The following is a 57,671-nucleotide window of genomic DNA, read 5'->3' as shown; positions in this document are numbered from 1 at the left end:
GCCGCCGCCGCGGTGGTCCTGGTGGTGGCGATGGTCGCCGTCCTGGGCGTCGTCGTTCGCGGCCGGTCGTCGCGGCACGACTCCGGCTTGACGGCGGCCTCGTCCACACCGTCGCCGTCGCCGTCGGCGTTCTCGGACTCGCTGATCCCCGGCGACTCCAGCAAGTTCATCTCCGACGTCACCATCCCCGACGGCACCCGGGTGCGGGTGAACTCCCAGTTCGTCAAGGTGTGGGCACTCAAGAACGTGGGAAAGGTCGCCTGGCACAACCGTTTCCTCCAGCGGACCAACCCCACCGCCGACGCCGACGGTTGCCAGGTTCCGGACCGGGTGGCGATCGGTGACACACCGCCCGACGAGCAGGTGATGATCAGTGTCGAGGTCACCGCGCCGAGCCGCCCCGGAAAGTGCTGGGTCAGCTGGAAGATGGTCGACGAGAACGGGCAGGAGTACTTCCCCACCCGCCGGCCGGTGTACTTCATGGTCACCGTCACCGCCTGAGCGCGCTCACCGGTCGCCCTGACCGGTGTCAGAGCGCGAACCACCGATGTCAGCCCCGGGTTCCACCAAAGCTGACAACACCGCATCCATCGAGGTCGGTGACGGTCTGACGGATCTGACAGGACAATGGGGGTACCGAACAGCAGGCCGATTCTCGCAAGGTGATGTCCGTTCCCCGAACGACCCACCAACTGCGAGGAGGATCGACCTTGCGTCGTCCCTGGTTATCCGTCGGGCTCGCCGCGCTCTGCGTGGCCGTCGGCCTCCCGGCCCACGCGTGGGCCGCGACATCCGGCGCCACAGCGCAGCGAACCGTCACCACGGCCGCGCGGCCGGTCGTGGACATGGAGGCCACCGTCCTGGCCGCCCAGATCGACCCCCGTCGGGCCGACAACACCCTGACCCCGGGCGCGAAGAGCTCGGTGCTCGCCGTCGAGCAGGCGTTGCAGGCGCAGGGTCTGCTGAACGCGCAGTGGGTCGATGGCTACTTCGGCACCGTGACCGTCTCGGCGTACGCCGCGTACCAGCGCTCGCTCGGCTACACCGGGCTGGCCGCGAACGGGCTGCCCGGCACCACGTCACTGACGAAGCTCGGACAGAACCGTTACACCGTCGGCAACCCGATCGGCCCGGGCGCGAAGGTCCAGCGTGACGGGTACGTCGTCAACGCCCGTACGCAGGCCATGTTGGCCGAGGCGCAGCGTCTGCTCGGCTACCCCCTGGTGCTCGACCAGGGCTCCTACAACCCCGGGGGCGACCCCACCTCGGCCGGTACGCACGACGGCGGCGGTGTGGTGGACATCGCGGTCACCGGCATGACCGCGGCCAGGCGCACCGCCGTCGCCCGGGCCCTGCGTCAGGTCGGGTTCGCGGCCTGGGTCCGCAACCCGAACCAGGGTGACTGGCCGTGGCACATCCACGCCACGGCGATCAGCGACACGGACCTGTCCAGCCAGGCGCAGCACCAGGTCGGCGACTACTTCCTCGGCATGAACGGCCTGGCCAACCAGGGACCGGACGACGGCCCCCAGGTTCCGATCAGGACCTGGGAGCAGTACCAGCGCGGGCAGTGACCCCGCACCCCTTCACCGTTTCTGAAAGGACACCATGAACATCCGTAAGAGCCTCGCCGCGGCCGGCGTCGCGCTGGCCGCGACCACCTCGATCCTCAGCGTCGCATCGCCCGCGTCGGCGGCGGCCCGAGATGGGGTCTGCGACAGCGGCGAGTTCTGCTACTACTACAACAGCGACAACGCGGGATCGATCTCGGACTTCACCGGTTCGCTCGACGACTACGGCACCGAGCAGCCCTCGTGCTACGACTTCAAGGGCGCTGGCGCTGGCAAGGGCCTGTGCATCAAGAACGAGGCCGCCTCGGTCTGGAACCGCAGCACCAAGACCGTACGCGTCTACTTCAACAGCGGCTACGCCGGTTCTTACCAGGACTTCGCGGCCGGCGCGAAGGGCAACCTCAACGCCACGCTGAAGAACAACAACGCCTCGCACCAGTTCTCGCCGTCGACGCGCACGAACCTGTCGTACGCCCTGTACCAGGCCAGCGGCGGCACGGTCACGTGCGGCTTCGACGGTTACACCACCACGCCCGGCCGGCACGAGGGCATCGACATCGCCCGCAGCGTCGGCTCGGACGTGCGCGCCCTGGTCTCCGGAACGGTCATCTACGTCGCGCGGGGCAGCACCGGCAGCGGCGGCCTGTCCACGATCTCCGTCTACAACTCCTCGCTCAACAAGTCGGTGATCTACCTGCACACCGCGCCGAAGTCCGGGGTGAGCGTGGGCGACGCCATCAGCAAGGGCGAGATCATCGCCGACGAGTCGTGGCACGGGGTGTCCTCCAGCTCGGGCGCGCACACCCACGTCGAGGTCCGGGCGGGCCGGCAGACCCACGCGGCCGTCAGCGTCGGCGACTCCACCCTGGACAACGCCGACCCGACCGCGTTCTGGAACTCCCAGGGCTACAACGAGAGGTAGGACGCCATGAATATCCGCAAGGGCCTCGCCGTCGTCGGCGCCGTCCTCGCCATGTCCACCTCCATCCTGAGTGTTGCCTCGCCGGCAGCGGCGGCGGAACGGGACGGAACCTGCGACAGCGGCGAGTTCTGCTACTACTACAACAGCAACCAGGCCGGCTCGGTCTCGGACTTCACCGACTCACTTGACGACTACGGTACGACCCAACCGACCTGCTACGACTTCAAGGGCGCGGGCAGCGGCAAGGGCCTGTGCGTGAAGAACAACGCCGCGTCGGTGTGGAACCGGACCGGCAAGACGGTGCGCGTCTACTTCAACAGCAACTTCGCCGGCGCGACCCAGGACTTCGCGGCCGGGGCGAAGGGCAACCTCAACACCACGCTGAAGAACAACAACGCCTCGCACGAGTTGCTGAGCGGGCCGACGGGTTGTAGTACCGACGGCACCAACAGCAAGCTGCCGAGCACCATCCTCGTCTACCGGGTCAGTCTCGGGCGCGTCGACCGGGTCGACTTCAAGACGTACGTCAAGAACGTCCTCCCGAACGAGTGGATCACGAGCTGGCCGGCCGCCTCGCTGGATGCCGGTGCGATGGCGGTCAAGAGCTACGGGTGGTACTGGGCGCTGCACTCGACCCGCAAGACGTCCGGCGGACAGTGCTACGACGTTCGGGACGACACCGGCGACCAGGTCTACCGGCCGTCGTCGGCAGTCTCGTCCACGTCCGCCGCGGTGGACCGGACGTGGTCGGCCCGGATGACCCGGAGCGGCAACATCCTGCGGGCGCACTACTGCGCGACGACGACCGCGTGCGGTGGCTGGGTGGACGGTGACTGGCTGTCGCAGTACGGTTCGCGCGATCTCGCCAACGAGGGCAAGAACTACCAGGCGATTCTGCGCTACTACTACCGCGACATCGCGCTCTCCTGAGGTAAGGCACCCACCGCGCCGCCCGCCGCAGCTCTGCGGCGGGCGGCGCGTTCGTCGGCTACGCCGCCGGCTCGACCGCCTCGACGAGCACCTCAAGGACGTGCCGGTACGGCTGGCCGGTGGCCCGACTCATGCCCATCTCGCAGGTGCGGTTGCAGGAGGCGTACGCGTCGTGGTCGCGCTCGTTGATCTCGGCGGCCTGCGCGGCGGTGGCGCCGGCCGTGACCTCGGGGTGCAGCAGCCCTCGGTCACCGGCGAAGGCGCAGCACCCCCAACTGTCCGGCACGGTGACCGTGTCGGCGACCGCCCCGGCCACCGCGCGCAGGTCGTCGATGCCGCCCAGGTGCACGGTGGAGCAGGTGGGGTGCAGGGCCAGCGAGCCCAGTCGCCGGGGCTGCGGCAGCGCCGGCAGCAGGTGCTCGGCGGTGAAGGTCACGCTGTCGACGAAGCGCAGCGCGCCGTACCGTGCCCGGTCCTCCTCGGCCAGCGCGGCGGTCAGCTGCGTGAGCCCGTGCGTGCAGGATGACGCGTCGCACACGATGGGCAGGCGACCCTCGTCGCTGGCCGCCCAGAGCGCGGCCAGGGTCCGCTCGGCCATCTCGCGGTGACCGGCGGGGTAGCCCTTGGACTGCCACGGCGTTCCGCAGCACAGGCCCGCCGTGCCGGTCGGTACGACGAGCGGCACCCCCGCCAGTTCGCAGAGGCGCAGGAAGGCCGCCGCCGAACCGCCGGACGAGCCGTCCTCCGACGCGAAGAGGCTGCCGACGCAGGCCGCGAAGAACACCGCCTGGGCGTCCGGCGCGCTGCGGGGGGTGGGTCGGGGCGCGCCGGCGCGCGGCATGTCGTCGCTCCACAGCGGCACGAGTTCGGTGGCGCCGAGCCCACGGATCGCCTTGGTCGCGGCGCGGGTCACCGGCGTCGGTACGGCGTGCACGGCGGTCAGTCCCACCCGGACGCCCGTCACGGCGGCCTGCCAGTGCCGTGCTGCGGTGCGGGCGGTGCGCTGGGCGCGAGGGGTGTGCCGCTCGGCGCGTAGCCGTTTCATCGCCGCCCCGGTGTCGATGCCAACGGGGCAGGCGGTGACGCAGAGGCTGTCCGCGGCGCAGCTGTCCACCGCGGCGTACGCGTAGTCGGCGGTCAGCTCCCGGCGGCGCTCCTCGTCGCCGGCGGCCGTGGCGAGGGCGATCTGCCGTTGCAGGACGATGCGCTGCCGCGGGGTGGTTGTCACGTCGGCGGTGGGGCAGACCGGTTCGCAGTAGCCACACTCGACGCAGGCGTCCAGCTCGGGGTCGACCGTCGGGACGGCCTTGAGCTGCCGCAGGTGCACGGTCGGGTCGTCGTTGAGCAGCACACCGGGGTTGAGCAGGCCGCTCGGGTCGCACAACCGCTTGAGCTCGCGCATGACGTCGTACAGCTCGTCGCCGTACTGCCGGCGGACGAAGGGGGCCATGGCCCGACCGGTGCCGTGCTCCGCCTTGAGTGTTCCCCCCTCGGCCAGCACGAGGTCGACCATGTCGTCGGTGAACCGGGCGTAGCGGTCGATCTCGGCCGGGGTGTCGAAGGACTGGGTCAGCATGAAGTGCAGGTTGCCGTCGCGGGCGTGTCCGAAGATCACCGCGTCCGGGTAGCCGTGCCTGTCGAACAGGCGGATCAGCCCGTCGCAGGTGCCGGTCAGGCGCGGCATCGGCACCGCGACGTCCTCCAGCAGGGCCGTGGTGCCGGGCGGGCGAGCCCCGGCGACGGCGGTGTAGAGGCCCTTGCGCAGGTGCCAGAGGTTGGCCCGTTCGCGCGGGTCGCGGGTCAGCTCGGTGCCGGTGACGGCCGGCAGCCGGTCGAGCACGGGCCGGGCGTCGGCAAGCGTCGCGGCCAACTGCTCCGCGCTGTCCTCGGCGAACTCCACCAACAGCGCGGCGTGGCCGGTGACCGTCAACCCGCGCAGGGTCGGGCTCGCACCCGGGTCGCGCTGGCTGACCCGCAGCGCGGCCGCGTCGAGCAGTTCGGCGGTACGGGCGCCGGCGGCGAGCAGGGCCGGCAGCGCGTCGGTGGCGTCGGTGAGACCGGGCAGGATCAGCAGGCCGGTGGCGGCGTGGTCGTGGATCTCGACGGTACGGAAGACGGCCTCGGCCACGAAGCCGAGGGTGCCCTCGCTGCCGATCATCAGGTGGGCGAGCATCTCGACCGGGCTGCTGTGGTCGAGCAGCGAGTTCAGCCCGTACCCCATGGTGTTCTTCATCGCGAACAGCCGCTCGATGGTGGCGCGCGGCCCCGGCGTCGCGCGCACCCGGTCGCGCAGCCGCAGCAGCCCGGCGTGCAGCTCGGGCTCGTCGACCCGCAGCCGGTCGTCGGCGTTGCGGGCGCCGGAGTCGACGACGGTGCCGGACGGGAGCACGAAGCGCAGCGACTCCATGGTGCGGTACGCGTTGTCGGTGGTGCCGCAGGTCATCCCGCTGGAGTTGTTGGCCACCATGCCACCGACCGTGCAGGCGGCCTCGCTGGCCGGGTCCGGGCCGAGCCGGCGTCGGTAGCGGGCCAGCCGGGCGTTGGCCTGCCGGATCGTCAGGCCCGGCTGAAGCCGGATGCGGCGGCCGTCGTCGAGGACCTCGGCGTGCCGCCAGTCGGTGCGCACGTCGACAAGCACGCCCGCACCGCCGGCCTGCCCGGCGAGGCTGGTGCCGCCGCCGCGCAGGGTCAGCGGCACCCCGGCCTCCCGGGCGCCGGCCATCAACGCACCCACCTCGGCCGCCGAGGCGGCGCGGACCACGGCCTGCGGCTCGAAAAGGTACGGCGAGGCGTCGTGTGCCGCCGCCAGCCTCCGGGGCAGCTCGGCGCTGGCCCGGCTCGGATCATCCAGGCGCGAGCGCAGCAGCTCGGCGACCGCGCGGGCGCGAGCGCCGGCCGCGGTCGGCGGCGGCACGGGTACGACGGGTCTCATCGGCGGATCCTCCCGGGGAGCGTGGTCAGCCGGCCACCGGCGGCACGGCGGCACGATCGGCGATATGCAGCCGGCGGGGCGTGGTGTCGGCCGGTGCCGGCAGCCGCAGCGGCTGGCGGCCGGGGGTGATGCTGCCGAGCACCGAGGCGTGCCGCGCGCCGGTGCCCGAGCGCAGGGTGCCCGGCAGCCCGTGCACGGTCAGGTAACCCAGCAGCGCGAAGGCCAGCGCCTCCTTGGCGTCCGACGCCACGCCCAGCTCGTCGCTGGAGGACAGGTCGACACCCGGTAGCTCCTCGGCGATCATGCGCATCAGCGTCGGGTTGTGCGCGCCACCGCCGGAGACGACGAGTCGGGTGACGCCGTGGTCCCGGCAGGCGCCGGCCACCGTGACCGCCGTCAGCCGGGTGAGCGTGGCCAACACGTCCTGCGGGTCCGGCGTGGGCGCGTCGGCGAGGGCGGCCAGCAGGTAGGGAAGGTGGAACAGCTCCTTACCGGTGCTCTTCGGGCCGGGCAGCCCGTAGTACGGCTCGTCGAGCAGCCGCCGCAGCAGCTCCGGGTTCACCTGCCCGGCGGCCGCCCCGCGCCCGTCCCGGTCGTACTCCTCGGTGCCTCCGCTGAAGTGACGCGCGGCGGCGTCGAGAAGCGCGTTCGCCGGCCCGGTGTCGAAGGCGAGCGGGTCCGCGTCCGGCGCGACGACGGTGATGTTGGCGATGCCGCCCAGGTTCAGCGCGGCCGGAACGCCGGGCAGACCGCCCAGCAGCAGCGCGTCGAAGAGGGCGACCAGGGGAGCGCCCTGGCCGCCGGCGGCGACGTCGCGGCTGCGCAGGTCGGACACGACCGGACGGCCGGTGGCCTCCGCGATCCAGGCCGGCTGACCCAGCTGGAGAGTGCCCCGAACGGTGCCAGCCTCGACCCAGTGGTGCATGGTCTGCCCGTGCGAGACAACCAGGTCGGCGTGGCCGTCGCACAGCTCGGCGAGGGCCCGCACGCCGGCCTCGGCGAAGGCCTGACCGATGCCGGTGTCCAGCACGCAGATCGCCTCGGTGGTGGTCGGCGCGGGCGGCAGGGCCGCGGCGATCCGCGTGCGCAACTCGTCGGAGTACGGGTGGCTGAGCCGACCCAGCGGTCGCATCCGCAGGGTGTCGCCGCTCAGCTCGAACTCGGCCGCGGCGGCTTCGATGCCGTCGTAGGAGGTTCCGGACATCAGGCCGATCACGCGCATCACGTCCTCCTTCACGCCCGGCCGGCGGGCGCCGCCGTCGCGTCGTCGTCGACCTCGTCGCTACGTCCATGGTCGTACGGCGTCTCCGGGGCCGGGTGGAACCGGCTGGACACCGCGCCGACGACCAGGGTGATCAGGACGCCGATCGGGACCAGCCACTGGGCGGCGATGGCCGTGGCGGTGGTGGTCCCGGCCGTCGTCACATCGATCTTGACGTAGCGGACGATGTAGGTCATCACCGCCACGGTGACCAGGAAGGCGATCACCGCGTCGACCTGGTTGGCCCGCTTGACGAGACGGCCGAGCAGGAAGGCCCCGAGCAGCGCCCCGTAGGTGTAGCCGGCGATGGTCAAACCGGTCAGGTAGACGTTTCCGGTGCTGGAGCTGAACGCGCAGGCGAAGACCGCCATCAGCACCGCCCAGACCAGGGTCATCACCCGGGCGAGCCGGAGCATCGCGTCGTCGGACGGGACCGTGCGGAAGAAGCTGTGGATGAAGTCGGCGACGGTGGAGTTCGACATCGAGTTCAGCGCCGAGGACAGCGAACCCATCGCGGCGCCGAGGATGCCGGCCACCAGCAGACCCGAGATGCCCACCGGCAGGGCGTGCAGGATGAAGCTCGGGTAGAGGTTGTCGCTGCTCGCCAGGCCGAGTTCCTTGAAGGTCTGACCCTTGTTGTACGACCACAGCAGCGCCCCGACCAGGGAGAACGCCGCGAACTGGATCACCACGAAGATGCCCGAGGAGATCATCGCCTTCTGCCCCTCGCGCAGCGTGCGGGTGGACAGGATGCGCTGGACGATCAGCTGGTCCGACCCGTGGCTGGCCATCGCGAAGATCGCGCCGCCGATGATCGCGGTCGGCAGGGCGAACGGGCTGGTGAGCACGTGCGCGAGCGTGAAGTTGGTGTCGAAGAGCTGGAACTTGCCGGCGTCCAGTGCCTGCGAGTAGCCGTCGAAGCCGACGGCGTGGCTCAGCACCGCGATGGCCAGGATCGCCCCGCCCAGGTACAGCCCCATCTGGATGGCGTCGGTCCAGATGACCGCCTTGATGCCACCGAGGTAGGTGTAGACCACCGTGATGAGTGTCAGAACGATGATGATGGCCTGATAGCCGACATTCAGCCCGAACTCGTCGAGGAGAAGCTTGATGGGGATGGCCGAGGCGAACAGTCGTACGCCCTCGGCGAGCAGGCGGGTGAAGACGAAGGTGACCGACGCCAGACCCTGGAGTTTCAGGCCAAACCGCTCACCGAGGTACTGGTAGGCGCTGACGAACCCACCCCGCTTGTAGAGGGGGATGAGCACCGCGGCCACGACGACCCGACCGATGACGTAGCCCAGGGCCAGCTCGACGTTGCCGAAGCCCTGCCCGCTGTAGGCGCCGCCGGGAACACTGATCACGGTGAGGACGCTGGTCTCAGTGGCGACCACGGAGAACGAGACGGTCCACCAGGGCAGTCGACCCTCGCCCACGAAGTAGTCCTTGGCGGACTTCTGTTTACCGGACAGGCGTAGTCCGACGAAGGCGATCACCACGAGGTACAGCACGATCACGACGAGGTCGAGTTGACGCACGGCTCGCTCCCAACCAGCGGTTGTCAATAAGTGACGTTGACCCACCCTAACGCGAAACTTTTTGCCACCGCCCGTCCGGGCTGGTTACGCTGTGGTTTCAGCCTGCTGATACGGGGACTGTTCGCAGCTGCGCCTCGGCCTGGCCGCGGCGGCGGGTCGCGAAGACGCGCTCGACGGCGAGCCGTCGCAGGCGACCGGAGACCTCTCCCCGCCGGCCGGCGACTGCACACCAGCGAGAGGAACGAGCACCCCGTGGACCTCAGCACCCTCGGCACCGAGACCCGCAACGACAAGACCAGCGACCTCGACCGGATGTCTCCCACCGAGTTGCTTCTCGCGATGAACGACGAGGACCAGACGGTCGCCGACGCCGTCCGCCGGGCCGTGCCGGACATCGCCGCCGCCGTCGACGTCATCGTGGCGTCGCTCCGCCAGGGCGGACGGCTGATCTACCTCGGCGCGGGCACCAGCGGCCGGATCGGCATGCTCGACGCCGTCGAGATCCCACCCACCTTCGGTACGACGCCCGACCGGGTCGTCGGCCTGCTCGCCGGCGGGGCACGAGCCTTCGGCGTCGCCGTCGAGGGCGCGGAGGACGACCCGACCCGCGCCGTCGCCGACCTCGACGCGGTCGGCCTCACCGCCCGCGACACGGTGGTCGGGCTCGCCGCCAGCGGCCGTACCCCGTACGTGGTCGGTGGGTTGGATCACGCCCGCGCGACCGGCGCGGCGACCGTCTCGGTGGCCTGCAACACCGACGCGGTGGTCAGCCGGCACGCCGACGTCGCCATCGAGGTGCCCACCGGCCCCGAGGTGCTCACCGGCTCCACCCGGCTCAAGGCCGGCACCGCCGAGAAGCTGGTCTGCAACATGCTCTCCACCGCCACGATGGCCCGGCTCGGCAAGGTCTACGGCAATCTGATGGTGGACATGAACGCCACCAACGAGAAGCTCGTCGACCGGGCGCGTCGGATCGTCGCCGAGGCTGCCGACACCGACCTCGACACGGCCGCGCGGGCGCTCGCGGCGGCGCACGGGCACGCCAAGACGGCCATCGTGCTGCTGCTGGCGAACTGCACCGCCGAGGAGGCCGCGGCCCGGCTGCGCGCCGCCGACGACGACGTCCGGGCGGCCGTCGCGGCCTGAGACAGGGGTTCGCCGGGGCGTCGTGACCGGGTCGGGGCGAGGGTGAGCGGTAGCTCGTTGCCCGGCTCGGGTCAGTCCTCCAGGTCGAACGCGAAGGTTCCCGCCTCGATGCGGTCGATGGCGCCGCGGCTCCTGCCGGTGGCGATCGCCGTGCTGTCGGCACGGATCTCGCTGTCGGTCAGCTCGCCTAGAGTGCCCCGCATGTACTTCGTCTGCCGCTGGCGCGAGGAATCGCCGTTCAGCAAGCGGGTGGTCACCGTGCCCGACACCACCGTGCTCGACTGGTTCCGTCGCGGCTGGGGTCGCGACGACCCACGAGAATGGATCGAAAGCGAGCTGGGCGAGGACGTCTACGGCTTGGACTCGATCTTCGAGGAGGCCCGGGAGCGGCACCTGCCACCGCCGGGGACGGTTGACGAGCTGCGCGACCTGCTGAACGAGCACCTCTGGGTGGAGGGCGACGACGACGGCACGTTCATCCGGCTCGGTGAGCACGCCCTGCGTGTGCGGACCGACGACGACGAGGTGGATCTGGCCTACTACTTCGTCGACGAGGACGCCGCCGCCGCGTCGCCTCACCGGCTCGCGTTCCTGTTGCACGACACCTGGCCGCTGCCCGCCGACGCCGCCGCGCCCGGTGCGGTCTTCGAGCATGGCGCGCCGGTCCGTACCGTCCGCATCGCTCCGTCCGGTGCGGAGGCCGTCTTCTCGGTCCGACTGTGCTGGGATCCGTCCGACACGGACACGAACCTGGACCTGGCTGGCGCCCTCGTCTTCCCCGGCCTCACCCTGCCGGGCTTCGCCGCTGGTCTTCAGGCCGTCGACGCGCCCGACACCCGGCTCTGGCCGCCCGACGCCCGGCTGCTGCGGGCCCTCATCGCGCCCGGTGAGGAGGACATCGGCGTGGCGCTGGCGCGCTACGCCCGGCTGCCCGGATACGACCCGTCGCCCGCTAACCTCGACCGGGTGTTCGCGCACGACGAGATCCACCGGGAGACGCTGGAGATGATGACCCCGGCGCCGTCCGTCGGGTCGCTGATCCAGATCGACCCGCACATGGTGCAGGTCGCTCGATACATCGATGACTTCTTCGGGTTCGACCAGTGGTTCCTCTTCGACACCAGATGGGCGGCGGCCAACCAGGACCTGGCCCGTTCACTTCTGCGTTACGTCGCGCACTGGGACCCGTACGACGGCATCACGTCGAAGTAGCCTTCTGCCGTCGTCCACGGCGTCGCGTTGATCAGCAGGGTGCCTGGGTCGAGAAGCCAGATCGACGAAGCGCCCCGTCCATAGCGGATGGGGCGCTTCGTGGTGTCAGTAGAGCTGTGGGTAGGGAACCGTTCTGTCCTCGTCCGTCTCGACGCCGGGGGAGCTGGCCAACTCGATCCGGGGGGACCGATCCGGCGGGAGGTGGTCGAAGTTGGCGATGACGACCACATCCACCTCCCCGTCGATCATCATCTGCTCGACGGTCTCCCACGAAGCCCGCATGATTCCTGCGAATCGGTAGGAGTGTCGGCGAAGGTGGCTGAGACACCTCGCGACGGCGGGCTCCGACGGCTCGATGTCGGCGGGGATCCAAATAACGGCGATTTCCATGAACCTCTCCTGATCAACGTCGTGGACGCGAGTGGGTGATCAGGAGTTGTCGGGGCGGGGGAGGGCCCCGTTCCACGGGACGGCTGGTAGCGCGCATGTCCATGGCGGTGACGGTGAGCCCCGGGCGCAGCGGCGAGGTGGGCGGCGGAGCTTCGGCTGTTGACGTGGGTGGATCAGCGCCTCCGGTGCCGGCGCCTGTCGGTGCGGACGCCAGCGCCAGCACGAACGCCGGTGGCCCCGGTGCGGGATGGGCGGGCGGGGTGGGCCGCTCTCCGGTGACGGTCGCCAGCGTCGCCCGCGCCTGCTTCGACGTCCGGCCGTCGGACGTGCTGTGGGCGCCGCTCCGGCGCACCGTCACCGGGGCGGGCGTCGACGGTGCTGGCGACGGTGGCGAGGCAACGCGTACGGCCGGCGAAGCCGAGGCGGATGGTGCCGGTGTGGCCCGCGCCGACGACGACGGTGCGCGGCCCGGCCGACTTGGCGCGGTGGTGACGGGCTTGGCCGGAAGTGTCGGCACCGGAACGGCCGACGGCAGGGGCACCGGAACGGCCGACGGCAGGGGCACCGGAACGGCCGACGGCAGGGGCACCGGGTCCGTCGACGGTAGGGGCAGGGGGACGACCGCGGTCGGCAGGGGCAGCGGGACACGCAGCTGCACCTCGGCGACGTCGTCCACCGAAACCTTGATGGCCTTCGGCGAGGTGGCGACCTCCAGCGGGAGACGCGGCGGCGCCGGGGTGTCGGCGTGGGCGGGGTTGGCACCCAGGGCCGCGCCGAGGGCCACCGCTCCGAAGGCCACCGGGGGGAGGCTGTGCCTCAGCCGCATCAGACGGAGGCCGCCGGCAGCGGTGTCGCCAACCCGGCCCGATCCGAGTCACCGGTCCGGTGCCGCCGGCCGAGCAGCTGCCCCTCGCGCCCTGCCGTCGCCTCCATGCGCGGGTTCTTGCCCCGGCGAACCGAGGGCTACACCTTGTGTCGATATCTCGGGTGAGCGATGTGGACCGACCGAAGATGCACCTGACCGGTTCACACCCGGGCCTCGGCGGGGCGTCGAGCGGCAGGTCACGCAGCCGGCGGATCGGCGTCGACAGGTAGATGATCGGGGACAGCACGGTGAGCGCCCCGAAGATCAGCAGGGTGGTGCGGGCACCGAGTGGCCCGGCCAGGATGCCGGCGAGCAGGCCGCCGACCGGGATGGCACCCCAGGAGACGAACTTGACCGTGGCGATCACCCGGGACAGCAGTTCCGGCGGGCTGGCGAGCATCCGGTACGTGCGGGTGGTCACGCTGAGCACCACTGTGGAGCTCGCGAAGATGAGGTTCCCGACGGCGAAGGCCAGGAATGCGGTGGTGCCGGTGCCCAGCGGGATGATGAGCGCGCCGACCACGCCAACGAAGGCCGAGATGATCAGGCCGCGGGCGGTGCCGAAACGATTGGTGAACCGGGTCGTCAGCGCGGCGCCGATGAGCGTGCCGAGGCCGTCGGCGGCGAGCAGCAGCCCGACCATGAACGGTGAGGCGTGCAGCTCGCGCACCAGATAGAACGGGAACAGGGCCAGCATGGCGCCGTTGACGAAGTTCGTCGCGGTGGCGTCCCACATGGCCGGTCCGATGATCGGGTGTCGGAGCACGAAGTGCCAGCCCTCACGGATCATCGTGACCATCGGTGGCCGCTCGGCCGGTCGCTGCACCCGCCGGGCCGGCAGGGTGCGCAGCAACACCGCGGAGAGCAGGTAGCTGACGGCGTCCACGAACAGCGTCGGCACCGCACCCAGCAGCTGCACCGCGAGACCGCCCAGGGATGGCCCGCCCAGCGCGGTGGCGGCGTGCGTGCCGGAGGTGAGGCTGTTGCGGGCCTGCAACTGCGCGGCGGGCACGATCTCCGGCAGGAAGGTCTGGTTCGCCACGTCGAACAGCACGTTGGCGAAGCTCACCACCAGGGCGACCGCGATCAGCTGGGCCACCGTCAGCATGTCGAACCACCAGGCCAGCGGGACCGACGCGATGGCGAGGGCCCGGGCCAGATCCAGGGCGACCTGCATGCCGCGCAGCGGCACGCGCTGCACGATCACCCCCGCCGGCAGGCTGATCAGAAGGTACGCCAGATAGCCCGCCGCCGTGATCAGGCCCATCTCGAAGGCCGTCGCGTCGAGCACGGTCAGCGCGGTCAGCGGTAGCGCCACGGCACCGACCGCCGAGCCTAGTTGGCTGGTCGTGCCGACGACCCACCACCGCCAGAAAGTAGTAAGTCCCGTAATGGAACTCACTATAGGGGCGCACGGGAGACGGCGTCGACCCCGCTGACGCGGTCGCGACCCGGAACCCGCTGCCTATCGCGCTCGGCGCACCATCTCGAGCGTCCGAAGCGCGCCGAGGTGCACACCATGATCGTCACCGTGTCTGACGTTCACCTCCCGTGCCTTCGGGTCCTCCAGCCCTTCCAGTTCGGCCGTCGCCTCGGCCAGCGTCGTCGTAGCCATCGCCGCCTCCTGGCCATCGGGACCGGACGTTTCACACTCGCGTAACGGGTATCCAGGCGTACCAGTGCGACCGGCGGTGAACAGCTTTACGTAGTGAGGGGGCACCTGTCATGCCTGATCCACAGCCCACCATCGTGCTCGTGCACGGCGCGTTCGCCGAGTCGGCGAGCTGGAACGGAGTGCTCGAGCGGCTGGGCGCCGCGTACGACTCGGTGGCCGTCGCGAACCCGCTGCGGAGCGTCGCAGGCGACGCCGCGTACGTGCGGGACGTGGTGCGCGGGATCGGCGGTCCGGTCCTCCTCGTCGGCCACTCGTACGGCGGTATGGTGATCACCCAGGCCGCGGCCGGCGACACCTCGGTGCGGGCCCTCGTGTACGTCAACGCCTTCGCCCCGGACACCGACGAGTCGGCGATGACGCTGTCCGCGAAGTTTCCCGGCAGCACCCTCGCCGACACGCTCGTGCAGTACCCGGTGTCGACCGGTGGGAACGAGTTGGCGATCGGCCAGGACCAGTACCACGCGCAGTTCTGCGCGGACTCGTCGGACGACGTGGCCGTGCTGATGGCGCGGACCCAGCGGCCGATCACCGAAGAGGGCCTGGGTGGCAAGCTCACCGGCGATCCCGCGTGGCGATCGCTGCCCAGCTGGTTCGTGTTCGGGGACGCTGACAAGAACATTCCCGCCGAGGTGCACCGCTTCATGGCCGAGCGGGCCAACCCCCGGGGGCAGCGCGAGGTCGTCGGCGGCTCGCACGCGATGGCGGTGGCCCGGCCGGGCGAGGTCGCCGAGACGATCATCGAGGCGGTTCGGGGCGTGAGCTGACGGTCCGGACGGACAGCTGGCGGTGGGCCGACGACGCGGAGGTCGCCGGCCCACCCTGGGCTGACTAGCGAACCCGCAGCTGCTGGTGGACCGCTGCGGTGGGGGCGTGGACCGGGTCACCCGAGTAGGCGACGTGCACCGGGTACACCCCGGCGGGCAGGCCGCCGGTCGGCAGTTCGACGACTGCCGCGCCACCACGGAGCGGAACCACCTGGGTGGTGCCGCCGAAGGTGACGGCGACCTCGCCGGTCACCTTCGGAGCCTTGTGGTGCGGAGACTGTGTCCGTACGTCGACGGTCAGCGTGAACGTGCCACCGCGGACGACCGAGGCGGGCGTGGCCTTCGCCTTCACCGCGACTCGTGCCGGGCCCGGAGGCGTCAGGGTGACCTGGGCCGAGCGTGACTTGGTCGGGTCGACCACCGACGTCGCCACGACGGTCAGCGACGACGCCATCTCCGTGGCGGCGACCGACAGCAGACCCTCCGCGGAGATGGTGGTATCCGTGGATGTGGCTCCCTGGACCGACCACGTCACCGCCGGCCTCACACCCTCGTTGGTCGTCACCTGGGCGGTGAACTGCCTGGCCCACTTCCAACCCTTCGTCAGGTTCACCGTCGCGGGCGTCACCGACACGGAGTCGACCCCCGACCACAGGTAGTCCCGGGCGAAGATCGTGAACAGCTGACCCGCCGTCATTCCGTCGTGCGCGCCGGGGACCTGGGTCGTCGCGGCGGCGTATCCCCGGGCCCGGAAGTTGTCCGCGATGGCGTTCTGGGTGTTGAGGTTGCCCTCGAAGACGCCATTGCCGAGGAAGACGGAGAGGTCGTCGTCCCCGACCGCGTTCGCGATGGTGTCGTAGTCCTGGCTGGTGAGGGACGGATTGCCGGAGAAGTGTCCGTAGAACGCGAAGGTGGTCGGGTAGTTCTTGATGACGACGCCGCCCGTCATCCCGCCGTAGGAGAACCCGGCGTAGGCGCGCCCGGAGCGCTCGGTCGAGACGTTGTAGCTGCGTTCGATGAGGGGAAGGATCGTCTGGACCAGATTGTTGGCCGCGTTGGTCTGGTTGTAGGACGCGAAGCCGAGGCTGGTGCCGGTGAAGTGGTTGCCCATGGTGACGACCACCGTCGGCTCGATCTCGCCCCTGGCCGTCATGTTGTCCAGGATGTTCGGGACGTTCGCGGGGACCATGAAGTCGGTCTCGTCGCCGAAGATGCCGTGGGCGAGGTACGCGACCTTGTACGGCTCAGCCCGGTTGGCGTCGTAGTTGGCCGGCAGGTAGACGCCGAGGTAGTGGCCGCTGTCGCCCAGGATGGTGGTGTACGGGACGTACTGGACGGTTCCTCGCTTCGCGCGGTCGGCCATCGGCAACTCGTAGTCCGCACGCTCCTTCAGCACCGGGTCGTTCTGCTTCTTGGCGTACGGCACGTACACGGCATCGAGCACGTCGTTGTTCCTGACTCGGAACGAGGACTCGCCCGGCGGCCGAGGGTTCGTCGAGGCGGGGTCCCAGATGCGCTTGTTCTCCCAGCCCTGGCTCGGGTCCCAGACCCGGTACCAGTAGCTGAGCCCTCCGGCGTGCAGCGGGACCGAGACCGACCAGTTCCCCTTCGGGTCCCTGGTCATGTCGCGCAGAAACTCGGTGCCGCCGGCGTGGTAGCGCCCCGGTTGCCACTCCTCCGGCTGGTAGCGCGTGGTGCCGGTGTCGACGTCGAGCAGGGTCAGGTCCCCGGCGAGGCGGACCTGGGTGGCGTGGGGATTGCGGTAGACGAACGTGACGGTGTAACCCGTTGGTGAATTGCGGTCCGCCTTGACCGTCGCACCCGGTACGAGTGCGGGTCTGCCGGCGGCGGCAGCCGGCGCGGGGACGAGGGCCCCCGCGCCGAGTGCCGTGAGCGCGAGAATCGAGATCGCAAGCCGGAGCCTGCGTCTTCCGGTCGTTTCCCTCATGCGCGAAGACTCCTTTGTGGTGGTCGCTCGTCGCGGTGGTCCGGTGGTGGAGTTGAGGGCTCCGATGGCAGCTAAATCGAATTAGCATCGGGAGTGTGGCTGGCTACACCTTTCGATGTCAAGGGTGTCGAGGGCCGAGGCTGGCCCGTGCCATGACGGGTTCGCCACCCGCGGCCTGCGGGTTTTCCCAGCTGGGTGCCGCTCGGATGGCAAGGTGATGGCCATGGACAGGAAGTACGTCGAGGAGTGGCTCGCCACCTACGAGCGGCTTTGGCGGACGCCGGGCACGGACGGGCTGGTCACTCTCTTCACCGAGGAGGCGAGCTACCAGCAGGGGCCGTACTGGACGCCCGTCGTCGGCCTGCCGGCCATCGCCCGGATGTGGGAGAAGCAGCGCAAGGGCCCCGACGAGGTGTTTCGGATGACCACGGAGATCGTCGCGGTCGAGGGCGACACAGCCGTGTCACGCCAGGAGGTCCGCTACGGCGACCCCGTCGACCAGGAGTACCGCGACCTGTGGGTCATGCGGTTCGCCGAGGACGGACGGTGCCGCTCATTCGAGGAGTGGCCGTTCTGGCCGGGACAACAGCCGGCCGACCCGCCCGACGGATCGTGACCCGAGGAACCCGCCGACAAGACCGCCGTACCGCTCCGGTTGACCCGCCGAGGAGGACCCATGGCCGAGAAGAAGGAACCATCCAACGCGCAGAAGATGTTCGGCGACTTCGCGCCCGCTCTGGTCGACTACACGGACAACGTGTTGTTCGGGCAGGTCTGGGAACGCGCCGAGCTGACGAAGCGGGACCGGAGCCTGGTCACCGTCGCCGCCCTGACGAGTAGCGGCAACACCGAACAGCTCGCGTTCCACCTCGCCTATGCCAAGCGCAACGGTCTCACCGAGGCCGAGCTGATCGAGGCGATCACCCACCTGGCCTTCTACAGCGGCTGGCCCAGGGCGGTGTCCGCGATGACAGTGGCCAAGCAGGTCTTCGCCGACAAGGACGACTGACCCACTTATGCACCGTCAACCGAGCGGCGGCGCCCCAGCACTACCTAGCGCGAGCTGGGGCGTCGCCGTGACGCTGTCGACGCGTCAGACCGGGGCGGCCGGGCAGCTCGCGCCGGCCGGCGGGGTGGCTCTGGTGATGAGGTACCGCTCCACCTGACGACGGGTGCACTCGTTCCGTGGGTAGCTGGCGTGGCCCGACCCCTCGTAGGTGAGGAGGTGGCCCCGGCTGCCGAGTTGGCGCACCACCCGCTGCGCCCCGTCGTACGGGGTGGCGGGGTCGTACCGCCCGTTGAGCACCAGCAGCGGCGCGCTCGTCCGTACCCGTAGCTCATGTTGCGGGTTGTTCGCCGTCCAGCCTAGGCAGATGGCGGCGAAGCGGACGGCCAACGGGGAGGCCCGCAGGTGCGGCGCCGCGGCGCGGGACAGTTCGAGATACCGGTTCCACTCGTCGAACCCGTCGACCGGCAGCGACCAGTCCTGGCAGAACGCCGGTAGCGCGTACTCGGTCAGGTCCTTGTCGCCGTCGGCCGGCACCATCGGGGACGCGAGCGCTGCGGGCTCGCCCCGCTCCAGCGCGAGCAGCATGTTCGCGAGATCGGCCCAGGTCGCGTCGAAGAAGTTGACGAAGGTCGCGAACCCGAGCTCGAACCAGGTCAGCGTGGCGCCCGTACCCGCGTCGACAAGCGTGCCGGCATCGGCACGGCGCATCAGTCGGTCGAAGAGCGCCGGGACGTCCCGACCGTGCAGCGCGCAGCTGGGGGTGCGCTCGCACCAGCTCACGAACTCGTGGAACAGGGCCTCGTTACTGGCCGCCCCGCTGCGGAAGTACTCCCTGACCCCCTGGCTGTGGTCCATCACGCTGTCCATGACCAACGCGCGGACGCGGTCAGGGAACAGTTCGGCGTAGGACTGCCCGATCAGCGTGCCGTAGGACCACTGGTAGAAGCTGAGCTGCCGCTCACCGAGCGCCGCCCGGATGGCGTCCGTGTCACGCGCGACGCTCACACTGTCGAGGTGGTCGAACAACTTCCCACTCTGCGCGCGGCAGTCGTCGCGCAGCTGGCGGTTGTAGGTGCGGAGTCGTTCGTACTCTGCGGCGTTGGCGGGTGCCAGGGCGGGATGCCGGGCCAGCAACGCCGATGAGCAGCGCACCGGTGTGCTGCGGACCGTGCCCCGGGGATCGAAGCCGACGATGTCGAAGCGGCGCAGCACGTCCGGCCCGAGCTGGCTGTCCGCCGTCAGCACCACGTCCACCCCGGACATTCCGGGACCGCCGGGGTTGTAGACCAGGGCACCGATGCGGGCGGCCGGGTCGGTGGCGGTGCGTCGGGCCAGCGCCAGTTGGAAGGTCTCCCCGCCCGGTCGGGCCCAGTCGACCGGCAGGCGCAGGGTGCCGCAACGCGTGCCCGGGTCGTCGGGCCGTTCCGAGCACGCCTGCCAGTCGATCCGACCGTTCCACCCGCCGGTGGTGTTCACGGTGACCGGCCCGTTGCCGCCGGCCTTGGGCGGCGTGGTGCCCGCGAGCGACGGTGGGGCGTTGAGCGACAGGGCGACGAGGACCGCGACGACGGCCGTGAGGCTACCGAGGAGCCGTCGGCGTCGACGGTCAACCCGGCTGGGATGCCTGAAGGTGGTTCTCTTCGTGGTCAACATTCGTCCAGCCTGCCGACGCCCGGTCCACGTCGGATCCATGCCGGTCCGGGGACGGTCGGCGCGGGGCTTTCATCGGTACGCCTCAAGCCGCTCGGACAGCACCGTGGCCTGCGGATGACCGACCCCGTCGAGGATCGCCAACGCCTGTCGCCACAGGTCGACCGAGGTGTCGTGGTCGCCCACCGCCTGATGGGTGTCGCCGAGGCGGACGAGTGTGTCCGCCCTTCCGCAAGGGTCCTGGACGTCGGAATAGAGCGCCAGGGCGCGCCGGTAGCAGTCTGCCGCGGTCGGGTGTATCCCGAGGCCGTGATAGGCGAATCCGAGGCTGTCCCAGGTGTGGGCGGCGCCGAGCCGGTCCTCGGCCTTCTCGTAGAGCGCGAGCGCCTGCTCGCAGTAGGCGATGGCGCGGTCGTGCTCGTCCAGCCGGGCGTGGCTCCAGCCGAGCGCGTTGAGCGCTGCCGCCTCGCCGAGCCGGTCGTCGGTGCTGCTGGCCAGCGCCAGCGCCTCCCTGGCGTGCGGCAGTGCCGCCCCGGCGTCGCCCTCGATGTCGGACAGCCAGGCGAGGTGCAGGTGTGCGCTGGCCTTTCCCATGAGGTCGCCGGCCTGGTCGTACCGGGCCAGCGCGCGCCGAAGGTGATGGTGGGCCGCACCGAACCGGCGGTGCTGGATGTGGGCCAGCGCCAGGTCCCGGTGGGCCAGCGCCTCGCCCCGTGGGTCATTGCGGCGTTGCGCGACCGTGACCGCGATGGCCTGTACGGCGGCCAGGTCGTGCCACTGCGACAGCCGGCTGAGCAGGGGAGTGAGGGCCTGGGCGAGTTGCCCGGCGTGGGCGTCGAAGCTGTGCGCCACCGCGTCGTCGACGGCGGCCAGCAGCACCCGCTGTTCGGTGGTGAACCAGGCCAGCGCGGCCCGGTGGTCGGCGAACGCCGGCGGTGACGCGTCGGCGGGCAGGGGCGGCGGATCGACCGGCTGCCAACCGGCGTCGACCAGCCTCGCCGCGTCCCGGGCCACACCCAGGTAGTGGTCGAGCACGCGCCCCCGGACGGCGCTACGGTCGGCCGGAGGGTCAACGGCGTACGTCAGCTCCTCCCCGTAGGCGCGGAGCAGGTCGTGACAACGGAAGCGGTTGGGGGACCACTCGGCCAAGAGGTTCGCCCGGGTCAACTCGTCGAGCGCCGGCCGGATCAGGTGCGGCGGTGCCCCGGCGAGGCTGGCCGCCGCCGCCGTGCTGACGTCCCCGACGGGGTGCAGGCTGATCTGCCGGAACAGTCGGGCCGCCTCCGCGCTGAGCAGGCGGTACGACCAGGAGAGCACGGTCCGCACGTCGGTGGCGGCATCGTCGGTGGCCAGGGCGGCGAGCCCGCCCCGACTCGCCGCCAGGTCGTCGGCGATGGCCTGGAGCGGAAACGTGGGCCGGGCGGCGGCTCGCGCGGCCACGATGGACAGGGCCAGGGGCAAGCGCGCGGTACGTCTGATCAGCTCGTCCACCGCCGCCGGCTCGGCGGCGGCTCGCTGCGCACCCAGTCGGCGTACGAGCAGCTGACGCGCCTCACCGTCGCTGGGCAGGTCCAGTGCGAGGGGCTGGGCGCCCTCGGCGGCGACCAGGCCGGGCAGGGTGTGGCGACTCGTCACGAGCACACCGCAGCGGGTCGACCCCGGGAGCAGTGGCCGCACCTGTTCGGCGTCGCGGGCGTTGTCGAGCAGTACGAGCAGCCGTCGGTCCGCGGTCAGGCTGCGGTACAGGGCGAACTGGGCCGCCGGCTCGGCGGGTATCTCCAGTGGTTTCACACCCAGCGCGGGCAGGAGCGAGCGGACGACGACGGCCGAGGGTGAGGCCTCCTGTGTCGCGGTGCCGAATCCACCCAGGTCGACGTGGAGCTGCCCGTCGGGGAAGTAATGCAGGTTGTCGTGCGCCCAGCGCAGCGCCAGCCAGCTCTTCCCGACGCCGCCCGTACCGGTGATGACGACGGTGCCGGTCGATCCGGGGTCACCGAGCAGCAGCGTGGTGAGCCGGGCCAGTTCCCCGGCCCGGCCGGTGAACACCGTCGGTGGGGCCGGCAGCTGCCGGGGGACGACCCGTGGCGGGCAGCTCTCCGGTGGCCGCGGATCGGATGTCAACAGCTCCGGCTCCGCCCGCAGGATGCGGGTGTGCAGGTGTTGGAGATCGGGGCCGGGCTCGACTCCCACCTCGTCGGCGAGCAGTTGGCGGAGCTGCCGGTACGTCGCCAGCGCGTCGACGCGCCGGCCCGCCCGCGCCAGGGCCACCATCAGTTGCCCCCATGGGCGCTCGCGCAGCGGATCATCGTCGACCTGGGTTCGGAGTGGTTCGATCAGCTCGTGATGCCGTCCGGCGCGCAGCTTGAGGTCCGCGACCTCCTCCACCAGATTCGACCGCTGCTCCTGGAGCCGGGTTCGGACGGAAAGCAACACCCCCCAGCCGGGGAGGCCTGCGAACGGCTCACCACGCCAGAGCGCCAACGCGGCCTCGAACGACTCCTGGGCGGCTGACCAGTGCCCCTGTCGCAGGGCGGAGTACCCGCGCTGGGCCAGGTCGTCGAAGGCCACGCTGTCCGTCGATTGCCCGTCGCCGGCGAGGCGGTAGCCGGTGGGCCCGGCGACGATGGCGGGGTCGGGGAAGCCCGGCGAACGCATCGCCCGGCGCAATGCCCAGACATAGGTCTTCACATTGCCGGTTGCCGTCTTCGGTGGGCGTCCCTGCCACAGCTCGTCGACGAGTTGGTCGATGGACCACCCGGTGCCGGGCTGCGACATCAGGACGGCCAGGAGGCGCACCTGCATCGGCGTGCCGAGGGCCAACGGTTTCCCGCAGGCCGACCGCACCTCGACCGGTCCGAGCAGGCGGTACCGCATCGCCGGCAGCGCGCCCGCGGGGTCCATCGCCTCATCGTAGGGGCCCGAACCGTCCCGCTTCATCGGCTGGACGGCCGCAGCCCGCGTCCGTCTCCTGGTGTGCTCCGTCACGGAGGTGGGCATGGTCAGGACCTTGGGGTGCCGCGAGGGTGGCTGCTACAGTCAAGATTGTTGCGGCCGCAAATTTACCAGCGACAACTACTTTGGGAAGGATGTCTCCGATGACCAAGCTCTCCGTCATCTACTACTCGTCCACCGGTACCCTCCACGCGATGGCCAAGCGCCTCGCCGAGGCTGGCGAGAAGGCCGGCGCCGAGGTGCGGCTGCGTCAGGTTCCGGAGCTCGCCCCGGCGGAGGCCATCGCCTCCAACGCCGCCTGGAGCCAGCACTTCGACGCCACGAAGAACGAGCCGAAGGCGACCGCTGACGACGTCGTCTGGGCGGACGCGGTGCTGTTCGGCACGCCCACCCGTTACGGCAACGTCGCCAGCCAGCTCAAGCAGTTCATCGACACCCTCGGCCCGCAGTGGGCGCAGGGGCTGCTCGCCGACAAGGTCTACGCGGGCTTCACCGCGTCCATGACCGCGCACGGCGGCCAGGAGTCGACCCTTCTCGCGCTCTACAACACCGTCCACCACTTCGGCGGTCTGGTTGTCGCCCCGGGCTACACCGACCCGCTGAAGTTCACCGACGGCAACCCGTACGGCGTTTCGCACGTCACCGGCGGAAGCAACGACGCCCCGCTGGGTGACGCGCAGTTCGCTGCCCTCGACCACATGGCCGAGCGGGTCGTCAAGATCGCCGGGAAGCTCAGCGCCTGAGCGCTGCCGCCGTACCGGAGGCCCGCGTCGACGCGGGTGCTCAGTTGGGCGAGGGCCGGTCTCCCGCGACGGGGGACCGGCCCTCGGCGTGCTCACACCGCGACCGCTGCGATGGCGGCAAGCGGCCGATGCTCGTCGGTGCCGGGCCGCCGCAGTCGTTCGGCCTCCCGGAAACCGGCCCGGCCGAGTCGTTCGGAGATCTCGTCGACCGGCCAGCGGTAGGCGGTCAGGACCTTGTGGTCGAAGGCGCCGACCTCCTCGGCGTCGAAGACGCCCAGGACCAACCGTCCGGCCGGGACCAGCACCCGCCGGAACTCCCTGAGGAAGCCGTCGAGCTCCTGCGGCGGAAGATGGATCAACGAGTACCAGGCCAGGATGCCGTCGATGGAGCCGTCGGCGACGTCGAGGCGTTCCATCGAACCGAGCTGGAACTCCACGCCCGGGTGGGCCGCCCGCGCGTGCGCGACGAACTCGGGGACCAGGTCGATCCCCGTCGCGTCGACGCCCAGCTCGCGAAGGTAGCCGGTGAGGTGGCCAGGCCCGCACCCCAGGTCGAGGACCCGGCCGGGCCGGCTCGCCAGGTGTCGCCTGATGAAGTCGAGGTCGTCGGTGTCCACCTGCTTGCTCGTGCCGAACAGCTCGATGTACAGCTCCGCGACGGACGTGTAAGCCTGCCGCACCGTGTCCGTTTCCATCGCGGCACTATACGGGTCACGACGCCCGGCGCTTGACCCCGCTGGCTAACGCGATTAGCCTCTAGCTAACCGCGTTAGCTTCTGTGGAGGACGTCATGATCGAACACCTGGACATTGCCGGCAACACCATCGCGTACGAGGTGACCGGGCAGGGCCCACTCGTCGTCCTGGCGCACGGCATGGGCGACAGCCGGCACTCCTACCGGTTCGTCGCTCCGGCCCTGGCCGCGGCCGGATACCGGGTCGCCAACGTCGACATCCGTGGCTGCGGCGACTCCAGCCTGGGCTGGGACGGCTACAGCCGCACCGACATCGCGAGCGATCTCGTCGCCGTGGTGCGCCACCTCGGTGGACCGGCCGTGATCATCGGCCAGTCGATCAGCGGCGGTGCGGCGACCATCGCGGCCGCCACCGCGCCCGACCTGATCACCGGCGTCATCGAGCTGGCGCCGTTCACCCGCGCCCAGTCCTTCGACCTCGGCGGATTGGTGCGGGTGAAGCGCTTCCGGGCCGGCTACCTCCAACTGGCGCAGGTACTCGTGCGGGGCAGCCTGGCGAACTGGCGCAAGTACCTGGACCTGGCGATCCCGGCAAAGCCCGCCGACTGGCACGGCGAGCTGGCGCGCATCGAGGCCACGATGAGTGAGCCCGGCCGGATGAAGGTCCTCCAGGCCATGGCCAAGACCAGCCCGGAAGACGCCGGTCGGCAACTGCCCAACGTCACCTGCCCGGTCCTCGTGATCCAGGGCAGCGTCGACCCCGACTGGGCCGACCCGCGGGCCGAGGGCGAGCGCATTCTCGCCGACCTGCCCCGAGGGCTCGGCGAGCTGGCTGTCATCGACGGCGCGGGCCACTACCCGCACGTCCAGACGCCCGACGAGGTGCTCGACCTGGCCCTGCCCTTCCTCGCCCGGACGCTGGCCCATGCCTAAGGCCCGGCTCACCCCGGCGGCGGTCACCGAAGCCGCGGCCGCGCTTGTCGACGAGGTCGGCTTCGACAACCTCAGCATGGGCCTGCTCGCCGAACGGCTCGGGATCAAGACCCCCTCGCTCTACAAGCACGTCACCAGTCAGGCCGACCTGGCGCACCGGATCGCCATCCTGGCCATGACCGAGGCCGGCGACACCATGCGCGACGCCATCCAGGGCCGGTCCGGCAGCGATGCCCTCGCCGCTGGCGCCCAGGCGATGCGGACCTACGTGCGGGAACACCCCGGCCGGTACGCGGCCGCCAACGCCACCCGCCCGACCGGCCCCGACGATCCGTTCATCCCGGCCAGCGAACGGGTGCTCGCCTCCTGGGCGGCCATGCTGAGCGGGTACGGGCTGGACCCCGGCCAGGAGATCCACGCCATGCGGACGCTGCGCAGCGTCCTGCACGGGTTCGCGACCCTGGAGGCGGCCGGGGGGTTCCAGATCGACGCGTCCGTCGACGAGAGCTTCAACTGGTTGATCACATTCATCGATCAGGGCCTTCGCGCCGGCGCCACCAGCGGCAGCGCCGTCGCCCGCTGAGGCCGGGCCGCGCCTGCGACTCCATCATCGACCGATGGTGCTGCTGTGCGGCTGAGGCGTACGCGAGCGGGAAGTCGGCGGCGCCCGTACCGCCGGGTTGGCCGGCCGGTACGGGCAGGCAAGGTTCGGGACGTGCAACACCCGGTACGAGCGGGGGCGGGCAGGCCGGAGCGGGTCGCCTGATCGTGTCGCCGCCGTGCGAGGATTTTCGGCGTGGCAGAGACTGCGGCGACGCTGACCGAGATTCGCGCTCGAATCGACGCGCTGGACGGGGAACTGGTCGGGCTGCTCGCCCGGCGGGAGGCGCTGGTCCGGCAGGCCGCTCCGCTCAAGAGCGACGGCCAGGCGGTCCGTGCGCCGGACCGGGTGGCGCAGGTGGTGGCCCGGGTCCGCACGTTGGCGGGAGAGGTCGGCGCCGACCCGGATCTGATCGAACGGATCTACCGGGGCATGATCCAGGCCTTCATCGACATGGAGACCGACGAGCACCACCGCATGGTCGGCGGGTCGACGCCGGGAACGCGGTGATCGCCCGGACGTGCGCGGTCAGGTGGCGGAGCGGCCGTCACCGTCCGGGCCCGCCACGGACGGTGGCACGTAGCCGAGTTCGTACGAGATCTTGTTGGCGGTCTCCAGGAGCAGCGGAAGGTTGCTCTTCAGTTGGTCGAGGTTCGCGATGACCTCGATCGCCGTGATCGAGGCGGCGGCGATGACCTGCCCCCGCGAATCCCTGATCGGCGCGGCCACACACATCACGTAGGCGTCGTGCTCGCCGTTGTCCATGGCCCAGCCGCACTCGTGGATGCGGGCAAGTTCGGCTTCCAGGGCGTCGTGGTCGGTGAAGGTGGTGTCGGTGAATCTCTCGAAGACGACGTGGGAGAGCAGGCGGTCACGTTCCTGCCGGGGTAGGTAGGCCAGGATCGTCTTGCCCACGGCACTCGCGTAGATGGACACCGCGCGTCCGACCCGTGACGGCAGCTTGACGGCGTCGAACGCCGGGCTGTCCACCTTGTCGATATAGATGATCTCGTCGCCGGTCAGTTGCGCCAGGTGTACGGTGTGGCCGGTCTCGCGTTGCAGCGCACGCAGGTGTGCGGCGGCGGGCTGGCGGAGGTCCATCGAGCCGAGTGCGAGCTCGGACAACTCGATGAGGCCGCTGCCGAGCACGTAGGTGCCCGCGCCGGTCCGCCGGACGAAGCGCGCGGACTCCAGTGTCTGCAGGATGCGCAGGGCTGTGGACTTGTGGACGCCGAGCACGTCCGCAGCCTCCGTAAGGGACAGCGGGTGCTCCGCGGATCGACGGATGAGGTCGATCGCGCGGCGAATCGATTGCGCCAAGGCTGTCTCTCCCCTCGCGCGACGGGTACCGCCGTCGCTGTCATTGCACATTGTGCAATATAGATGACGCGATGCGCAATTGCCACTTGACACCGTTGCACATGACGCTACGATCGTTGCAATTTAATCGGTTCGACGTCAATACGTAACAGTGGAGTAACGATGGGTAATCAGCGCGCTCGTTTCGGCATCGCCAGGGCGACATGTGCCCTCGGCCTGGTCGCCACCCTCCTGACCGGTTGCGGCTCCGACGGCGATTCCGGCGACGGCGTCACCAAACTGACCTTCGCCGCCTCGACCTTCGGCGACCCGGGCCGTGGGCCCCTGTTGACCAAGTGGCTCGACGAGTTCAACGCGAGCCAGACCAAGGTCCAGGTCTCGGCCGCCGCGGTGCCGTACCCGACCTTCGGCCAGACCGTGCTCACGCAGATGGGCAGCGGCAAGGGCCCCGACCTGGTCCGCTTCGACATGCCCGAGTTCGAGGCGGCCTCCGACGCCGGCCTCGTCGCGCCGCTGGACAAGGTGATCGACGCCAGCAAGTACGACCTGCTCAAGCAGCCGGACCAGTTCATGGTCCACGACGGTGTCCGGCACGGCGTCATCTTCGAGGCGTCGAACTACGCGATGTTCTACAACGCGGACCTGATCCCGACGCCGCCGACCACCTACGAGCAGTTCACCTCCACCGCGAAGTCGCTGACCAAGGGCGACGTCTTCGGCCTGGCGTTCCGCCAGACGGAGGCCGAGGAGGCCGGCGTCTGGCAGGACATCTTCAACTACGTCTACGGCTTCGGCGGCGCGTGGTCCGACGGTAAGAACCTGACGATCAACTCGCCCGAGAACCTCAAGGGCCTGCAGGCGTTCAAGGACCTGTACGACGCGAACGTGATCCCGCGCGGCGCGGACGCGGCGACGTTCCGGCGGATGTTCGCCGAGGGCAAGGTCGGGATGGAGCTCAACAACGGCGGCTACGTGACCGCCACCCGCGGCCAGAACGCCAAGCTGAACTTCAACGTCGCGCCCATCCCGTTCCCGGTCCGCAAGCAGGGCGCGATCCTCGCACCAATCGTGATCAACGAGGCGAGCGAGGGCAAGGACGAGGCCGGCACCTTCATCAAGTGGGCGCTGGAGCCGCAGAACCAGGTCAAGCTGCAGGAGATCCTCGGCGCGAGCAGCGTCGCCACCACCACGCAGCGCAGCGCGGAGTCCCTCAAGGCGACCCCGTTCCTCCCCGTCTTCGACGGACTCACCGAGACCAGCCTGCCGCAGATCGTGCTGGGGTTCGAGGCCAAGACGCCGGACATCCGCAAGGTGGTCGTGCAGAACGTGGTCGCGGCACTGCAGGGCAAGGCCGACCTCAAGTCCGCGCTGGATCGTGCCCAGCAGCAGGCGACCGAACTGGTCCGCTGACCGCTCGACACGGCGACGCTGCCGGCGCGACGACCCGTGCGCCGGCAGCGTCCTTCCCCACGAAGGACCAAACCCGATGACTGTGGTCGAGCAGACCGGAGCACCGAAGACAACACCGCCAGGCCGGCGTCGGCCCAGTCCTCTGGGTAGCAAGTGGACGCCGTACCTGTTCCTGGCGCCCGCCGCCCTGTTCATCCTCGTCTTCCAGGCGGTACCCCTCGTCCAGGAGGTGTACCTCAGCTTCACCAGGACGAGGCTGCTCAACCCCACCCGCAGCGAGTGGGTCGGGCTCGACAACTTCAACCGGATCTTCGGCGACCCCGAGTTCCACCGCACCCTGCTGATCACCTTCGTCTACGTGATCACCTGTGTGGTCGTCGCGATCGGCGCAGGGCTCGCCGTCGCGCTCCTGCTCAACAGGAAGTTCCGCGGCCGTGGCGTGGCACGGGCGCTGGTGACCGTCCCCTGGGCCGCTCCGGGCATCGCGGTCGCGCTGATCGCCACCTGGATGCTCAATGCCCAGTACGGCGTCGTGAACCGCTTCCTCGACGCGGTCGGGCTCGGTGTGCCCGGCGGCGCGATCCTGGACAGCTCGCGCTACGCGCTCCCCGCGGTGCTCGCCACGACCATCTGGCAGTTGTTCCCGTTCACCTCGGTGGTGCTGCTCTCCGCGCTGCAGTCCGTTCCGCAGGACCTCAACGAGGCCGCGACCGTGGACGGCGCCGGCCGATGGGCCACCTTCCGCGCCGTCACCTGGCAGGTCATCAAGCCGACCGTGGGTCTGCTGGCCCTGCTGATGACGATCTGGTCGCTGCGGCGGTTCGAGCTGATCTGGCTGATGACAAAGGGCGGACCGGTCGGTGCCACCGAGACGCTCGTCATCGACCTCTACTCGCAGGCGTTCGACTCGAAGGAACTCGGATCGGCGGCGGCCATCGGAATGGTCGGCGTCGTCATCTCGCTCATCGTCATCATCGGCAGCCGCCTGGTCGCCCGTGCCGTGGAGAAGGGGGACGTCCGATGAGGCGCTTCCGTTTCGGTGTCACCGCACGGATCGTCGCCGTGCTCGTCGTGCTGGGTGTCGCGGTGTTCCCGCTGTACTGGATGTTCGTCACGGCACTGTCCAGCAACAGCGACCTCTTCGCCGATCACCCCCGGCTCACACCCGACCTCGGCCAGTTCGGGGTCTTCGTCGACGCGCTGGCCGAGGGCAAGGCGGCCGGGTGGCTGCTCAACAGTTTGATCATCGCCGTCGGCACCATGGTTCTCTCCGTCGGCCTGGGCATTCCGCTCGGCTACGCGCTGTCCCGGTTCTCGTTCTGGGGCAAGGCCGTGCTGACCGTCGTGCTGCTGTTTACGCAGATGCTCCCCGAGGCGCTGATGGTCGTCCCGCTGTTCGCGCTGTTCCGCCGCTTCGAACTGCTCGACTCGCTGACCGGCCTCGTCCTGGTGAACTCCGCCTTCGTCCTGCCGATCGTCGCGCTGATCCTCAAGGGCGCCATCGACGGCATCCCGAAGGAGCTGGAGGAAGCCGCGCGCGCCGACGGTGCCCGGCCCTTCACCACCCTGACCCGCATCAACGTGCCGCTCATCGCGCCGTCGATCGCGGCCACCGCGGTCATCGCCTTCTTCCACGCCTGGAACGAGTACGTGTTCGCGGTGACGTTCATCTTCAACCCCGATCTGCAACCCGCCTCCGTCGGTATCGCGAACTTCATCGGCGAACTGGGTACACCGATCCAGACGGTGATGGCTGTCGCCTTCCTGTTCACGTTGCCCGCCGTCGCCTTCTACCTGTTGGTCCAGAAGTACGTGGTGTCCGGCATGACCGCCGGTGCGGTGAAGGGTTGAGCCGAAAGATGAAGATCGTCTCTGTCGACACACTCGTCGTCGACTTCTACCGTACGAACCTCGTCATCGTGCGCGTCCACACCGACGAGGGGATCATCGGGCTCGGTGAGGCCACCCTGGAGGGCAAGGAACGCGCCGTCCAGGGTGCCATCGCCGAGCTGGCCGAGGCGGTGGTGGGCCAGGATCCCACAAGCATCTCGAAGATCCTCTACGAGACCGCGCGGGACTGGTACTGGCGCGGCGGACCGGTCATCATGACCGCGTTGAGCTCGCTGGAGATGGCCCTCTGGGACATCTCGGCACGTGAGCTCGGCGTACCGGTCTCCCGGCTTCTCGGCGGTGCGACCCGCGACCGGGTCCGCGCGTACGCGAATGGTTGGTTCTCCGGCGCCGTCACGCCGGAGGACTACGCGGCCGCCGCGCGCCGGACGGTGGAGTCCGGCTTCCGGGGCCTCAAGTGGGACCCGTTCGAGAACTACGACCTCACCATCACCACCGCGCAGTTGGACCGGGTGCTCGCCCAGCTCGACGCCGTCCGCCAGGCGGTGGGCCGGGAGGTGGAACTGTTCGTCGAGGGGCACGGCCGCTTCGACGTCCGGCACGCCATCAAGGTCGCCAACGAGATCGCCCAGTTCGACCCGGTGTGGTTCGAGGAGCCCTGCCCACCGGACAACCTTGACGCGCTCGTCGACATCCGCCGCGCGTCGCCGGTGCCGATCGCCGCGGGGGAGCGGTGGTACGGGCGGCAGGGCTTCGCGCCGGCGCTGGCCCGCCAGGCGGTCGACTTCGTCCAGCCCGACGTGACGCACGCCGGCGGGATCGCCGAGCTGGCCTTCATCTCCACGCTCGCCGCGACCAGCTACGTGGGCTTCGCGCCGCACAACCCGAGCGGTCCACTGAGCACGGCCGCGACGCTGCAACTCGGGGCGACGCTGCCGAACTTCCGGTACCTGGAGATCATGGCGACCGACGTGCCCTGGCGTCCCGAGATCACCAACGAGCGGCTGGTGCTCACCGACGACGGCGACATCCTCATCCCGACCGGAATCGGCCTGGGCATCGAGGTGGATCTCGCCGCGATCGAGCGGCACCCCTTCACACCGCACCCGCTGCGGATGTTCCAGGACGCCGTCTTCGACATCCGTCCCCGCGACGAGCGGTCCTTCTTCAACCTGGAGAGCAACTCATGACCGTGCCACGGCCCCGAGGGTGGGCCGCGGACGCGGACTGGGTCGGTACCGCCGCCGAGGCGTTGCCGGACGACGCCGACAGCGTCCTCATCGGCCGGATCTGGGACCCGTCCGGCGACGGCCCCTCGCCGGTGACCGTCCGCGACGGCCAGGTCATCGACATCAGCCACCGGTTCCCGACCGTCCGCGACATCTGCGAGCTGCCCGATCCCGCCGCGACGGTGGCCGGGCTCGACGGGCCGAGGGTGGGCGACTTCGGGGAGATCCTGGCCAACACGGGGTCCGCGACCCGGGACCATGGCCGGCCCTGGTTGCTCGCTCCGGTCGACCTCCAGGCACTCAAGGCCGCCGGGGTGACCTTCCCGATCTCCATGATCGAACGGGTGATCGAGGAACGGGCGCGGGGGGACCTGGCGCTGGCAGCGGACATCCGACACCGCATGCTCGCCGACGTCGGTGTCGACCTGCACAGCCTGGAGGCGGGCTCGCCGGAGGCGGACCGGCTCAAGAGTCTGCTGGTCGCCGAGGGCATGTGGAGTCAGTACCTGGAGGTCGGAATCGGCCCGGACGCCGAGATCTTCACCAAGGGACAGATCCTCTCCGCCGTCGGCACCGCCGTTCCGGTCGGCGTGCTCGCCGCGTCGACCTGGAACAACCCGGAACCCGAGGTCACGCTCATCGTCGCGTCCAGTGGCCGGATCGTCGGCGCCACCCTCGGCAACGACGTGAACCTGCGCGACATCGAGGGCCGCTCGGCGCTCCTGCTTCCCCTGGCAAAGGACAACAACGCCTCCTGCGCTCTCGGCCCCCTGATCCGGCTCTTCGACGACCGGTTCGACATGGATCGGGTCCGCGAACTTGAGGTGCGCCTGGAGGTTCGCGGCGAGGACGGCTTCCACCTGGAGGCGGTCTCCGAGATGACCCAGATGTCGCGCGATCCCGAGGAACTGGTCCGACAGCTGATCGGGCCGCACCACCACTATCCCGACGGCGCAGCCCTGATGCTCGGCACCATGTTCGCGCCCATCCAGGACCGGGACCGCCCCGGTGAGGGTTTCACCCACAAGGTCGACGACGTGGTACGGATCAGCTGCCCGGCGCTCGGCACCCTGGTCAACCGGGTGCGGTACGCGGAGGAGTGCGAGCCCTGGCACTTCGGCGTCCGCGATCTCATGGGCAATCTGGTAAGGAGAGGACTGCTGTGAACGTGGTCATCACGGTCGATCCGCGCGACGGTCAGCGTCGCGCGACGGATCTCACCGAGACCGACGAGTCTCGGCTGGAGATGATCGCCGCTCAAACATCCCCGGCGGCGCAGTGGCTGGCCGCCCGCGGGAGGCTCGGCCGCGCGGAGTTGTTGGACGCGATCGCCGCGTCGCTGGAGTCCCGTCGAGTGGATCTGGTCGCCACCGCCGAGGCGGAGACCGGGCTGAGCCACGCGCGACTCGACCAGGAACTCACCCGGGCGGCGCTGCAGTTCCGGATGTTCGGTGACGTGCTGCGCGACGGGGCGTACGTCGAGGCGACCATCGACCACGCTGCCGACACACCGCTCGGACGCGGCCCGGACCTGCGGCGGATGCTCGTACCCCTCGGGCCGGTCGCCGTCTTCGGAGCCAGCAACTTCCCGTTCGCCTTCTCGGTCGTCGGCGGTGACACGGCCGCCGCGCTCGCCGCCGGGTGTCCGACGATCCTGAAGGCCCACCCGTCGCACCCGCTGACCTCGCACGCCTCGGCCGCCGCGATCGAGTCGGCCGTCCGCGACCTCGGCGGGCCCGAGGGTGTCGTCGCGACGGTCTACGGGGAGCAGGCCGGCCGTTTGCTGGTGCGTCACCCGGCGATCCGCGCGGCCGCCCTGACCGGCTCGGTCAACGCCGCCCGCGCCATCCAGGCGGCCATCGACGAGCGACCCGACCCCATTCCCCTGTACGCCGAACTGAGCAGCGTGAACCCGATCGTCATCCTGCCCGACGCGGCCGCCGCCCGGGCAGACCAGATCGCCGAGGGGTTGTTCGGCTCCTTCACGAACTCGGGCGGTCAGCTGTGCACCAAGCCCGGCCTGGCGTTCATCCCATCCGATCCGGGTGGTGACCGCGTGGTCGACGCGCTGCGGGCCAGGGTCGACGCGTCGGGTGGCACCGTCCTGCTCAACGAGCGCATCCGGGACGCGTACGAGAATCGGGCCACGGAGTTCGAGCGGGCCGGCGCCCGGGTCTCGGCGCGGCCCACTGTCGACCCCGGCGCGGGCTTCACCGTGGCCCCGGCCCTCCTGGAGGTTGGCCTCGCCGGCCTGACCGCCGAGCTCGCCGACGAGTGCTTCGGCCCGCTCCTGGTGGTGGTCCGGTACGACGACGACGCCGATCTCGACGCCGCGCTGGCCACCGTCCCGCCGTCGCTGACCGGCTCGCTGCACCGCGGGACGGGCGACGACGCCCGGGTCGTGCGCCGGCTGGTCGACGTGCTCGCCGCCCGTGCGGGTCGCATCGTCTTCGACGGCTACCCCACCGGTGTCCGGGTGTCGTGGGCCCAGCACCACGGTGGACCCTGGCCGTCGACCAACGCCGTGCACACGTCGGTGGGCGCCACGTCGATCCGACGGTTCCTCCGCCCGCTGGCGTGGCAGGACGCCCCGGCCTGGGTCCTTCCGGAGGAGTTGCGCGACGAGTACACCACCATTTCGCGGAGAGTCGACGGGAGGTTGCAGCCAGCGGTCGAATAACCACGTCTGTCGGTCGCTGCGGGTGCGTTTCTGGACCACCGGCGGCTGGCGCGCGAATTTCTTTACCACATTGACCCGACAGAGAATTCGCGCGCCAGTCGTCCTGGCGCCGCTGAAGCGCGCCCGAATTGTTTGGACGCCATTTTCAGTTTCGATTTCCTTCTTGACCGTCAATGCAATTCATGGTTCTGTTTCGACAGGGAACGATGTTAGCGCTCGCACAGCTGCATCGCTCGTTACTGGTATCCCTTCCACCTCACCATCGAATGGTCGGTCGGCCGCTCGATGCGGTCTGACCACACGCCGAAGAGGGAGCAGGAACATGCCCGTCGCACCTCCCCGTCCCCCGAGGCCGGCACCGGCACGCCGGCTGATGCTCGCACTGCTCGCCGCCATCACCGTCACGGCCGCAACGGCCGCCGCCCCGGCGGCCTCGGCGGCACCGCCCGCGCCCCTGGGCCCGACCGTCACCCGCACCGACAAGCCCCCGACCGGCTACAGCGTCACCTTCCGGTACCGGGCGCCCGAGGGCGTCCAGCAGGTCCACGTCTACGGCGACTGGTTCTACTCCCGGCCGGAGACCATCGGATGCCAGGACTGCGGCGACGCGCGGCCGCCCGCCGAGTGGCGACCCGGCGACGTCGCGGCCACCCCGTGGCACACCCAGGCCATGCGGAAGGGCCCCGACGGGGTGTGGACCTTCACCACCCCGCTGCCCGCGGGCACCTTCCGCTACGCGTTCACCCACGACTGCGCCAACGAGCTCGCCACCGGCTGTGCCCTGCACGACGACCCCGCCAACAGGTGGCAGCTCCAGCCGCAGTACCCGGGAGCGCCCGGCGCGGTCCGCAGCACGATCTACGTCCCGGCCAGTAAGAAGTTCCCGACGTACGACACCGGCTACCAGGCGCCCGTCGCCAAGGTCGGCCGGCTGGAGTCCCGGCGGTACACCTCGCCGCTGTCGACCAACCCGGCCGGCGTCCACGACATCGTCGTCTACCTGCCGCACGGCTACGACCCCAACCGGGCCACGCCGTACCCGACCCTCTACCTGAGCCACGGCAGCGGCGACCACTCGACCGCCTGGACGATGCAGGGCGTGGCCCACCTCATCCTGGAGAACGCGATCAAGGACCGCGCGGCGCAGCCCATGGTGATCGTGTCCTCCGACTTCAACGGCCTGCCCGGTGGCAACGAGGGCTACGTCAACGAACTACGGAACAACATCTTCCCGTTCGTCGAGCAGAACTACCACGTCTCGACCCGGGCGCAGGACCGCGCGTTCGCCGGCTTCTCCGCCGGGGGCAGCCGGGCATACACCATCATGTACGACCACACCGACCTGTTCGGCTACCACGCGGCCTGGAGCGCGGGCGGCCCGGCGGCCACCCCGGCGCAGGTCGACAGCATGAAGGCGGTGGCCGGCGGCATCATGATCGGTACCGGGCTCCAGGACCGCCTGGGCAACATCGCCGAGAACTCGCAGCGCAACGCCGCCGCTCTGCGGGCCGCCGGCGTCGAGCTGGACGAGTACAACGTGCCGGGCGTGCACACCTGGCACGTGTGGCGTCCGCTGCTGAACCACTACCTGCGCACCCTGGCGTTCCGGGCCACCACCACCGGTCTCGACGTCACCACGTCACCGGCGGGCGGGTCGCACCACACGAAGGTCACCGCCACCGCGACGGTTGGCGCGGTCAGCACCGGCACGTCGACGCCCTCCGGTCGGGTCGACTTCTACGCGGGTGACACCCGCCTCGGGTCGGCCCCGGTGCACCACGGGGTCGCCCGACTGCAGAAGACCGTCCACGGTGAGCTGAACGCGCCGGTGGTCGCCCGCTACCAGGGCGACAGGCTCTTCAACGAGTCCCGCAGCGATCCGGTCGACGCCCGGTAACAGCGGGCTCGACGCCGTACTCCCTGTGGTGGGGAAGTCCCGGCCGCGCACCCCTGGTTACGCCAGGGAATGCGCGGCCGGGGCGCGTCCGGGACCGCGTCAGCCGGTCACGGGGTCGTGTCGGTGGCGCGCAGGCGCAGCATCGTCCAGGACGCGGGCGGAAGAGTCAGCTGGACGCTGGCGTCGGCGCCGCGTGCCGTGTCGTTGGAGCGTGGTGCGGCGTGGTCCGGACCGTCGGCCGTGTTCTTGGCGTGCAGGTCGGTGCCGCCGACGGTGACGCACTCGCTGATGTCGGTGACTTTCGCGCCGGCCACGTCGATGGTCACCTCGGCCGGGGTGTCCAGGACGCGGTTGACGAGGAAGACGGTCATCTCCCCGGTGCTGTCGTCCCAGGTGGAGACCGCGTCTACCGCGTCGATCTCACCGTAGCGGTCGGTGGTCGTCGTGCTGCCGTCGCGCAGCACGTCCAGCACGGTGCCCTGGGCGTGCCGGGCGGTGCGGGCGAAGGGGTGGAAGATGGTCTGGCGCCAGGCCGAGCCGCCCACCTCGGTCATGATCGGTGCGATGACGTTGACCAGTTGGGCCTGGCAGGCCGCGCTCACCCGGTCGCTGTGCCGCAGCAGGCTGATGAGCAGGCCGCCGACGACGACCGCGTCGGCCACGCTGTAGTGGTCCTCCAGCAGTGGCGGCGCGACCGGCCAGTCCTCGCCGCTCGGCGGCGTGGACGGGGCGGCGGACTGGTACCAGACGTTCCACTCGTCGAACGCGATCATGATCTTCTTGGTCGACCGACGGATCGCTCCGACCGAGTCGGCGATGGCTGTGACGGCGTCGATGTACCTGTCCATGTCCTCGGCCGAGGCGAGGAAGCTGGCCAGGTCGTCGTCGACCGGCTGGTAGTAGGCGTGCAGCGAGATCAGGTCGACGTCGTCGTACGCCTCGGTCAGCACGTCGCGCTCCCAGCTGCCGAAGGTCGGCATACCGAGGTGTGAGGAGCCGCAGGCGACCAGTTCGAGATCGGGATCGAAGCGGCGCATGGCCTTCGCGGTCTGCGCCGCGAGCCGCCCGTACTCGGTGGCGCTGCGCTGACCCACCTGCCACGGGCCGTCCATCTCGTTGCCCAGGCACCACAGCTTGATCCCGTACGGGTCGACGGCACCGTTGTCGCGGCGCTGGTCGGCGAGGTGGCTCCCACCGCGGTGATTGGCGTACTCCAGCAGGTCGACGGCCTCGGCGGTGCCACGGGTACCGAGGTTGACCGCCATGATGGGATCCACCTCGGCCTTGCTCACCCAGCGCATGAACTCGTCGAGCCCGAAGGCGTTGGTCTCCAGGCTGTGCCAGGCGAGGTCGAGCCGCGCCGGTCGTTTGTCGACCGGGCCAACGCCGTCCTCCCAGCGGTAGGAGGAGACGAAGTTGCCGCCGGGATAGCGCACCGTGGTGACACCCAACTCGCGCACCAGCGCGAGGACGTCGCCCCGGAAGCCGTCGGCGTCGGCCGTCGGGTGCCCCGGCTCGAAGATTCCGGTGTAGACGCAGCGACCCAGGTGCTCGACGAACGAGCCGAAGAGCCGGCGTGGCACCGGTGCGACGCGTCGGCGGGGGTCCAGGGTCAGGCGGGCCGTGTGCACGCCGTTCTCCGGCGCGCTGTCGGGGTGGGTGTTCAGGGCTGGCTCCCTTCGTGCGGGTCCGACGCGGACAGCTCTGCCCGGGCGCCGGGACCGAGGGGTGGTGGAGGCGGTGCGAGCTCTGGACAACGTGATCGTCTTCGATTACGTTTTCGATCTATGTAAACGTTACCGATTACGTTTACGTAAGGGAACACGGCACCTGGATCAATGTCTGGCCGGCACGCCCCCGAGGGGCCTGCCCCCGACCGAAAGACCAGCTTGTCGCGGTGATTGGGGTGACCGGGTGACCACTGTTGAGCCGGAGATCGAGGCGACCTACGCCGATGCGACCGCGCCCGTCGACGAACGGGTGTCGGACCTGTTGGCCCGGATGACCCGCGAGGAGAAGCTCGCGCAGCTGGGCAGCACGTGGGCGTTCGCCCTGCTGGAGGGTGGTCGGTTCGCGGCCGAGCGGGCCCGGCCGATCCTTGGACACGGCCTGGGGCACGTGACCCGCGTCGCGGGCGCGACCAGCCTGAAGGCGGTGCAGGTGGCGCGGGTCGCCAACGCGATCCAGCGCTTCCTGGTGACCGAGACCCGGCTGGGGATCCCGGCGATCGTGCACGAGGAGGTCTGCTCGGGGGTGATGGCCCGCGAGGCGACCATCTTCCCGCAGGCCATCGGCGTCGCGAGCACCTGGGCGCCGGAGCTCAACCGGCAACTGGCGGACGCCGTTCGCGCGCAGATGCGCGCCATGGGCAGCCACCAGGGGCTCTCGCCGGTGCTGGACGTGGTGCGCGACCCCCGGTGGGGCCGGACGGAGGAGACCTACGGCGAGGACCCGTACCTGGTGTCCCGGATGGGGGTGGCGTTCGTCAAGGGCCTCCAGGGCGCCGACCTGACCGACGGCGTCCTGGCCACCGCCAAGCACTTCGTCGGCTACGGGGCGTCCGAGGGTGGGCTGAACTGGGCGCCGGCCCACCTGCCGCCGCGTCTGCTGCGCGAGGTGTACCTGTATCCGTTCGAGGCGGCGGTCCGCGAGGGCGGGCTCCAGTCGGTGATGGCCGGCTACCACGAGCTCGACGGCGTCCCCTGCCATGCCAACCGGGAACTCCTCGCCGACGTCCTGCGCGGCCAGTGGGGCTTCACCGGCAGCGTGGTGTCCGACTACTTCGCCGTCAACGACCTCCACTCGTACCACCACTTCGCGCAGGACAAGCAGCAGGCCGCGACGGTGGGCCTCGGCGCGGGCGTGGACGTCGAACTGCCGGCGACGGACGCGTACGCGGACGCCCTCACCCGCGCCCTGGACACCGGCGAGGTCAGCGAGGCCCAACTCGACGAGGCGGTCGCACGCGTCCTTCGACACAAGGTCGAACTCGGGCTCTTCGAGAACCCGTACGTCGACGAGGACGCTGCCGCGACGTCGGCGAACGCCGGGCGGCACCGGGACGTGGCGCTGGAGATCGCCCGCCGCAGCCTCGTCCTGCTCAAGAACGACGGTGTGCTGCCGTTGCCCGGGGGAGCCGGAACGGTCGCTCTCATCGGCCCGAACGCCGACGATGCCCGACACCTGCTCGGTGACTACTCGTTCGCGGCCCACATCGAGGCGTTGGTCGAGGCGCGCAAGCGGCGCGGCCTGCTCGGCGAGATGATGACGATCCCGGACGATCTGGAGATCGACGAGAGCACCCACGGGGTGCCGACGGTGCGGGACGAGCTCGCGGCGCGGCTGGGCGACCGGCTGCGCTTCGCCCCGGGCTGCGACGTGCTCGACCCGTCGACGGAGGGGTTCGCCGAGGCGGTCGCGGTCGCCGCGGCGGCCGACGTCGCGGTGCTGGTCCTGGGGGACCGCTCGGGGCTGACCCCCGGGGCCACCACGGGTGAGTCGCGGGACCGGTCCAGTCTGGACCTGCCGGGTGTGCAGGAGGAATTGGTCCGCGCCGTCGTCGCCACCGGCACACCCGTCGTGGCGGTGCTCGTCGCCGGCCGACCCGTGGGCGGCGACTTCCTGCACGAGGAGTGCGCCGCGGTGCTGATGGCCTGGTTGCCGGGGGAGACCGGGGCGCAGGCGATCGCCGAGGTGCTCCTCGGTGAGGTGAGCCCGAGCGGGAAGCTGCCGATCTCGTATCCCCGTGGCGTGGGCCAGATCCCCGTCTTCTACGGCCACAAGGTGTCCGGCGGGCGGTCACACTGGCACGGCGACTACGTGGATTCGCCGGTCGCCCCGCGATACGTCTTCGGCCACGGCCTCGGGTACACCTCGTTCGTGATCGACGACGCCACGGTGCAGAGCGCCGAGGTCCGCGCCGGGGACAGCGTCGGTGTCGAGGTCACGCTCACCAACACCGGACAGCGGGCGGGGGAGCAGGTCGTGCAGCTCTACGTCCGCGACCCGCAGGCCACGATCACCCGACCGGTGCTGGAGCTGAAGGCCTTCGCCCGCGTCGAGGCCGCCGCCGGCCAGCGGGTGGCGGTGCGGTTCGAGCTCCCCACGGGCCAGCTCGGTTTCTACGACCGGAGCATGACCTACGCGGTGGAGGCCGGGGAGATCGAGGTGTACGTCGGCTTCTCGGTTGCCGACCGTACCCACGCCGGCACCTTTGTCATCGGTGCGGACCCGGACCGGCCGACGTCGAAGGTCTTTACCGGGACCGCCGAAGTACGGCAGTTGTGATCGTTCACCCCGGTCGGTAATCGTTCTTGACGGAGCGTGCCGTCCTGTTGTCAACGGGTAGCACCAGCGCAGTAATCGAACCCACTTCGACCCCCGGGCGGAGGCTGCCGATTGCGTTCTACGCAACGGCGGCCGCCGCCTTGCGGGTATCCAGTTAGGACGTTCTTCTCGCTGGTCGGGTAAGGGCGAAGAGGTCTTGTGTTCGTAATCGTTCTCAGTTACGTTGGCAACATCCTGGAAACGTAACCGATAACGATTGCAGTCCAGAGAGAGCGGCATGATTAAAGTCAATGCGCCGGTAACCATGAGTGATGTCGCCCGAGCCGCCGGCGTTTCCACCGCCACCGTCTCGCGCGTCGTCAACGGCCATTACGGCGTCAGTGCTCGCACGGTCGCTCAGGTTCGCTCCGCCATCGAGCAGCTCGGCTACGAATCGAGCTTGGTGGCCACCAGCCTTCGGCGCAGCCGCACCAACGTTCTGGGCCTCGTGGCGCACAGCTTTCAGTCCTACACGGCCGAGGTGCTCAAGGGCGTGATGAAGGCGCTGAGCCGCTCGGGCTTCGATCTGATCATTTACGCCAACAGCGACCTCTACGGGTCGTATTCGGAGGGTTGGGAGCAGCGGCACCTGACCCGCCTGTCGGGCACCCTCACCGACGGCTGCATCGTCGTCACGCCCTGGGGTGATTTCCGGACCCGGACGCCGGTCGTGGCCATCGACCCGGTGCGGGGCTCGACGGCGCCCTCGGTGATTTCCGACAACCTCGCTGGCGCCACCACCGCTGTCGAGCACCTGCTCGGCCTGGGTCATCGGCGCATCGGGTTCATCGCCGGCCGCGACAGCCTGGCCTCGGCCTGGTCGCGGGAGGAGGGCTACCGGGCCGCGCTGACAAACGCCGGCGTCCCAGTCGACCCGATGCTGATCGGCCGGGGGGATTTCAACCCCGAGTCGGCGACTCCCTTGGCGCGCGTCCTGCTGCAACGACCGGACCCGCCGTCGGCGATCTTCGCGGCGAGCGACGGGATGGCCCTCAAGGTGCTGGAGGTCGCCAGGGAACTGGGGTTCTCCGTGCCGGGGGACCTGTCCGTCGTCGGGTTCGACAATATCCCCGAGTCGGCGTTGACCGAGCCGGGTCTGACCACAGTGGACCAGTCGATGTACCAACTCGGGTACGAAGCCGCCCGGATGCTGAAGTCACTGGTGACCGGCGAGTGGGACGAGCCAAGCCAGATCGTGCTTCCGACCAGCCTCGTCGTGCGCAGCTCGACGGCACCACCGACGAGCGCGGCACGACCATGACATCCGTCCATGGGTGGACGAGCCTGATCGCTCCGGACAGAGCGATCAGGTCAACAGTGCCCGTGGCAGCAGTCTGAAGGAGGTGCATTCAGCACGCACGGCCAGATCCACCGTTGAGTTGAGCCGGCCAGTCGGGTCGCATCCGCTGCCGGCACTTGAAAGGAGTGGAGTGTGACTACCGAACAGTATCACGGGCGTTTACGCCGGCTGGGCGTACGCCGGCGGCTCTCGGCGGCGTTCACCGCCGGGGTCATCGCCACCGCGGCGGTTCTCCTCGCGCCGCAGCCAGCAGCGGCGGACACGCCGTGGCTGGACGTCTCCGCAGACCGTTACGCCACGTTCACCGTCCCGGCAGCGTACGTCCAGGAGAACCTGGGCACCGTCTCGCAGGTCGTCGTCGAGGGAAACTTCGGTCCGTCCGCCACCTGGGCGGAGTTCGGTCTGACCCGCCGGGGCGACGTGTGGTCGGGTGTTCTCGGCGCGCTGGAGCCCGGGCTGTACAACTACCAGCTCACCGCCGACGACACCTTGACCATCAAGGACCCGACGAACAGCACCGGTGTCGCGTCCAACCCGCTGCTGAGCACCTTCCTCGTCGCGGGTGACTCGGCACGGTGGCTGGTCGACGCGCCGGCAGGCACCGGCGGGAAGGTCGAGACGCTGACCTATCGGACCAGGAACGCGCAGCGCTCCGCCCTGGTCTGGACGCCACCGGGTTACACGGCCAAGGGCGCGAAGGGCTACCCGACGCTCTTCCTGCAGTCGGGCGATGGTGTGGCCGCCACCGACTGGCTCGATCTCGGTCGATCCAAGCAGATCCTCGACAACCTCTCGGCCGCCGGCGCCCTGAGCCCGATGGTGGTGGTGATCAACGACGCCTCGGGCGACAAGGAGTTGACGGACCTCCGGAAGGCGGTCACCGACAACTACCGGGTCCTTCGCGACCCGGCGCACCAGGCGATCGCGGGTGTGTCCGACGGCGCGACGGACGCGGTGCGCGCGGCGCTCACCAAGCCCGGTCAGTTCGGCTACGTCGGCTGGTTCTCGGGCACGTCGGCTCCGGAGATCGACCACCGGGACGCCAAGGCGATCAACCGCGGCGTCAAGCTGCTCCGCCTGTACACGGGCAACGTCACCGATCCCGCGTACAACGCCACCTACCGGCTGACGAAGGCGTTGGGCCGCGCCGACGTCCGGTTCGAGTTCGACGGGGTCAACCCGGACGGCGGCGCGAACTGGACTACCTGGCAGGAGAACCTCGTCGACTTCCTGCCGCGGCTGTTCGGTCACGTGCGGGACCACGGGCCGAGCCCCGATCACCAGCCGCTCAAGCGGGAGTTCACTCCACCGCCGGCCGGCACCACCCCGACGCCCTTCGTCACGGAGGACGGGTTCGTCACCTTCGAGACCACCACGGACTTCACTGACGCTCAGCACGTCACGGTCTGGGCGAACGTCGCGCCGGGGGGCAGTTGGCTGCGAATGCCGCTGACCCGCGACGGTGACCGGTGGCGGGCGACCGTGGGTCCGCTGAAGCCCTGGTTCTACTACTACCGGCTGATCGTGGACCGGGTCGCGGTGAAGGACGCCTCGAACCCGACGACTGTCACCACCGAACCGATGTGGAGCACCTTCTTCATCCCTGGGCCCGGGGCCCGACTGCTGTCCGACGTACCCGCCGGTCGCGGCGGCAAGGCCGAGAGCATGACCTACGCCAGCACGGTGGCCGGCCAGGACCGCACCGCACTGGTGTGGACCCCGCCGGGGTACGACCCGGGCCGGACGCAGCCGTACCCGGTCCTCTATCTGCAGCACGGCAGCGGCCAGAACTACACGGACTGGGTCGAGATGGGCCGCGCCAAGCAGATCCTCGACCATCAGTTCCTCGACGGTGACCTCACGCCGATGGTCGTCGTGATGGGCAACGGCAACTCCTCGAACTTCAACCGGGAGTTGCGGGAGAACATCGTTCCGACGGCCCGTGCCCGCTACAACATCTCCAGCGACCCGTCGCAGCAGGCCCTCGCCGGCCTGTCGATGGGCGGCGGGCAGGCGTTGGGCGTGCTGCGGGCCTACCCGGGCGAGTTCGCCTACGTCGCGGCGTTCTCGGCCGGGTTCGGCAGCGGCACCGGCGTCGACGTGGCGGCGATCAACAACGGCACCAAGATGCTGCGCCTGTACGTCGGTGACCAGACCGACTTCGTGTACCCGAGCTTCATGGCATCGCTGACCACGTTGAACAACCTCGGTATCCGCTACGAGTTCGACGGGGTCACCCCGGGGCCGCACGGCTGGGACGTGTGGCAGAAGAACCTCATCGACCTCGCGCCGCGCCTGTTCAAGCGCTAGGAGCCCTCGCCGGCGACGCCACCGGGAGCAGGGCTTCCTGCCCCGGTGGCGCCCGCCAGCGCACGGATGCTGTGCACCGCCATCGCCGAAGGGAACCATCTCAATGAAGAGAAGACGAATACTCGCCACGGTAGTCATGCTCGCGGCGGGGAGCGGCCTCGTCGCCTGCTCCTCCGACGAGGGCGGCAGCGACGCGAGCAATTGCACGAACACCATCACCAAGCAGAACGTGCCGGTCGTGACGATGTGGGGCTGGTACCCCAACACCCAGCTCGTCGTCGACAACTTCAACAAGCAGCACGACGACGTGCAGGTCTGCTGGACCAACGTCGGCCAGGGCAGCGACGAGTACGACAAGTTCCAGACCGCCATCTCGGCGGGCACCGGGGCGCCTGACGTGATCATGGTCGAGGCGGACCGGATTCCGACGTTCCAGATCCAGGGCGCGCTCGTCGACATCAAGAAGTACGGCTTCGACGCGGTCAAGGCCAACTACAGCGAGGGTGCCTGGAAGGACGTGTCGGTCGGTGACGCGGTTTACGGCGTCCCGGTCGACGGCGGCCCGATGGGCATGATCTACCGCAAGGACATCTTCGACAAGTACAAGATCACGCCGCCGAAGACCTGGGCCGAGTACGAGCAGGCCGCGCAGAAGGTCAAGGACGCCGGTGGTCCGCTCTTCGGGGACTTCGGCGCCAACGTGCCGGCGGTCCTGATGGCGCTCCAGATCCAGAAGGGTGCCACGCCCTTCACCTCCGATCCGGCGCAGCCGAACGCCATCGGTGTGAAGCTCAACGACCAGGCCTCCAAGGACGTGCTGGACTACTGGGGTGGCCTGGCCAAGAAGGGCCTGGTCGGCACGCAGAACCAGTTCACCCCGGAGTACATCTCCGGCGTGATCAACGGCAACTACGCGACGTACATCTCGGCCGCGTGGGCACCCGGCTACCTCACCGGCGCGGGCGTCGGCAAGGGCCAGGACACCGGCAAGTTCGCGGTGGCGCCGCTGCCGCAGTGGGACCCAGCCAACCCGGTGCAGGTGAACTGGGGTGGGTCGGCGTTCTCGGTGACCAAGCAGGCGAAGAAGCCGGAACTGGCCGCGAAGGTCGCCTACGGGCTCTACGCCGACAAGGAGTCGCTCACCGACGGCTGGACCAATCAGATCATCTTCCCGCTGAACCTCACGGCGCTCAAGGATCCCGCCTTCGTCGACCTGAAGGTGGCGTTCTTCGGCGGTCAGCAGGCGAACAAGGAGGTCTACGTCCCCGCCGCCGACGCCTACCAGGGCGTCCAGTACGCCCCCTTCGGCCAGTACTACCTCGACGCGATGGAAAAGCAGGTCAGCGAGGTCATCAAGGGGTCCATCACCGGATCGCAGGCTGCCGACCGGCTCCAGGAGGACGTGGCGAAGTACGCCAAGGAACAAGGCTTCACCGTTCAGTGACCGGCTGGGTGGGCCGCGCCGGCACTGGGCGGCCGGCCCACCCTCCCCCCTCAGCGTCCACGTCCCGGAGACCACAATGACATCCCTGACCGAGAAGCGCGCAGCGCGTACAAAGCCTGAGACGCGCACGATCCGTGGCAAGGTACACCTTCGCGAGCACCTGATGGGGTGGTTCTTCGTCGGGCCGTTCGGGGTCGTGTTCCTGGCGTTCCTCATCGCCCCGCTGGCGTACGCGCTGTACCTCAGTCTCTTCCAGAAGAAGCTGATCGGCGGCACCAGCTTCGTTCTCTTCGACAACTACGTGAAGGCGTTCACCGACCCGAGCTTCCTGTCCGGGGCGTGGTTCGTCGTCCGCTTCTCGCTCGTCTCGATCCCGGTGCAGATCATCATCGCGCTCGTGATGGCTCTCATCCTGGACTCGGTGACCACACTGTTCGCGCGCTTCTCCCGCCTCATGATCTTTCTTCCGTACGCGATCCCCACCGTCATCGGGGCCGTGATGTGGGGGTTCCTCTACAGTCGGGGCTTCGGCCCGCTCACCGACATCTTCGGGCTGTTCGGCGCCACCGCACCCGACTTCCTGAGCAGCGACCTGATCTTCTACGGGCTGCTCAACGTCGTCACCTGGCAGTGGGCCGGCTACTACATGATCATCCTGTACGCGGCATTGCAGGGCGTCGACCCGACGCTCTACGAGGCGGCCCGGATGGACGGCGCCGGGCGGTGGCAGATCGCGACGCGGATCAAGATCCCCCTGATCGCGCCCGCCCTGATCCTGATCCTGGTCTTCTCGCTCATCGGCACCCTGCAGTTCTTCAACGAACCGCAGATCCTGCGATACCTCGCCGCGGGCACGATCGGCTCGGACTTCACCCCCAACATGTACGCGTACCAACAGGCGTTCTCGCTCGCCAACTTCAACTACGGGTCGGCGATCTCCTTCGCCCTCGGCGGCATCGTGTTCATCTGCGTGTACGCCTTCCTGTTCTTCACCCGCAAGCGGAGGAGCTTCCTCTGATGGCCGACCACACCAGCGTCCGCGCAGGCGCCCGCCGACCGCAGCGCTACCTCCCGATACAGATCCTCCTCGGCTTCCTGGTGATCTACTTCCTCGTACCGTTCTGGTGGGTCATCGTCAACAGCTCCAAGGACGCGCCGGGTCTGTTCGGCGGCGGCAACACCCTCTGGTTCACCGACCAGATCGACTACCTCGGGAACCTCCGGCAGCTCTTCACCTACGACGGTGGCATCTACCTCCGGTGGATCCTCAACTCCACCCTGTACGCCATCGCCGGCGGCGTCGGCGCCACGGTCCTGGCGGTCATGGCCGGCTACGGTTTCGCCAAGTACCGGTTCGCGGCCCGACGCTTCAGCTTCGCCGTCGTGCTCGGTGCGCTGATGGTGCCCGCCACCGCTCTGGTCATCCCGACGTTCATCATGTTCTCCCGGCTCGGCCTGACCAACACGGTCTGGGCGGTGATCCTGCCGTCGCTGCTCAACCCGTTCGGCGTCTACCTGATGCACGTGTACGCGCGCGACGCGGTGCCCGACGAGCTCTTGGACGCGGCGCGGGTCGACGGCGCGGGAGAGCTGCGGACGTTCTTTCAGATCGCCCTTCCGCTGATGCGTCCCGCGGTGGTCACCGTGCTGCTCCTGTCGGCCGTGGCGTCCTGGAACAACTACTTCCTGCCGCTGGCCATGCTCTCCGACAACCGGCTCTTCCCGGTCACCGTCGGCCTCGGCCTGTGGCAGGGGATCGCGTCCGCGAACAACGCGGGAACCACCTCGCTGTGGAGCCTCATCATCCTGGGCTCCCTGGTGTCCGTGCTCCCGCTGATCATCGCGTTCTTCAGCCTGCAACGACACTGGCGCGGCGGCCTGTCCGTCGGAGGTCTCCGGTAGGTCGGGCCGGGTGCCGCCAGCCATCCACCACACGCGCATTGACCGCCGCGTAGGACGCGGCCGGACGGATGACAGAGAGGTGTGCTGATGTCGACGACGAATCGACCGCTGCGCAGCGGGCAGTGGTTCGGTGCGGAAGGCCGCAACGGGTTCATCCATCGGTCCTGGATGCGCAACCAGGGTTTCGCGGACGACGTCTTCGACGGTCGCCCGGTGATCGGCATCGCCACCACCTGGTCGGAGCTGACACCCTGCAACGCCCACCTGCGCGACCTGGCCGAGTCGGTGAAGCGGGGTGTGTGGGAGAGCGGGGGCCTGCCGCTGGAGTTCCCGGCGATGAGCCTGGGCGAGCCGCTGATGCGACCCACGACCATGCTCTACCGCAACCTGTTGGCGATGGAGTTGGAGGAGTCGGTCCGCGCCAACCCGCTCGACGGGGTGGTCCTGCTCTCCGGCTGTGACAAGACCACCCCCGGCCTGTTGATGGGAGCGGCGAGCGTCGACCTGCCGACCCTGATGCTGACCGGCGGCCCGATGCTCAACGGCAAGTTCCGCGGCCAGGACATCGGCTCGGGCACGGTCGTCTGGCGTTTCACCGAGGAGATGCGGGCCGGTCGGATGACCGCGGCCGACTGCTCCGAGGCGGAGGTCGGCATGTCCCGCAGCCGAGGCCACTGCATGACCATGGGTACGGCGTCCACGATGGCCTGCGTGACCGAGGCGCTGGGCGTGCAACTGCCGGGGGCGGCCGCCGTGCCGGCGGTCGACTCCCGGCGGTACGCGCTCGCGCACGCCGCCGGACGTCGGATCGTCGCCATGGTCGAACAGGACCAGCGGTTGTCCTCGGTGCTCACCAGGGAAGCCTTCGAGAACGCCGTCCGGGTCAACGCCGCGATCGGCGGTTCCACCAACGCCGTCGTACACCTGCTCGCCATCGCCGGACGCCTCGGCGTCCCCCTGTCGCTGGAGGACTTCGACACCCTCACCGCCGACGTGCCCATGCTCGTCAACCTCATGCCGTCCGGGAAGTACCTGATGGAGGACTTCGCCTACGCGGGAGGTCTTCCGGTGGTGATGAAGGAGCTCGCCCCGCTGCTGCACATGGACCACGTCACCGTCAGCGGCAAAAGCGTGGCGGAGAACGTCGACGGCGCCCAGTGCTGGAACCGGGACGTCATCGGCACCCTGGAGGAGCCGTTCCAGCCCGCCGGCTCGGGCACCGTGGTGCTGCGCGGGTCGCTCGCGCCCTCCGGGGCGGTGTTGAAGGTCTCCGCGGCCTCCGCGCAGCTCCTCACGCACACCGGTCCGGCGCTCGTCTTCGACCGCATCGAGGAGTACGTCGTCGCCGCCGACGACCCGGACCTCGACATCACCCCCGACACGGTGATCGTCGTGCGCAACGCCGGACCACGGGGCTACCCCGGCTTCCCGGAGGTGGGCAACGTGCCCATGCCACGACGCTTGCTCGCCGACGGCATCACGGACATGGTGCGGATCTCCGACGCTCGGATGAGCGGCACCGGCTACGGCACCTGCATCCTGCACGTGGCACCGGAGGCGTCCGTGGGTGGTCCGCTCGCACTGGTCCGCACCGGTGACCTGATCTCCGTCGACGTCTCGACGCGCCGCCTGGAGCTCCTGGTCGACGACACGGAACTCGCCCAACGTCGCTCCGCCTGGCAGCCTCCGCAGCCGGTGGCCGACCGGGGTTGGGTACGCCTGTACAGCGAGCACGTTCTGCAGGCCGACAGCGGCGCGGACCTCGATTTTCTCGTTGGCGGCAGCGGCAGCGCGGTACCCCGTCACTCACACTGACGGTCACGTTCGGACGAGGCCCACGAGGAACTGACTCCATGGAAGAACGGACGGCCCGCCAGTGCGAGTTCACGCAAAGGCCGCTGTGACAGCGGCCGACCGGCCACCGGTGATGGCCGACGTCGCTCGCCTGGCGGGCGTATCACACCAGACGGTGTCCCGGGTCATCAACGGGGCGCCCAGCATCAAGCGGGAAACCCGGGAGCGCGTCCTCGAAGCCATTCGACGACTCGACTACCGCCCCAACACGGCCGCCCGTGCGCTGGTTCGCGGACGCTCCGGGATGATCGGCATCATCGGCACCGCCAGGACGCTGTTCGGTCCGACGAGCATCCATCGCAGCGTCGAGGACGCCGCCCGCTCGGCCGGCTACTTCGCCACCTCGGTGAGCCTTTCCGAGGTGACGGTACGGGCGCTCAGCGACGCCACCGAACACCTCATGCGCGTCGGCGTGGAGGGTGTCGTGATGATCGCCGGCAACGACGAGGCGCTTGAGGTGGTGCGGATGACGCGCTCGGGTGTCCCCTTCGTCGTTGTGGAGGGCGACCTGTCCAGGGCCAGCGTGACCGTCGGCGTCGACCAGGTGCTCGGCGCCCGGATGGCCACCGAGCACCTCCTCGACCTCGGACATCGAGAGATCGTGCACGTGAGCGGCCCGCTCAACTGGGCGGAGGCCCGCGCCCGCCTCGAAGGTTGGCGTCAGGCGATGAGCGGGGCGGGCCTGCGCCCACCGGAGCCGGTCGAGGGCGACTGGAGAGCGCACAGCGGCTACCTCGCCGGACTGCGGATCGGTGCGATGCGCGGGACCACCGCGGTGTTCGCCGCCAACGACCAGATGGCCATCGGCGTGCTGCGCGCGCTGCACGAGCGCGGACGGCGGGTGCCACAGGACATCTCCGTCGTCGGATTCGACGACGTCCCCGAGGCGCCCTACCTCATTCCGCCGTTGACGACGATCCAGCAGGACTTCGACGCGGTCGGTCGCCGGGCCATCACCGCCGTCACCCAGGCCATCGACGACACGGTGCCGCAGCGTCTGCCGTTGGTCGTCCCCAAGCTCGTGGTACGCCAGAGCACAGCGCCGCCGCCAGTGGCCGGCAACGCCCTCTCCGACGCTGGCTGATCCGGCCCTCTCGTGCGAGTGATCCGATACGTCCTTTCACCGAAATTCGACTAGCTGTCAGGTTCTGTCCGGTGCGTGCTTCTTTTCCATCGCAAGGCTCAGGGCATGACTGTTTCCACTCCTGGCCTCTCCGGCCTACGCCGCGCCGGTGCGATCGCTGCCGCCACGCTGGCCGCGGTGGCGCTCGGTGTCGTTCCGGGTGCCCGCGCCGACGCCGCCAGTGACGTCCTGCCGATCGGCGACGCCGACCTGACGGAGACCACCACCAGCCGGGTCCTCGCCGACGGCGTGACCCTGACCCACATCGTGCGCGGAACCGAGCCCGCGCCGGCCGACCAGATCAACACCACCAGTCGCGGCCCGTGGGTGGTCAACGTGCTCACCATCGACCCGCGTCGGGCACGCGGGCACCTGAAGGCGACGTACGGCCCGAACCTCGGCCAGGTCGAGAAGACCACCGATCTCGTTCGCGACTCCGGTGCCCTGGCGGGCGTCAATGCCTCCTTCTTCACCTTCACCGCCAGCCCGCTCTACCCCGGTGACCCGGTTGGCCTGGGCCTGTACGGCGGGAAACTGCTCAGTGAGCCCACCACCGAGCCCGGCGAAGTCAACTTCGTCGTTGACGCCAACACCAACCGTGCGCTCACCGGAAAGCTCACCTGGTCGGGCAGCGTACGGAACCGGCAGACCCGGGCCGTCCTGCCACTGGAGTTCATCAACCACCCACCGGTCATCCCTGCCGGTTGTACCGCCCTGGCCGACCAGAGCGCGTGCACCGAGCCCGGCGACGTTGTCCAGTTCACCTCCGAGTTCGACTCGGCCACTCCGACGGGCGTCGGCGTGGAGGTCGTCCTCGATCGCCGCGGCTGCGTGGTGCGGACCGCGACGACCCGCGGCACCACCCTCGCCGCGGGCCAGACCTCGCTACAGGCCACCGGGCGGGACGCCGGCGGTCTGCTCACGGTGGCCGGCCGGGGATGCCTGGACCTGACCTCGACGCTGACCGATCAGCGGGGGCGGAAGCTCCCACTGCGGCCCGGACTGTTCGGCGTGAACGGGCGGTACCCGTTGACGGCGGACGGCCAGGTCGTCGTGCCCGACGGCGGATCCGACAGCTTCTTCGCCCGCAACCCTCGTACCATCGCCGGCACCACCCGGGACGGGAAGGTCGTGCTCGCGACCATCGACGGTCGACAGACCACAAGCGTCGGCACCACGCTGGACGAGACCGCAGCCGTCGCCCAGGCACTCGGCATGTCCGACGCGGTCAACCTCGACGGCGGCGGCTCTACCGCCATGGCCGCTCAGGGCACGCTGGTCAACCACCCCAGCGGAGCCGAGCGGGCCGTTGGTGACGCGCTCGTCTACGTCGAGGGCCGTTACCACGGCGGGCACTGACCGTCGCTGGCAAGCGGGTGCCCCAGCGTGTGGCTGGGGCACCCGCGACGCCGACCGTGGCATGGCCGAGCGGAGTTCTCAGAGGGTGAACACGACAGTGGAGATGCTGCGGGCGCCGACGTTGACGGTGGCCTGACCGCCGTTCACGGTGGTCGGTTGGCTGGCCGCGTTGGCGTTCTGCGAGGTGAGGTAGTGCTCGGCCCGGGTGACGTTCTGCGGGGCCTGGATCACGGCGTTGTTGACCGCGCTGTTCGAGCGGTTGAGGATCACCAGGGTGATCTTCCCGTCCCCCTGGTAGGCCGTCACCTCCAGCGGCGAGGCCTTGGAACTCTTCGTCAGGGCGACCCGCTGGTAGCCGGGGCGGACGTACTTCGCGTACTGCGAGAAGGCGTACCCGCGCTTGAGCGGAGCGCCCGCGGTGGTGCCGAACGCGGCTTCGCCGTCGCCGATGAAGGAGTAGTAGCGCTTGCCGTACCACCAGATGTAGGCGTTCCAGTTGGCCTCCATCGACTTGTGCACGGTGCGCATGATGTCGTCGAGGGTCTCGTTCCAGACCGCCGCGTTGGCGGGGTTGCCCCAGATGTTGGAGCCGCCACCGTCGGCGGCGTGCAGGTTCCACTCGGTCATCCACACCGGCTTGTTGTGCTGCTCCGCCAGGGAGTACGGCCGCAGCCGGCCCGACTCCTCGGTGCCGTAGAGGTGCCCACCGACGTAGCCGATGTTGTTGCGGGCGGTCGCGTCGTTGAGGGTCGGATCGGTGAAGCCGTAGTTCATGTTCACCGCCTCGGCGACCATCAGCTTGGTGTTCTGCACCTTGGTGCCCTGGTCGCGGACGAAGGTGCGCAGCTCGGTGCCGCTCCAGTCCATCGAGTCGTAGTCCGGGTGCCAGTCGGGCTCGTTCTGCACCGAGGTGACGTCGATGGGTACGCCCTGACCACGCATGTACTGCACGTAGCTGTTCAGGTGGTTGGCGTAGTCGTCGTAGTAGTCGGTCTTCAGCTTGCCGCCGTTGACCCGGCTGTTGTTGGTCTTCCACGCCGCTGGCGCGGTCCACGGCGAGGCGAGGATCTTCACGTTGGACCCGTACGACTTCGCCGTCTTCAACGAGTTCACGTGCGTCGCCCACTCGCTGGAGACCGGCGACAGGCCGGTGCGCACGATGGACAGCCCCAACTGGTTGGCGCCCAACCCGACCAGCGTCTGGGTGTCCGCCGTCGACCAGGCGCTACCCCAGATCGACTGCGCCGCCCCGAAGCCGTCGACCGTCTGGTATCTGGTCGCGCTGTTCACCGTGATGTCCGCCGGCCCGTTCGGCGGCGGAGTCGTCGGCGGTGGGGTCGTCGGCGGGGGAGTCGGCTCGGTGCCGCCGGTGCAGGCCACCCCGTTCAACGCGAAGATGGTCGGATCGGGGTTGCTGCCGGTCGACGAGCCGTTGAAACCGAATGACACCGTCCCGTTGGTCGCGATGGCCCCGTTGTAGCTGACGTTCCTGGCGGTGACGGCGGCGCCGCTCTGGGTCAGCGTCGTGTTCCACGCCTGCGTGACGGTCTGCCCGGCGTCGTACTGCCAGGTCAGCGCCCAACTGGTCACCGCGTCACCGAGATTGGTGATGGTGATGTTGGCGCCGAAGCCTCCCTGCCACTGCGATGACACGCTGTAGTTGACCGAACACCCGGCGGCTGCGGCCCCAGCCGGCGCCGCCACGGCGACCGCTGCCGATGCCAGCAGGACGGCACCGGCCGACACCAGGGCGGCGTTTGTCACTCGTCTTCTTCTCATGAACTTCTCCTGAAGTGGTGGTGGCGTCCACGCCTCCGGAGGGCTCGTCTGCGGCGAGATTCAGCGATGGTGTGGGCGGCGGAGAATTGGGAGCGCTCCCAGATCCAGAAAGCTAATTCGTCTAATGATTTCTGTCAATGCAGTCCGCCCACAATGAGTGCTGCCGTCACCGGCCGCAGGTGTCGCACTGCCGGCGAGTACGCAGGTGGTAGTCGGTGGACGCGACGACCAGGCCCAGCCCCATGACGAGGTACGCCGACATCGCCACCCACAGGAACGCGTCGGAGAACTCGCTGTGCGAGCCCGAGGTCACCTGCACCATCCCCATGCCGAAGTAGGCCACGATGCCCGCGCCGAGCCCGAAGCCGGGCATCAGCAGCAGCGGACGTGGAATCGTGCGGCCGGCGAGCAGCGGCACCCACCCCGGCCAGACCTCACCCCAGTGGTACACCAGCGCCAGTGGCAACAGCACACCGGCCAGAACCAGACCAATCTCCAACCCGAGCAGGGAACCGCTCTGGTCGACGCGGTCGAACCCCACCACGAACTGGGCCGCGAAGCGGGTCACGAGACCACCCACCGCGGCGTACGCGGCCCAACGCGCCCACCGCGCGGGTGCCGAGCGTCGCGCACCCGGTCGGACCGTCCGGCAGCAGTCTGGGCAGTCGCCCCGGGTGCGCCGCTGGTAGCGCGCGGTGGCCAGGCCGAGCAGGACCGCTCCGGTGACACAACCGAGCCGGCTGGCGAACGCCAGCGGGTCGAAGAACGGGCCGACGGTGAACAGCAGGAAGCCCACCAGCTCCGGCAACAGGATCGCAGCCGCCGCGACGAGCGCTCCGGCGACCGTCCAGGCGAGCCCCGCAAGTGCCGGCCGCCAGGTCGCCACCCGGTCCAGGGCAACCGCCAGCCCGCCCGCGGCCGCACACAACGCCACCGACCACCAGCCGGTGAAACCGAGCAGGTCCAGCCCGAGCCGCCCGAACTGTGGAGCCTCGCCGACCGTCCACGCCAGACGCACGCCCCCGTATGCCACGGCCCAGCCGAGCACTGCGTACGTCAGGCCGTGGACGGTCCGACCGACGATCGGTGTCGATGTCGTCATGCACCGATCCTGCCGGCGCCCCGCAGTGGGCGAACCCCGCTGACAGGGGACGCCACTCCCTCGCGGGAGGGACCGGCGGCAGCGTGCGCGCGGCACTCACCGTCAGGTCGGCGTCGAGCCGGGCAGCGTTGAGGATGGTGTCGGCCTGCTTCGCGGTGGGGCCGGTCTGTTGTGGAGTGACCGGGTGTGGTGTGGATCCTCGACCTTCTATACCGTGGCACGGTCACGGGTGGCCGCTTCCTCGACACCGGGCCGTCCCGCGACGACGTCGCGTACGCGTTCGATACGGGGGGTTGCCGTGACCATGGAATCGCCGACGACAGGCCGGCCCGATGCTGAGGCTGGCGCGCAGCCGAAGATCGACACGTCGGTGCCGCACTCGGCGCGGATCTGGAACTACTGGCTCGGTGGCAAGGACAACTTCGCGGTCGACCGCGAGGCCGGGGACCAGTATCGCCAGGTCTTCCCCGGCGTTGTCGACGTGGCCCGGGCCTCCCGGCAGTTCCTGGTCCGCTCGATCAGGTTCCTCGCCGCCGACGCGGGCATCCGCCAGTTCCTCGACGTCGGCACCGGGCTGCCGACCGCCAACAACACCCACGAGGTGGCCCAACGGATCGCGCCGGACGCGCGGATCGTCTACGTCGACAGCGACCCGCTGGTGCTGGTGCACGCCCGTGCGTTGCTGGTGGGCACCGCCGAGGGTCGGACCGCCTACATCGACGGCGACCTGCACGACCCGGCCGCGGTCATCGCCGAGGCCGGCAAGACGCTCGACTTCGCGCAGCCGATCGGTCTCATCCTCAGCGGCGTCATGGGTCACGTGCCCGACTACGGGACGGCCCGTTCGATCACCCGGGAGCTGGTGGCGGCGTTGCCGAGCGGCAGCTACCTCTCCCTGAACGACGGCACGAGCCTGATCAGCGCCGAGATGCAGCAGGCGCAGGACGACTACAACGACAGCGGGGCGGCCCCGTACACCCTGCGCTCGCCCGACGAGATCGCCGGCTTCTTCGACGGCCTGGAGCTGGTCGAGCCCGGCGTGGTGCCGTGCCCGCAGTGGCGGCCGGACGACGCGGTCGACACGCCTGCCGACATCGACGCCTTCGGCGGGGTGGGTCGCAAGCGCTGACGCTGTCTCCCAGCGGCCCCGCCCGGCCGACCTCCAGGTCCCGCCCGAGCTATGAAGATCATCGCCCTCTGATCCGGCGCAGCCCGCTCACCAGGGGATGACACCCCGAGCGTCAAAGAACCCGCCGCTGGGACCGTCCGGACCGATCTGGGCCATTCGTACGATGATCTCCGCGCCCTGCTCAATGGTCTGGTGACCGGCGTGAAAGTTGAGATCGGTGGCGGTGAAACCGGGATCCACGGCGTTGATCCGCATACCGGGGTACGCCTTGGCGTATTGGACGGTCAGCATGCTGACGGCTGCCTTGGACGCCGGATAGGGGATGTCGGGATAAAAGTGCGCCGGGCTCTCGGGGTTGCTGAGTTCGCGCATGAGAGACGCCCCGCTGCCGACGTTGACCACGACTGGGGAGGCGGAGCGTTCCAGCAACGGCAGAAACGCGTGCAGCATTCGAATGTGCCCGAACACATTGGTTTCGAACACCCGACGGGCGAGGTCAGCGGTGACCTCGGCGGCCGGAATGAAACCCCCGTCGGCCTGGCGCGGTTCGATGCCGGCGTTGTTGACCAAGACGTCCAGCCCGCCCTCGGCCTCCACCTTTTCCGCGGCCGCTACCACTGAGGCGTCGTCGGTCACGTCCAGCAGGATGAAGCTGGCGCCGAGTTCGTTGGCGGCTCGGCGCCCACGATCGGCGTCGCGCGCACCCGCGTACACCTTGTGCCCGCCGGCCACGAGCTGTCGGGCAGTCTCGAAGCCCAGGCCCTTGTTAGCGCCGGTGATCAGGATGGTCGCCACCCGTTAACTCCCGCGGTTGCAGTGACAGCTGACGTGTGCCCTCGGCAACGCACTAGTTGCCCATTGGATCGTGTCATCCCGGCGGCACGTCAGACTGCATTTGTCCGAGGATGCCCACTGGCGGCCACATCCTGGCACCGACCGGCGTCCCGGTGCGACTTCCCACCATGGCGACGTCCGTCACCCGCACCAACGAACCCAGCCCGAAGACGATTCGCCCACTGCCGGCGCAGTGCTAGAGAACGCCGGCCAGGTACTCGCGGCGACGCTGCGGTTCGAACTTCTCGATCGCGTACCGCAGCATGACCCGCGGCATGACCCGGTAGCGGCGGGCGAGGAACTCCTCCTCCGCCGCCCTGTCCCGGTTGCCCACCTCGCGCAGCATCCAGCCCACCGCCTTCCGGACGAGGTCGTGCTGGTCGTGCAGGAGCCGGTCGCCGAGTCGGAAGGTCCACTCGAAGTCACCGGCCTTGATGAAGGCGAAGGTCGCCATGATGGCGATGCGCCGGTCCCACACGAGGTTCGACTCGGCCAATCGGTCCAGGACGCCGCGGTCCCGGTCGATCAGCCAGGGGCCGACGATGTACGGCGCGGACGAGTCCACCAGGTCCCAGTTGTTGATGTGGCCGGTGTTGGCCACGACGATCTCGAAGATGCGATCCCGTTCCCGCTCGTCGCCCTTGGCGAACTTCCGCACCAGGATGAGCAGTGCGGTCAGCCGCTCCTCGTGTGCGCCGTCGGTGAGCAGCGTCGTCGTCTCGGCCAGCGAGAGGTCGCGCCAGAACCGGGCTGCCACCGTGCGCTGGTCGGGCACGGAGACACCGAGGGCCCGGTCGCCCTCGCCGTACCCGCCGGGGACCATCTGGAGGAACCGGGTCGACGCCTCGGCTCGACGTGGGTCGGCGAGGACGGCGAGTGCCCGACGCACGTCGACGCTGGTGGCCATGACCGACCACGCTACCGCCGGTCAGCCAGCGGCGCCGCGGGTGACCAGCAGGGCCAGGAGAATCTCTTCATGGCGCTGATGCATGTCAATGTCTTGTGAAGAATTCCTTCAATGCTTCGTTCGGGGCGGGCAGGCATTGACAGCGGCGATCGTCGGCGGGTTTACTCGCCCGCAACCGC

Annotated in this window: 46 protein-coding genes and 1 pseudogene (1 of these 47 only partly in view); 30 read left to right on the top strand and 17 right to left on the bottom strand. The window is 69.7% G+C overall.

From position 1 onward, the window contains the following. The 4 genes from ACIBD9_RS15230 to ACIBD9_RS15215 all read left to right on the top strand — a co-directional run. On the top strand, window positions 1-501 hold the end of the coding sequence (locus tag ACIBD9_RS15230; protein WP_396717955.1) for an NBR1-Ig-like domain-containing protein. The gene continues 522 nt to the left of window position 1, outside the view; 501 of the gene's 1,023 nt are visible here — the last part of the coding sequence; its start codon lies off the left edge, out of view; it ends in the stop codon at window positions 499-501. Window positions 502-710: 209 nt separating this feature from the next. Beyond that, the gene (locus tag ACIBD9_RS15225; protein WP_396717952.1) at window positions 711-1,574 is read left to right on the top strand and encodes a peptidoglycan-binding protein; all 864 of its coding nucleotides are present in this window, start codon (window positions 711-713) and stop codon (window positions 1,572-1,574) included. A gap of 34 nt (window positions 1,575-1,608) precedes the next feature. Beyond that, the gene (locus ACIBD9_RS15220; protein WP_396717950.1) at window positions 1,609-2,493 is read left to right on the top strand and encodes a peptidase inhibitor family I36 protein; all 885 of its coding nucleotides are present in this window, start codon (window positions 1,609-1,611) and stop codon (window positions 2,491-2,493) included. Window positions 2,494-2,499: 6 nt separating this feature from the next. After that, the gene (locus ACIBD9_RS15215; protein ID WP_396717948.1) at window positions 2,500-3,423 is read left to right on the top strand and encodes a peptidase inhibitor family I36 protein; all 924 of its coding nucleotides are present in this window, start codon (window positions 2,500-2,502) and stop codon (window positions 3,421-3,423) included. 58 nt (window positions 3,424-3,481) lie between these two features. Here ACIBD9_RS15215 and ACIBD9_RS15210 read toward each other — a convergent pair whose 3' ends face one another. From ACIBD9_RS15210 to ACIBD9_RS15200, 3 genes are read right to left on the bottom strand one after another with little or no spacing between them, the layout of a single operon-like run. After that, complete coding sequence (locus tag ACIBD9_RS15210; protein WP_396717946.1) at window positions 3,482-6,355, bottom strand: FAD-binding and (Fe-S)-binding domain-containing protein; 2,874 nt, start codon at window positions 6,353-6,355, stop codon at window positions 3,482-3,484. Window positions 6,356-6,380: 25 nt separating this feature from the next. Further along, window positions 6,381-7,577, bottom strand: a complete 1,197-nt coding sequence (locus tag ACIBD9_RS15205) for an anhydro-N-acetylmuramic acid kinase (RefSeq protein ID WP_396717944.1) — start codon at window positions 7,575-7,577, stop codon at window positions 6,381-6,383. A gap of 11 nt (window positions 7,578-7,588) precedes the next feature. After that, window positions 7,589-9,154, bottom strand: a complete 1,566-nt coding sequence (locus ACIBD9_RS15200; protein ID WP_396717941.1) for a sodium:solute symporter — start codon at window positions 9,152-9,154, stop codon at window positions 7,589-7,591. Between the two features lie 252 nt (window positions 9,155-9,406). Between ACIBD9_RS15200 and murQ the strand changes: the two genes are divergently transcribed. Further along, entirely contained in the window at window positions 9,407-10,300 is an 894-nt protein-coding gene (gene murQ, locus ACIBD9_RS15195) for an N-acetylmuramic acid 6-phosphate etherase (RefSeq protein WP_396717938.1), read from the top strand. Between the two features lie 71 nt (window positions 10,301-10,371). Here the strand turns inward: murQ and ACIBD9_RS15190 are convergent, their stop codons facing one another. Beyond that, entirely contained in the window at window positions 10,372-10,503 is a 132-nt protein-coding gene (locus ACIBD9_RS15190) for a hypothetical protein (RefSeq protein ID WP_396717935.1), read from the bottom strand. On the opposite strand from ACIBD9_RS15190, the gene ACIBD9_RS15185 reads away from it, so the two are divergent. Next, window positions 10,502-11,512, top strand: coding sequence for a hypothetical protein (locus ACIBD9_RS15185; RefSeq protein WP_396717933.1), 1,011 nt, complete (start codon window positions 10,502-10,504; stop codon window positions 11,510-11,512). The two genes, ACIBD9_RS15190 and ACIBD9_RS15185, sit on opposite strands and share 2 nt — an antisense overlap. A gap of 105 nt (window positions 11,513-11,617) precedes the next feature. Here ACIBD9_RS15185 and ACIBD9_RS15180 read toward each other — a convergent pair whose 3' ends face one another. From ACIBD9_RS15180 to ACIBD9_RS15170, 3 genes and pseudogenes are all read right to left on the bottom strand, one after another. Then, window positions 11,618-11,902 (bottom strand): hypothetical protein, encoded by a 285-nt coding sequence (locus ACIBD9_RS15180; RefSeq protein ID WP_396717931.1) that lies wholly within the window; start codon window positions 11,900-11,902, stop codon window positions 11,618-11,620. A 1,058-nt stretch (window positions 11,903-12,960) separates the two neighbouring features. Beyond that, window positions 12,961-14,169 (bottom strand): annotated as a pseudogene (locus ACIBD9_RS15175) (MFS transporter); the annotation flags it as partial. A gap of 63 nt (window positions 14,170-14,232) precedes the next feature. Next, window positions 14,233-14,382, bottom strand: a complete 150-nt coding sequence (locus ACIBD9_RS15170) for a hypothetical protein (protein WP_396717929.1) — start codon at window positions 14,380-14,382, stop codon at window positions 14,233-14,235. 110 nt (window positions 14,383-14,492) lie between these two features. On the opposite strand from ACIBD9_RS15170, the gene ACIBD9_RS15165 reads away from it, so the two are divergent. Then, on the top strand, window positions 14,493-15,206 hold the full coding sequence (locus ACIBD9_RS15165) for an alpha/beta fold hydrolase (RefSeq protein WP_396717926.1): 714 nt from the start codon (window positions 14,493-14,495) through the stop codon (window positions 15,204-15,206). A 64-nt stretch (window positions 15,207-15,270) separates the two neighbouring features. On the opposite strand, the gene ACIBD9_RS15160 is transcribed toward ACIBD9_RS15165, so the two are convergent. After that, window positions 15,271-17,154, bottom strand: a complete 1,884-nt coding sequence (locus tag ACIBD9_RS15160) for an alpha/beta hydrolase-fold protein (protein ID WP_396717923.1) — start codon at window positions 17,152-17,154, stop codon at window positions 15,271-15,273. Window positions 17,155-17,377: 223 nt separating this feature from the next. Between ACIBD9_RS15160 and ACIBD9_RS15155 the strand changes: the two genes are divergently transcribed. Beyond that, window positions 17,378-17,770, top strand: coding sequence for a YybH family protein (locus ACIBD9_RS15155; protein ID WP_396717920.1), 393 nt, complete (start codon window positions 17,378-17,380; stop codon window positions 17,768-17,770). A 60-nt stretch (window positions 17,771-17,830) separates the two neighbouring features. Then, a complete protein-coding gene (locus tag ACIBD9_RS15150; protein WP_396717918.1) occupies window positions 17,831-18,163 on the top strand; it encodes a carboxymuconolactone decarboxylase family protein in 333 nt (110 codons plus the stop codon). A gap of 84 nt (window positions 18,164-18,247) precedes the next feature. On the opposite strand, the gene ACIBD9_RS15145 is transcribed toward ACIBD9_RS15150, so the two are convergent. Both ACIBD9_RS15145 and ACIBD9_RS15140 read right to left on the bottom strand, forming a co-directional pair. Further along, window positions 18,248-19,816, bottom strand: a complete 1,569-nt coding sequence (locus ACIBD9_RS15145; protein WP_396717916.1) for an alpha/beta hydrolase — start codon at window positions 19,814-19,816, stop codon at window positions 18,248-18,250. 69 nt (window positions 19,817-19,885) lie between these two features. Further along, window positions 19,886-22,714: a BTAD domain-containing putative transcriptional regulator gene (locus tag ACIBD9_RS15140; protein WP_396717913.1), complete on the bottom strand. Its 2,829-nt coding sequence runs from the start codon at window positions 22,712-22,714 to the stop codon at window positions 19,886-19,888. 185 nt (window positions 22,715-22,899) lie between these two features. Here ACIBD9_RS15140 and wrbA point away from each other — a divergent pair, with 185 nt between their 5' ends. Continuing rightward, window positions 22,900-23,508 carry an NAD(P)H:quinone oxidoreductase gene (gene wrbA / locus ACIBD9_RS15135; RefSeq protein ID WP_396717910.1) on the top strand — a complete coding sequence of 203 codons (609 nt, stop codon included), beginning with the start codon at window positions 22,900-22,902 and terminating at the stop codon, window positions 23,506-23,508. Between the two features lie 92 nt (window positions 23,509-23,600). On the opposite strand, the gene ACIBD9_RS15130 is transcribed toward wrbA, so the two are convergent. After that, on the bottom strand, window positions 23,601-24,203 hold the full coding sequence (locus tag ACIBD9_RS15130; protein WP_396717907.1) for a class I SAM-dependent methyltransferase: 603 nt from the start codon (window positions 24,201-24,203) through the stop codon (window positions 23,601-23,603). Window positions 24,204-24,298: 95 nt separating this feature from the next. Between ACIBD9_RS15130 and ACIBD9_RS15125 the strand changes: the two genes are divergently transcribed. From ACIBD9_RS15125 to ACIBD9_RS15115, 3 genes are all read left to right on the top strand, one after another. Further along, the gene (locus tag ACIBD9_RS15125; RefSeq protein WP_396717905.1) at window positions 24,299-25,135 is read left to right on the top strand and encodes an alpha/beta fold hydrolase; all 837 of its coding nucleotides are present in this window, start codon (window positions 24,299-24,301) and stop codon (window positions 25,133-25,135) included. Then, complete coding sequence (locus ACIBD9_RS15120; RefSeq protein WP_396717903.1) at window positions 25,128-25,718, top strand: WHG domain-containing protein; 591 nt, start codon at window positions 25,128-25,130, stop codon at window positions 25,716-25,718. The genes ACIBD9_RS15125 and ACIBD9_RS15120 overlap by 8 nt, the downstream gene beginning before the upstream one ends. Window positions 25,719-25,931: 213 nt before the next feature. Continuing rightward, the gene (locus tag ACIBD9_RS15115) at window positions 25,932-26,246 is read left to right on the top strand and encodes a chorismate mutase (protein WP_396717900.1); all 315 of its coding nucleotides are present in this window, start codon (window positions 25,932-25,934) and stop codon (window positions 26,244-26,246) included. An 18-nt stretch (window positions 26,247-26,264) separates the two neighbouring features. Here ACIBD9_RS15115 and ACIBD9_RS15110 read toward each other — a convergent pair whose 3' ends face one another. Further along, entirely contained in the window at window positions 26,265-27,056 is a 792-nt protein-coding gene (locus ACIBD9_RS15110) for an IclR family transcriptional regulator (RefSeq protein ID WP_396717898.1), read from the bottom strand. 162 nt (window positions 27,057-27,218) lie between these two features. Between ACIBD9_RS15110 and ACIBD9_RS15105 the strand changes: the two genes are divergently transcribed. The 7 genes from ACIBD9_RS15105 (at window position 27,219) to ACIBD9_RS15075 (ending at window position 36,123) form a co-directional block, all read left to right on the top strand. Then, window positions 27,219-28,466 carry an ABC transporter substrate-binding protein gene (locus ACIBD9_RS15105; RefSeq protein WP_387176085.1) on the top strand — a complete coding sequence of 416 codons (1,248 nt, stop codon included), beginning with the start codon at window positions 27,219-27,221 and terminating at the stop codon, window positions 28,464-28,466. Between the two features lie 76 nt (window positions 28,467-28,542). Next, complete coding sequence (locus tag ACIBD9_RS15100) at window positions 28,543-29,490, top strand: carbohydrate ABC transporter permease (RefSeq protein WP_396717895.1); 948 nt, start codon at window positions 28,543-28,545, stop codon at window positions 29,488-29,490. After that, the gene (locus ACIBD9_RS15095; protein WP_396717893.1) at window positions 29,487-30,317 is read left to right on the top strand and encodes a carbohydrate ABC transporter permease; all 831 of its coding nucleotides are present in this window, start codon (window positions 29,487-29,489) and stop codon (window positions 30,315-30,317) included. Before ACIBD9_RS15100 ends, ACIBD9_RS15095 begins: the two co-directional genes overlap by 4 nt. Window positions 30,318-30,325: 8 nt before the next feature. Next, a complete protein-coding gene (locus tag ACIBD9_RS15090; protein WP_396717890.1) occupies window positions 30,326-31,507 on the top strand; it encodes a mandelate racemase/muconate lactonizing enzyme family protein in 1,182 nt (393 codons plus the stop codon). Continuing rightward, a complete protein-coding gene (locus tag ACIBD9_RS15085; RefSeq protein ID WP_396717887.1) occupies window positions 31,504-32,712 on the top strand; it encodes a fumarylacetoacetate hydrolase family protein in 1,209 nt (402 codons plus the stop codon). The genes ACIBD9_RS15090 and ACIBD9_RS15085 overlap by 4 nt, the downstream gene beginning before the upstream one ends. Then, on the top strand, window positions 32,709-34,226 hold the full coding sequence (locus ACIBD9_RS15080; protein ID WP_396717885.1) for an aldehyde dehydrogenase family protein: 1,518 nt from the start codon (window positions 32,709-32,711) through the stop codon (window positions 34,224-34,226). Before ACIBD9_RS15085 ends, ACIBD9_RS15080 begins: the two co-directional genes overlap by 4 nt. A gap of 322 nt (window positions 34,227-34,548) precedes the next feature. Next, window positions 34,549-36,123 (top strand): alpha/beta hydrolase-fold protein, encoded by a 1,575-nt coding sequence (locus tag ACIBD9_RS15075; RefSeq protein ID WP_396717883.1) that lies wholly within the window; start codon window positions 34,549-34,551, stop codon window positions 36,121-36,123. Window positions 36,124-36,230: 107 nt separating this feature from the next. Here the strand turns inward: ACIBD9_RS15075 and ACIBD9_RS15070 are convergent, their stop codons facing one another. After that, the gene (locus tag ACIBD9_RS15070) at window positions 36,231-37,754 is read right to left on the bottom strand and encodes an alpha-N-arabinofuranosidase (RefSeq protein ID WP_396717880.1); all 1,524 of its coding nucleotides are present in this window, start codon (window positions 37,752-37,754) and stop codon (window positions 36,231-36,233) included. A 283-nt stretch (window positions 37,755-38,037) separates the two neighbouring features. Between ACIBD9_RS15070 and ACIBD9_RS15065 the strand changes: the two genes are divergently transcribed. From ACIBD9_RS15065 to ACIBD9_RS15025, 9 genes are all read left to right on the top strand, one after another. After that, the gene (locus ACIBD9_RS15065; RefSeq protein ID WP_396717877.1) at window positions 38,038-40,410 is read left to right on the top strand and encodes a glycoside hydrolase family 3 N-terminal domain-containing protein; all 2,373 of its coding nucleotides are present in this window, start codon (window positions 38,038-38,040) and stop codon (window positions 40,408-40,410) included. Between the two features lie 256 nt (window positions 40,411-40,666). Further along, complete coding sequence (locus tag ACIBD9_RS15060) at window positions 40,667-41,710, top strand: LacI family DNA-binding transcriptional regulator (protein ID WP_396717874.1); 1,044 nt, start codon at window positions 40,667-40,669, stop codon at window positions 41,708-41,710. Window positions 41,711-41,881: 171 nt separating this feature from the next. Next, window positions 41,882-44,059, top strand: coding sequence for an alpha/beta hydrolase (locus tag ACIBD9_RS15055; RefSeq protein ID WP_396717871.1), 2,178 nt, complete (start codon window positions 41,882-41,884; stop codon window positions 44,057-44,059). A gap of 103 nt (window positions 44,060-44,162) precedes the next feature. Continuing rightward, complete coding sequence (locus tag ACIBD9_RS15050) at window positions 44,163-45,503, top strand: ABC transporter substrate-binding protein (RefSeq protein ID WP_396717869.1); 1,341 nt, start codon at window positions 44,163-44,165, stop codon at window positions 45,501-45,503. 76 nt (window positions 45,504-45,579) lie between these two features. Next, window positions 45,580-46,521, top strand: a complete 942-nt coding sequence (locus ACIBD9_RS15045; RefSeq protein ID WP_387176056.1) for a carbohydrate ABC transporter permease — start codon at window positions 45,580-45,582, stop codon at window positions 46,519-46,521. Then, a complete protein-coding gene (locus ACIBD9_RS15040) occupies window positions 46,521-47,405 on the top strand; it encodes a carbohydrate ABC transporter permease (protein ID WP_238662669.1) in 885 nt (294 codons plus the stop codon). The genes ACIBD9_RS15045 and ACIBD9_RS15040 overlap by 1 nt, the downstream gene beginning before the upstream one ends. An 87-nt stretch (window positions 47,406-47,492) precedes the next feature. Next, window positions 47,493-49,220 (top strand): IlvD/Edd family dehydratase, encoded by a 1,728-nt coding sequence (locus tag ACIBD9_RS15035; RefSeq protein ID WP_396717866.1) that lies wholly within the window; start codon window positions 47,493-47,495, stop codon window positions 49,218-49,220. 112 nt (window positions 49,221-49,332) lie between these two features. Beyond that, entirely contained in the window at window positions 49,333-50,343 is a 1,011-nt protein-coding gene (locus ACIBD9_RS15030) for a LacI family DNA-binding transcriptional regulator (RefSeq protein ID WP_396718035.1), read from the top strand. Window positions 50,344-50,496: 153 nt separating this feature from the next. Beyond that, window positions 50,497-51,741 (top strand): phosphodiester glycosidase family protein, encoded by a 1,245-nt coding sequence (locus ACIBD9_RS15025; protein ID WP_396718032.1) that lies wholly within the window; start codon window positions 50,497-50,499, stop codon window positions 51,739-51,741. Window positions 51,742-51,819: 78 nt separating this feature from the next. Here ACIBD9_RS15025 and ACIBD9_RS15020 read toward each other — a convergent pair whose 3' ends face one another. Both ACIBD9_RS15020 and ACIBD9_RS15015 read right to left on the bottom strand, forming a co-directional pair. Then, on the bottom strand, window positions 51,820-53,520 hold the full coding sequence (locus ACIBD9_RS15020) for a cellulose binding domain-containing protein (RefSeq protein ID WP_396717864.1): 1,701 nt from the start codon (window positions 53,518-53,520) through the stop codon (window positions 51,820-51,822). 166 nt (window positions 53,521-53,686) lie between these two features. Next, a complete protein-coding gene (locus ACIBD9_RS15015) occupies window positions 53,687-54,622 on the bottom strand; it encodes a hypothetical protein (RefSeq protein WP_396717861.1) in 936 nt (311 codons plus the stop codon). A gap of 304 nt (window positions 54,623-54,926) precedes the next feature. On the opposite strand from ACIBD9_RS15015, the gene ACIBD9_RS15010 reads away from it, so the two are divergent. Then, entirely contained in the window at window positions 54,927-55,751 is an 825-nt protein-coding gene (locus tag ACIBD9_RS15010) for an SAM-dependent methyltransferase (RefSeq protein ID WP_396718030.1), read from the top strand. 87 nt (window positions 55,752-55,838) lie between these two features. Here the strand turns inward: ACIBD9_RS15010 and ACIBD9_RS15005 are convergent, their stop codons facing one another. Continuing rightward, window positions 55,839-56,546 (bottom strand): SDR family NAD(P)-dependent oxidoreductase, encoded by a 708-nt coding sequence (locus ACIBD9_RS15005; protein ID WP_396717859.1) that lies wholly within the window; start codon window positions 56,544-56,546, stop codon window positions 55,839-55,841. A 235-nt stretch (window positions 56,547-56,781) separates the two neighbouring features. Then, window positions 56,782-57,492 carry a DNA alkylation repair protein gene (locus tag ACIBD9_RS15000; protein ID WP_396717857.1) on the bottom strand — a complete coding sequence of 237 codons (711 nt, stop codon included), beginning with the start codon at window positions 57,490-57,492 and terminating at the stop codon, window positions 56,782-56,784. Between the last annotated feature and the right edge of the window lie 179 nt (window positions 57,493-57,671).

The organism is Micromonospora sp. NPDC050784, from assembly GCF_044456765.1.
Lineage (GTDB): Bacteria > Actinomycetota > Actinomycetes > Mycobacteriales > Micromonosporaceae > Micromonospora > Micromonospora foliorum.
The sequence above is the reverse complement of the archived record's forward strand: the minus strand, read 5'-3'. Positions and strand labels throughout refer to the sequence as shown.

What these genes read in the sequence shown, in the direction of transcription:
- ACIBD9_RS15220 (WP_396717950.1), top strand. Translation starts at nt 1,609, where the DNA reads ATGAACATCCGTAAGAGCCTCGCCGCGGCCGGCGTCGCGCTGGCCGCG.
- ACIBD9_RS15215 (WP_396717948.1), top strand. Translation starts at nt 2,500, where the DNA reads ATGAATATCCGCAAGGGCCTCGCCGTCGTCGGCGCCGTCCTCGCCATG.
- ACIBD9_RS15210 (WP_396717946.1), bottom strand. Translation starts at nt 6,355, where the DNA reads ATGAGACCCGTCGTACCCGTGCCGCCGCCGACCGCGGCCGGCGCTCGC.
- ACIBD9_RS15205 (WP_396717944.1), bottom strand. Translation starts at nt 7,577, where the DNA reads ATGCGCGTGATCGGCCTGATGTCCGGAACCTCCTACGACGGCATCGAA.
- ACIBD9_RS15185 (WP_396717933.1), top strand. Translation starts at nt 10,502, where the DNA reads ATGTACTTCGTCTGCCGCTGGCGCGAGGAATCGCCGTTCAGCAAGCGG.
- ACIBD9_RS15190 (WP_396717935.1), bottom strand. Translation starts at nt 10,503, where the DNA reads ATGCGGGGCACTCTAGGCGAGCTGACCGACAGCGAGATCCGTGCCGAC.
- ACIBD9_RS15180 (WP_396717931.1), bottom strand. Translation starts at nt 11,902, where the DNA reads ATGGAAATCGCCGTTATTTGGATCCCCGCCGACATCGAGCCGTCGGAG.
- ACIBD9_RS15170 (WP_396717929.1), bottom strand. Translation starts at nt 14,382, where the DNA reads ATGGCTACGACGACGCTGGCCGAGGCGACGGCCGAACTGGAAGGGCTG.
- ACIBD9_RS15165 (WP_396717926.1), top strand. Translation starts at nt 14,493, where the DNA reads ATGCCTGATCCACAGCCCACCATCGTGCTCGTGCACGGCGCGTTCGCC.
- ACIBD9_RS15160 (WP_396717923.1), bottom strand. Translation starts at nt 17,154, where the DNA reads ATGAGGGAAACGACCGGAAGACGCAGGCTCCGGCTTGCGATCTCGATT.
- ACIBD9_RS15155 (WP_396717920.1), top strand. Translation starts at nt 17,378, where the DNA reads ATGGACAGGAAGTACGTCGAGGAGTGGCTCGCCACCTACGAGCGGCTT.
- ACIBD9_RS15150 (WP_396717918.1), top strand. Translation starts at nt 17,831, where the DNA reads ATGGCCGAGAAGAAGGAACCATCCAACGCGCAGAAGATGTTCGGCGAC.
- ACIBD9_RS15145 (WP_396717916.1), bottom strand. Translation starts at nt 19,816, where the DNA reads ATGTTGACCACGAAGAGAACCACCTTCAGGCATCCCAGCCGGGTTGAC.
- ACIBD9_RS15140 (WP_396717913.1), bottom strand. Translation starts at nt 22,714, where the DNA reads ATGGACCCCGCGGGCGCGCTGCCGGCGATGCGGTACCGCCTGCTCGGA.
- wrbA (WP_396717910.1), top strand. Translation starts at nt 22,900, where the DNA reads ATGTCTCCGATGACCAAGCTCTCCGTCATCTACTACTCGTCCACCGGT.
- ACIBD9_RS15130 (WP_396717907.1), bottom strand. Translation starts at nt 24,203, where the DNA reads ATGGAAACGGACACGGTGCGGCAGGCTTACACGTCCGTCGCGGAGCTG.
- ACIBD9_RS15125 (WP_396717905.1), top strand. Translation starts at nt 24,299, where the DNA reads ATGATCGAACACCTGGACATTGCCGGCAACACCATCGCGTACGAGGTG.
- ACIBD9_RS15120 (WP_396717903.1), top strand. Translation starts at nt 25,128, where the DNA reads ATGCCTAAGGCCCGGCTCACCCCGGCGGCGGTCACCGAAGCCGCGGCC.
- ACIBD9_RS15105 (WP_387176085.1), top strand. Translation starts at nt 27,219, where the DNA reads ATGGGTAATCAGCGCGCTCGTTTCGGCATCGCCAGGGCGACATGTGCC.
- ACIBD9_RS15100 (WP_396717895.1), top strand. Translation starts at nt 28,543, where the DNA reads ATGACTGTGGTCGAGCAGACCGGAGCACCGAAGACAACACCGCCAGGC.
- ACIBD9_RS15095 (WP_396717893.1), top strand. Translation starts at nt 29,487, where the DNA reads ATGAGGCGCTTCCGTTTCGGTGTCACCGCACGGATCGTCGCCGTGCTC.
- ACIBD9_RS15090 (WP_396717890.1), top strand. Translation starts at nt 30,326, where the DNA reads ATGAAGATCGTCTCTGTCGACACACTCGTCGTCGACTTCTACCGTACG.
- ACIBD9_RS15085 (WP_396717887.1), top strand. Translation starts at nt 31,504, where the DNA reads ATGACCGTGCCACGGCCCCGAGGGTGGGCCGCGGACGCGGACTGGGTC.
- ACIBD9_RS15075 (WP_396717883.1), top strand. Translation starts at nt 34,549, where the DNA reads ATGCCCGTCGCACCTCCCCGTCCCCCGAGGCCGGCACCGGCACGCCGG.
- ACIBD9_RS15050 (WP_396717869.1), top strand. Translation starts at nt 44,163, where the DNA reads ATGAAGAGAAGACGAATACTCGCCACGGTAGTCATGCTCGCGGCGGGG.
- ACIBD9_RS15045 (WP_387176056.1), top strand. Translation starts at nt 45,580, where the DNA reads ATGACATCCCTGACCGAGAAGCGCGCAGCGCGTACAAAGCCTGAGACG.
- ACIBD9_RS15040 (WP_238662669.1), top strand. Translation starts at nt 46,521, where the DNA reads ATGGCCGACCACACCAGCGTCCGCGCAGGCGCCCGCCGACCGCAGCGC.
- ACIBD9_RS15035 (WP_396717866.1), top strand. Translation starts at nt 47,493, where the DNA reads ATGTCGACGACGAATCGACCGCTGCGCAGCGGGCAGTGGTTCGGTGCG.
- ACIBD9_RS15030 (WP_396718035.1), top strand. Translation starts at nt 49,333, where the DNA reads ATGGCCGACGTCGCTCGCCTGGCGGGCGTATCACACCAGACGGTGTCC.
- ACIBD9_RS15020 (WP_396717864.1), bottom strand. Translation starts at nt 53,520, where the DNA reads ATGAGAAGAAGACGAGTGACAAACGCCGCCCTGGTGTCGGCCGGTGCC.
- ACIBD9_RS15015 (WP_396717861.1), bottom strand. Translation starts at nt 54,622, where the DNA reads ATGACGACATCGACACCGATCGTCGGTCGGACCGTCCACGGCCTGACG.
- ACIBD9_RS15010 (WP_396718030.1), top strand. Translation starts at nt 54,927, where the DNA reads ATGGAATCGCCGACGACAGGCCGGCCCGATGCTGAGGCTGGCGCGCAG.
- ACIBD9_RS15000 (WP_396717857.1), bottom strand. Translation starts at nt 57,492, where the DNA reads ATGGCCACCAGCGTCGACGTGCGTCGGGCACTCGCCGTCCTCGCCGAC.